This is a genomic window from Treponema sp. Marseille-Q4132 (genome assembly GCF_014334835.1).
In the GTDB taxonomy this organism is placed as follows: Bacteria; Spirochaetota; Spirochaetia; order Treponematales; family Treponemataceae; genus Treponema_D; species Treponema_D paredis.
Window position 1 is genome coordinate 1 of the sequence record NZ_CP060591.1, and the last position, 57,671, is coordinate 57,671.

A 57,671-nucleotide genomic window follows, 5' to 3' on the forward strand; every position below is an offset into this window, starting at 1 on the left:
TTGCGAGTTGCGAGTTGCGAGTTGCGAGTTGCGAGTTGCGAGTTGCGAGTTGCGAGTTGCGAGTTGCGAGTTGCGAGTTGCGAGTTGCGAGTTGCGAGTTGCGAGTTGCGAGTTGCGAGTTGCGAGTAATTATGGGAGTGTATTTGTGCGTGTCAAGTATTTGAGCGGCATTTTGTGCATATTTTTTTGAAGAAAACTGATTAACTGCAGTATGGACTCGCGATATCATACAATAATATTATACATTATTTTTGAGAAAAGACAAGGTTTAATTGTTGCAATCGTCGCTTTGTACTTCGCGGCATCAGTTCTGTGCTTAGGCCCGGACTTACCGAAATATGCGTTTTACTTCTTCCATGAATTTCGAGCCGCGTTCGAATTCGTTCGTAAACATACCGAACGATGTCGCGCCCGGAGAAAATAGGACGACTTCGTTTCCGTTCCGCTCATCGTCGGCGCATTCGTTCGTTTTGAGCGCACCGAGCAATTCGCCGAGGGAATCGTAAGGGCCGTAAAACGGAGTGTCTGAGGCACGAAGCAATTCCGTCAATTTGTCGGTCGCCGTTCCCGAAAGTAAGTACAGCGCTTTTACCCGTTTTTGCGCATCGTGCGAAAGCGCTTCGGAAAGCGCGTTTTGTCCCAATCCTTTATCGGTTCCGCCTGCGACCAAAATGACCGGTACTTTAAACGAGCGGACGGCGGCGGCTGCCGCTTCGGGAACGGTCGCGCACGAATCATTGTAAAAGTGAAAGCGCATATTATTTTGTTTCCATACGTGGAAGTACTGCAAGCGGTGCGGTATGCCTTTCCACCGGCTTAAAATATTCGATATATTTTCCGCCCGAATTCCGGAAAGCGCCATAACGAGCGCCGCATTTAAAATATTTGCCCTCATGTGGAGTCCCGGAACGGATACCGATCGGAGCAGCGTTATGGGCGTATCGTTTCCCGGAAGGCGCGCCTTTCCCAAAAATTTTCCGTCCGCATCCGCCTCCTGCCAAGCGCCGTATACGCCAGAAGGAAGGGCTTTCGTACTGTAGCGGAAGACCGTCGCTTTCGATTCGCGCGCAAAAAAATCGCCCCATGAAAGACCCGCTTCGGGTTCGGGCGTTTCTTTATCGTCGGCGTCCGCATCGAAAATCGAACAGCTGTCTTTTCCCTGATCGACATAGATGAGGCGTTTATCGGCGACGTAGGATGCCATGTCACCGTACCAATTTTGATGGTCGGGCACGATTTTCGTAATGATCGAAATGCGCGGTTTTAATAATTTTCTTCCTCGCAGATCCGCAAGCTGCCAGCTCGAAAGCTCAAGCACGACAGGCGTCGTTTCATTCGTCTTTTCCAAAAACGATAGCGGGCTCACGGTGATGTTTCCGCCGAGAAAGGCCATGAGACCCGCCTGTGAAAGACCGAAATAGATCGCGCTTGCAGTCGAAGATTTTCCTTTACTGCCCGTCACCGCGATGATCGGCGCTTTCGTAAACGCGAGAAAGACGCTCATATCGGTTTCTATCGCTTTTGCACAAGCGAGATAGGTATTGCCTTCGTATTTTACTCCGGGATTTTTAATAACGCAGTCCGCAAAGCGGAAATCGTCGATCCTGTGTTCACCGAGCCGATAGGTAAGCCGTGTCCGATTGAGCGAGGGATCGTTGTTGAGCGAGTCGACGGTCGGCTTTAATTCTCGGGTGGTTTTCATATCGGTTGCGACGACGTATGCTCCGTACTTCAAAAAAAATCTGACGGCCGCTTCTCCGCCGCCGTTTAAGCCGAGTCCCATGACGGTGATGTGTTTGTTTTTTATGTCGGCGAGCGATGAAAATACGCAGCCTTCGGGATATACGTGAGGAGTGCTTTCTGTATTTTTAAAATTCATAATCGATAAAGATTAACAGAAAAACGCATAAAGTGCAAACGCAGCAGGAGCTTGTCTTATGCTTTTTATCGATGTGCGGCGCGGGAATGGCTTGGCGCTTATCGAATTACGGTCGCCACGCCAAGCGGAAGCCGAGAGCATCGCCCTTGGCTTCAGGGTCGCCGCTGTTCCGTATGCCTACAGTGCAGTTATACGCGTAGAGCCTCCAACTACCGCCGCGTACAACACGGCGAGTGCCCTCCGCGGGACCTTGAGGATCGGTAACGATATCTTCACTCTTATAAGCGTCATCGTTTAATGCAGGCTCTGGATCATACCGATCAAAACACCATTCCAAGACATTTCCCGACATATCATATAAACCAAGTGCATTCGGCGCTTTGCTTTTTACTACAGTCGTCTTAGTGACTTCGGACTCCCATCCGGTTCCGTTCCACCATTTGCCATATACGGCTACCCTTGTAAGCTCATCCCGTAAAGTTATCCAAGTTTCTCCATCGGGTAAAGAGGGCAGTTCTTTAAAGCCTATCGGCTTTTTTGCTCCGCTTGCACTGTCAAGTTTGGTAAGCCATACATCGCCGTATCGTACCGCATTTGTGTTATCACTTCCCTGCCAGCGGGCGGCATATTCCCATTCAGCTTCAGTCGGCAGCCTAAAGCCTTTTTTACTCATATCGGCATAGGCGGCATCGCAATCAGATGTATTCGTTGCGTCTTTTAATACCGCAGTATCGGTTTTGCTTTTGCGGTATACACAGTGCTCTATTCCTTTTTCTTTTTCCGTATACGCATTGCACCATACTATGCAGTCTCGCCAGCTTACATAAGTTACAGGTTCTTTTTTTCTTGCTTCTGTAGGCTCAGTTCCTTCGCCTCCGGCACTGCCTTCTCTTCCCTTGTTTGCAAAGGTGTAGCCGTTACTTTTTGCCCATGTCAGTACCTTGTGCCATAATTCGTACGTTACCTCAGTTTTACCGAGTACATAGGGGCTTAATTTTACCTTTCGTCCTGCAATAAATACGCCTTTCCAGAACGCTTTTCCTGATCCGGGTAAGGTGTAGTCAGGGGTAACGCCTTCGGTGCCGGTTGTCGGAGGTATTATTTTTACAAAGGTGTCTGCATTTTCAAAAGAGCCTGCATCCGCAGACGTTGAAGGCGTTCCGCCGCTTGCGTCCGAGCTGTCCGTGCAGGCGGTAAACAGCAGTGTCGTTGCAATAAGTGCGGCTGTGATGAGTGCCGCCCCTCTCTTAAAGGTATGTGCCTTTATATTGTGTGTTATACGCTCTCTCATAACATTAGTATAAGGTATATAATAAAAATTAACAAGCGGGATATTGTTATGACGCCTTGAAGCGCTTACTTGCGGATTTTGCCGAGATACGCTACAATTTTTTCAAGTTAGCATAAGCTAATAAAACGGTATCTGCGAATGTGTGCCGTAAAAAAACCGATACGCGAAGGAAAGGTATAATCGATGAAAGAAAAAAAACGTTCGGCTGTTTCTTGGATCATAGAGTTTGCGGAAAAGCGTAAGGCGTACTATGTGTTGAGCGTGCTTACCGCAGCTTTCGGCGTTTTGTGCGGTATCGCTCCGTATTTTTTTATCGCCGATATCATCAAAAAACTTTTGACTGGCACGCGCGTTTTCGGCTCTTTTGCCGCGGATCTTATTTTTATAATTTTGTTTTGGGCGTTCCGCGTCGTACTGCACGCAGTTTCGACTTTTCTTTCGCACAAAGCGACATTCCGCGTACTCGCAGAAATCAGAAAACGGTGCTGCGATAAACTCGCTCGATTGCCGCTCGGCAATGTACTCGATATTCCGTCGGGTTCTCTCAAAAACACGCTCGTTGAAAGAGTCGACAGCATCGAAACGACGCTCGCTCATGTCGTGCCCGAGTTTATCGGAAATCTTTTTGCACCGTTATGTGTACTCGTCTATCTCTTTTTTATCGATTGGCGTATGGCGCTCGTGGCGCTCGCAACTCTTCCGCTCGGCCTTATCTTCGGCTCGTGTATGTGGATAGGCTATGAAGCGTCGTGGAAGCGCGTTATCGACAAAACGAAAGCGCTTAACGATACCGCTGTCGAATACATCAACGGCATTGAAGTTATCAAAGTGTTCGGCAAAGTTAAAAGTTCATACGAGCGCTTCGTCGTTGCGGCGAAAGAGGGTGCGTCCTGCTTTATCGACTGGATGCGGCGAACCAATATATTTTTTACGCTTACGATGGTGATCACGCCTGCGACGCTTTTATTTGTTCTTCCCGTCGGCGGATTTTTCGTTAAAAACGGATCACTTGCCGCAACAGATTTTATTCAAATAATCATTTTGAGCGTCGCCCTGATAGCACCGCTTATCACCGCGATGTCGTATATCGACGATATGGCAAAAGTGAGCGTCGTTATCGGAGAAGTTTCGGATATCCTCGAGCGGAAAGAACTTTCTCGTCCCGACAAAATGATCGAAGAGCCTAATGGAAATGCGATCCGTCTAGACGGCGTTCGATTCGCTTACCGCGAAAAAGAAGTGCTGCACGGCATTTCCCTCGAAATCCCCGACGGTTCGGTGTGCGCTTTGGTGGGGCCTTCGGGAAGCGGTAAATCGACGATCGCAAAGCTCATCGCGTCTCTGTGGGACGCGGGCGAGGGTGTCATCACTTTAGGCGGCGTCGATATCCGAAAGATTCCGCTCGAAGCGTACAACAGACGCATCGCTTTCGTATCGCAGGACAATTACCTTTTCAATGAAAGCGTTCGTGAAAATATCCGCATGGGAAAAGAAGGTGCAAGCGATAAAGAAGTCGAAGAAGCTGCAAAGAAAAGCGGCTGCCATGAATTTATCGAAAGTCTCGAACACGGTTACGATACGATCGTCGGAGATTCCGGCGGACACCTTTCAGGCGGCGAGCGGCAGCGCATCGCGATCGCGCGCGCCATGCTTAAAGACGCACCCGTCGTCATCCTCGACGAAGCGACGTCGTACACCGATCCCGAAAACGAAGCCGTTATTCAGTCGTCGGTTGCAAAGCTTGTAAAAGGAAAAACGCTGCTCGTCATCGCGCATCGTCTTTCGACGATCAAAGACTCGGACAGAATCTTCGTCATCAAAGACGGAAAGCTCGACGACGAAGGGGCGCACCGCGAACTTCTTTCGCGCGGCGGTCTGTATGCAAAGATGTGGGAAGCGCACATATCGGTCAAAGACGGTTTAAGCGCGGCAAAAGACTAGGAGATACGACAGATGTTTGAGATATTGTTTAAATTTTTTAATTTTGCGGGCGGCATCAATAAAAAGAAATTCTATATCGCCATCCTGCTCGGCGTCGTCATGGCTATGTGCGATGCGATGAAAATTCCCGCAATCGCCGTTATGATTTCCGCGATAATTTCGGGTGAGATTACCTTCCGGACGATCTTTACCTGTACCGCCATCATGTTCGGCAGTATGGTTGTCAATTTTTTCGTGCGCTATACGTCGACGATACTGCAAACGGAAGCGGGGTACACGGCATGTGCGGAAAAGCGGATCGAAATCGCCGAACATTTGCGCTATCTTCCGATGGGCTATTTTAACAATAACAGTCTCGGCTCCATTGCGTCCGTAACGACGAATACGATGGAGAGTCTCGGAGATATTGCCTCCCGTGTGGTGATGATGACGACTCAGGGTATTTTAAATACGGCGCTTGTCGCCGTGATGATTCTGTTTTACGATTGGAGAATCGGTATCGTCGTTGTTGCAGGTCTTGTTCTTTATTCATTTGTAAATCGGGGTATGCAGCGTGAGGCAGCCCGCCTTGCTCCGCAAAAGATGAAAGCCGATACGGCTCTCGTCGAAGGCATCCTCGAATATATTCAAGGTATCGCGGAAGTAAAAGCCTACAATTTGACCGGAGCGACAGCAAAAAAGCTCGTCAAAGCGATCGACGGCAACGCCGATATCAACATACGGATGGAAGTAAAATTTAACGGCTATACGACCGTGCAGAATTTTATCACAAAGGCGCTCGGAGTTGCGATGAGCGCGCTTTCGATCGCATTGTATATAGCAGGTTCCATGGATCTGCTTGTCGCCGTCATTATGATCATAAGCTCTTTTATGCTTTATGCGCACCTCGATTCGGCGGGAAATTATTCCGCGCTGCTCCGCGTCATAGACGCGAGTATCGATAAAGCGAATGCCATCCTCGATTTGCAGCCGATGGATACGAGCGGCGAAGACATCGCGCCTAAAAAATGCGATATCGATGTCGAAAATATCGGCTTTTCGTACGATACCCGAAAGATCATCGACGGCGTGTCGCTGCATATTCCCGAAAAAACGACGACGGCTTTTGTCGGACCTTCGGGCGGAGGGAAGACGACGCTGTGCAGTCTTATATCGCGATTTTGGGACGTGCAGGAAGGAAGAGTTCTTCTTGACGGTAAAGACGTAAAAACGTACAGCATGGACAGCCTTATGAAAAATTTCAGTTTCGTCTTTCAAAACGTCTATCTCTTTCACGATACGATCGCGAACAATATACGCTTCGGGCAGAGCGACGCGCCCATGTCGAAAGTTGTCGCCGCGGCAAAAAAAGCGTGCTGTCACGAATTTATCTCAGCCTTCCCGGACGGCTACGATACGGTCATCGGAGAGGGAGGGGCGAGTCTTTCGGGCGGAGAAAAACAGCGCATTTCCATCGCGCGCGCGATTATGAAAGACGCTCCGATAATCGTACTTGACGAAGCGACTGCGAACGTCGATCCCGAAAATGAAAAAGAGCTTATGGAAGCGATCGACGCGCTGACGAAAAAGAAAACGATTTTGATGATAGCGCATCGATTAAAAACGGTGCGGGAAGCCGATCAGATCGTCGTCGTCGATAAGGGTAAAATCGCCGAACAGGGAACTCACGCATCGCTTATGAGGAAAAACGGCATATACCGCCGCTTCGTCGATGCGCGAAAGCTCGCCGTCAGCTGGAAGATTTAATAAGAACGATTTTAATAATTAATAAGAGTGTTTCTTAAAATTAATAAACGTGGAGCGCCCTGCTTATGCGTAGCCCGATTCATAAAGCGCGGCGAGCGCTTCGCGTATTTCATCGTAGGGCAGGGTTTTGTCCTTGTAGATAATCGAATTTTCGTGCGACTTTCCGAGTAGCAGCACGATATCCCCGCTTGCCGCCATTTTAAAAGTTTCGCGGATCGCTTGCGGCCGGTCGTGAATGATAAAGAGATCGATCCCCTTTTTTTTGCCGCGCTTTTCGGCGCCTTCTGCAATCATTTCGAGCAGCGCAACGGGATCTTCGCCTCGCGGATCTTCATCGGCGAGCACGATGACGTCGCAGAATTTTGCGGCAATTTCACCCTGCAGCGGCCGCTTCGTCAAATCGCGTTCTCCTCCCGAACCGAAAAGAGCGAAAAGCCTTCCCGTACATCTTTTTCTGATAGACGGAAATATCGTTTCGAAAGAGGACGGTGTATGCGCGTAATCGACGATGACTTCAAAAGGCTGTCCTCTGTCGATAACCGTCATGCGTCCTTTGACGGGAGTGAGTGACGGAAAGTGGCGCGCGACTTCTTCAAAGGATTTTTGCGTAACGCTGCTCACCGCGATGAGGGACGCCATGAGATTGTATGCGTTGAACGCGCCGGGAAGCGGAGCGGTGACGTGGATGACAGGATGTTTTCTCGGAAAGGCCGGATCGTCGTTCGAGCGGAAGACGGCGTCTTCTCCGTCCGCGTCGATCGTAAATGAAATGCCGAATCGCGCCGCTGCGATATTCCGAGCCGTCATGCAGCGGACTCCTTCGGGTACGGGCGGAAGGGCGACCGCGTCGGCTCCCGTTTCCGCTGCGGCTTTTCCCGCCTGTCCTTCGGTCGTAAACGCATAGACGGGATGCTTTGTCGAATTGATACAATAGACTGCTGACGGATCTTCGGCGTTGACGACTCCGATGGAAGGAATTTTCATCGGAGTGCCGGCGATCGTTTTAACGTGGTCGCACTTGTCGAGCGCGCGGAAAAGATTCGCTTTATCGCTTCGGTACTGCTCGAAGGTTTTGTGAAATTCGAGGTGTTCGAGCGTGACGTTCATAAAAACCGCGCAGTCGAATTGAACATTGCCGAGTCTGTTCGTCAGGACGGAAAGCCCGTGCGAAGAAGATTCGATGACCGCATAAGTGCAGCCGTTTTCGAGCATTGCGTTGAGACGGTTTTGGATAATCGGCGCTTCCGGCGTCGTCTGATGTTCGGGGTTGGGCAGTGCATCGCCTCCGAGTGAATATTCGACTGTCGAAATAAAGCCCACTTTTTCTCCGCACAGACGTAAGAGCTGCCAGATAAACGAAACCGTGCTGCTTTTCCCTTCCGTACCCGTCACTCCTATGACGATGAGACGCTTTGACGGGGAGTCGTAAAAAGCGTCGGAGACGGGCGCCATGGCAAAGCGCGCATCGTTTACGCGCAAAAAAGCCGGAAGATATCGTTTCGTTTTGCCGACGGCGCTTTCGATCGCACGCCGTGCGATGATGTTTGCACACTCCCGCCGAACTTCGTGAGGAATATCTCCCTGATAGACGACTGCGTTTGCACCCGCTTCAAGCGCTTGGGATATAAAATCGTTTCCGTTTTGATGCGTTCCGGGCAGCGCAAAAAAAAGCGAGCCCTCTTTTACGTCGCGCGAATCGAATGCGAGACTCGTGATCGGAATATTCATGATATCGACGGTTTCGACGGGGCTGATGCCGTCGGCTGCAAGCGCTTTGTGCGCAAAAGAAGGCAGCAACTGTGACAAGAGTTTTTCCATAATACAGCGATTGTAGCGATAAATATGCGCTTTTTCAACATAGCGCATTGCCGCATTGCAGTTGGTACTGCCCTTTGTCCGATTATGTGCTATACTCTTTTTATGTTTGAAGTACGCGTCGAAACGAATTTTTCCGCAGCGCATTTTCTCCGCGATTACAACGGAAAATGTGAAAACCTTCACGGGCACAATTATACCGTACTCGCTCATGTAAAAGGCGCGACGCTCGGAAGCGGCGGTATGCTCATCGATTTTGCAAAGCTCAAAAAGGCGCTCAGAGCCGTGTGCGATGAGCTCGATCATACGAATTTAAACGAATATGCCGTCTTTTTGCAAAATCCGAGCGCCGAACGCATTGCAAAATATATTTACGATGCGCTCATCGCCGAAGTGCGGCACGCGGGTGTCGATCTGTCGTATGCGCGCGGAAAAGAGGGCGCATTTTTATCCGCCGTGGACGTATTTGAAACCGATACGAGCCGCGCCCGCTACAGTCCCGAGTAAAGCGGTTGTGCGGCATTGCGGACGGTTTTTTTTGTTCGCTCTATTGTCGATCGGCAGGCTTTCCGCGGCGGACGGTATGTTTATGCTGTCCGCCGAATTTTTAATTCGTACGGAGGCTTTAATACCCGGACTGCAACCGCCTTACGAGAACACCCCCCGATGCTCTGCGTCGAAAGTCTTGACTAATAATACGGATTGATTTGAAAGCTCATAGTATTTTCATGCATTCGACGTTTACCGATTTTGATAGCATTCCCTGTATGCACGATATTTTTTTTGATATATATCGCTTAATGCGGGATCGACTTCTACGGTACGCCGTACTTGCGGCTGAAAGGACAAGGGTGAATCGATTTTTCCGAGAAGATACAAACCGATTACAGCACAGCCCATAACGGAGCTTTGTTCCGATTCGTCGATCGTCATCGGCATATCGAAAAGCGACGCGCATATTTGCATCCAAAATTCGGAATGCAGAATTCCTCCGGATAATTTTATTAATTTCGGATAACCTGCCGTATGGACGAGTATTTCATAGCAGTGATAGACACTGAACAGTACGCCTTCCAATACCGATTGATAAAGGCTGTAAATATTGTGTTCCGGTTTGACGGATAAAAATCCGCCTCGTCGCTTTTCATCCCAGCCCGGACAGCGTTCGCCGAATAAAAACGGCAAAAATACGGGCGTATCGTTTTTATGTGATAACTTTTTTTCGATATCGGCATAGTGCGCATCGTTCGGAAAAAATGTTTTTTTACACCAGTCTTGGCAATTGCATGCGCCGCTTACCGCAGCTCCGAGTAAATGGGATGAAAGCGTAAAATAGCTCCACAAACTAGGCGTTTTGGGAAGGAGAGGTCGTTCTGTCGTCATGCGGATGGCCGCACTGGTACCGACGGAAAAAGTCATAATGCCTTCTTTTAGCGCTCCCGCTCCGATTTGATTGAGTGCTCCGTCGGGATATGCGGGAACTACGGGCGTTCCTTCTTTTTGCCCGAAAAACAGCGCGCCTTCTTTTGAAAGCGGAAGCGTTTTTTCCGTCCCGACGATTTCCGGTAAAATGGATTCATCGATATCGAGCGAAGAAAGCAGTTCGGCGTCATATGTGCGCGAATCGATATTGACCAGTCCCGTTCCTGACGCCATGGCAAGCGTCGTAACCCATGCGCCTGTTAGACGGTATGTATTGTATTCGCCTTGTCCTCCGATCTTCGTATTCGATAAAAGCGTTCCGTTTTCCTTTTTGTGCATGAGCTTAAAATACGGATAGGTGGAATTGACGAGGCAGCCTGTTTTCCGGTAATAGTTTTTTTCAAATCCGTTTTCGCGAAGTCTTCTGCACAGTTCGCTCGCACCTGTATACGACCATAATTCGATGGGGGATAAAAGTGCACCGTCCTTGTCGATGAGTGCGAGGCTGTGCCATGTCGTACTTTGCAGAATGATATCGACCTGTATGCCGCCTGCGATTTCTTTTGCTGCTTGCGCGGTCTTCAAAAATACTGCTTCTCCGTCGTGCGTCCCGTTTGAGTCCTGGACAAAGCCGTAGGGCTTCGTCGCGATGCGCCACTTATCGCTTTCGGCATCGTAGAGCATCGCTTTTGCGGATGTCGTACTCGATTCAAGGATAAGCAGTTTCATACGGAATATGTCGTCGATGCCGTACTTCCGCCGTGTCCCGTCCAATCGGTGTGAAAGAAAATTCCTCGCTCTTTATCCGTGCGCTCATAGGTGTGAGCACCGAAATAATCGCGTTGCGCCTGCAGCAAATTTGCCGGTAAATTATTGCAGCGGATACCGTCGAACCACGAAAGAGCGGCTGAAAGGGAAGGGACGGGAATACCATTCATTGTCGCAAGCGCAACCGTCTTTCGCAATGCGTCGTGCGAATTGTTTAAGATTGCACTGAAATACGGATCCATGATGAGGTTTTGCAGGGTAGCGTTTCGGGCGTAGGCATTTTTAATTTTATCCAAAAATACCGAACGGATAATGCAGCCGCCCCGCCACAGCATTGCGATATTTCCGAGGTTTAAATTCCATGTGCGATGTAATCCCGTTTTTCGGATGAGCTCGAAACCTTGTGCATACGAAATAATCTTTGCCGCATACAATGCGTCGTGCAGCGATTTAATCATATCGCTTTTCTCTTCTGCAGTCGGACTGTGAAGTTTTTGTGACGGGAACAGTTTTTCACACTGTATGCGCTCGTCTTTTTCCGCACTCAGGCAACGGGCGAATACTGATTCGGTTATAAGCGTGAGCGGTACGCTTTCGTTGAGAGCGGTGATGCCCGTCCATTTACCGGTACCTTTTTGTCCGGCCGCATCGAGAATATTGTCGACGAGGAAGCTTGAATCATTATCTTTGTATGCCAAAAGTTTTCCCGTAATCTCTATCAAATACGAACCGAGGTCTCCCTTGTTCCAACCGGTAAAAACTCCGCTTATTTCGGAAGCATCCATACTGCCGTATTTCCTCATGATGTCGTACACTTCAGAAATGAGCTGCATGTCGCCGTATTCGATGCCGTTGTGAACCATCTTAACGAAATGTCCCGCTCCTCCTTTGCCGATCCAATCGCAGCAAGGCTCGCCGTCTTCGGCTTTTGCCGCAATGCTTTGAAAAAGCGCTTTTACTTCGGGCCATGCCGCTTCGTTTCCGCCCGGCATAATGGACGGACCGTTGAGAGCTCCTTCTTCACCGCCCGAAACGCCCGTACCGATATAGAAAATGCCCTTCGCCTCCGCTTCTTTTTCGCGGCGTTCGGTATCTTCGAAGTATGAGTTTCCCGCATCGATGATGATATCTCCTTTTTCCATAAGAGGAATGAGTGATCGGATCATTGCATCGACCGGCTCTCCCGCTTTTATCATCATGAGAACTTTTCTCGGCCTTTCAAGGGATGCGATAAAATCTTCCAATCTGTGCGCGGGGATGATGTGTTTTCCTTTTGCCCTGCCGCTTGCGAATGCGTCAACCCGTTCGGGAGTTCTGTTAAAAACGGCGACGGTAAAACCGTTGCGTTCCATATTCAATACGAGATTCTCACCCATTACGGCAAGACCGATAACGCCGATAGATGCTTTCATACTTTCCTCCGTGCTATTGTACTGCGCATTTTATTAAGACTCTTTAATCCCGAGTCTTTTAAATTGTTCATTACTTCCACATATAAAACGTTTATTAAAACCGCGGCGGCGATTCCTGCCGAAAAGGATTCGGATACAAGAGAACTGTGGACGGGACTTACCTGCAATACGATATCCGAAAGCTTTGCAAGCGGAGAATTGTCATAACTTGTAAGCGCGATAATCTTGCACTTTGTGTGGCGCAATTCTTTTACGATTGAAATGGTATCGTAATTGTTGCCCAAATGACTGAATACGAGAGCGGCATCGCTGCCGTTAGATTGGGAAGCGAGCATGAGCTGCATGTGAAAATCTGCAGCCGTTCGGCAAGTAAGACCCGTACGCAGCAATTTATGAAGAGCATCCTGAGCGTTGATATTCGATCCGCCCAATCCGAACAGCAGTACTTGCCGCGCACTTGCCAAAGCGGACGCGGCTTGCGCGACAGCTTTTTTATTAAGAAGTTTACGCCCTGTTTCAAGTGTGCGGATCGTGTGTAAAAATACACTGTCGGCGATATCGTCGTTTTCCGTGACGGGGATTTCAAATATCTGCATATTTGCGCTAACGCTTTCTTTTGCAAGGGCAAGCCGAAACTGTTGATACCCCGAATAGCCGATTTTTCTTACGAAGCGCACAAGCGTTGCTTCGCTCGTACCGATTTTTTTTGCAAGCTCCGTAATGCTTAATTCAGCCGATTTGCCGCCGTATTTTAAAACAAAATCCGCGATAATCTTTTCTTTGTCGCTGAACGATGCGTAAACGCTTTTAATGTCGTACATAACGCTGACTGGAGCGTTGTTGCTTTTCTTCATATTTTAACGATATCAGTGTATCATGAAAAAAAGTTTTATGCAAGGAATATTTTTTTCTTGACAAAGATATTCTTGCGGGTATATACTGTGCATTATTGAATTGAACCTTATGCGCGGGAGGTGGCTTGTATGCCGAAGTTGTCCGGAACGAAAAAACCGATGGACGGCATTCTTTTTATAACCATTATATTTACGATGTGCTCTCTTGTCGTTTTTGTCGTCGTTCCGCTCGTCAATGTATTGATTCAAAGTTTTCGTTCGTTTGACGGTACGATATCGGGGAAAGCCTATGTACAGGCATTTACATCCGAGGAAAATCTTAAAGCGTTGACACACAGTCTTGTGCTTGGCGTTACAAGCGGTGTACTTTCTACAGTGATCGGTTTTTTATTTGCTTATTGCGCTTCATACGTTAAAATGAAATGGAAAAGCATATTCAACCTGATTGCGATGCTCCCTATCGTATCGCCTCCGTTTGCTGTAGCGCTTTCTATTATCCTTCTGTTCGGAAGCAGAGGACTTATCACGTATACGCTGCTCGGTATGCGCGATGTCAACGTATATGGTTTTCGCGGATTATTGTTTGCACAAACGCTTTCGTATTTTCCGATTGCATATCTTTTGTTGAACGGAGTACTCTCTTCAATCGATCCGTCTATTGAAGAAGCTTCCCGCAATATGGGCGGTTCGCGCGGGAAAACGTTTATCCACGTAACGCTGCCGCTTACGCTTCCGGGAATTGCAAATTCCTTTTTGCTTGTCTTTATCAAATCAGTCGCAGACTTCGGTAATCCGATTACGATTGGAGGAAATTATCAAACACTTGCGACTCAAATTTATTATCAGGCTATCGGTAACTACGATATGCAGGGCGGAGCGGCGGTCGCTATTCTTCTGCTGCTTATTTCCATGTCACTCTTTGCGATGAGTAAACTTTGGATCGAAAAGAAATCTTTCGTGACGATTACGGGAAAAGCCTCTCGGAAGCGCGCATTGATAGATGAAAAGCATATCGCATTTCCGTTGACGACAATCTGTTATATTATTTCTTTTGTCGTTATCGGTTTGTATATTTTAATTCCGCTGGTATCGTTTGTTAAATTATGGGGAGTCGATTATACGTTTACGTTTGAAAACTATCGATATGCGTTCGGTGTCGGTAGAAAGAGTCTTCGCGACTCGACGATCATGGCCGCCCTTGCGACTCCCGTAACCGGTATTCTTGCGATGATAACGGCATTCCTCATTGTGCGCAAACGTTTTACGGGACGCAAAGCGATGGAGTTTGTTTCCATGCTCGGTATGACGGTTCCCGGTACCGTTATGGGTATCGGCTATGTGCTTTCATTCAATACGCCGCCGCTCGCCATTACCGGTACGATGCTGATCATCGTTCTGTCTTATGTATTCCGTTATTTGCCGATCGGCGTTCAGTCGGGCGTAACGGCTCTCAAGCAAATAGACCCGTCTATCGAAGAAGCTGCCGCCGATTTGGGGGCAAATTCGTTTAAGACATTCGTTACGGTAACACTCCCGCTTATTAAGACTGCCTTTTTCGGGGGACTCGTATATACGTTTGTTAAGAGTATGACGTCTGTTAGTGCGGTTATATTTCTTGTGTCGGCACGCTACAAATTGCTTACCGTATCCGTTTTGGATCAAGTCGATTCCGGAAAATTCGGTGTTGCATCGGCCATGTCGACGATGTTGATAGCCGTCGTTTATATCGCGATTGCAATACTGTACCGGGTAATCGGTTTGCTCGGTGTCAATAAAAAAGATATTAAACTTGCTTGACTGGAGTGTAATTTATGGAAATGAATGCGAAATCAAAATCGGTACGGCTTGAACACATTGTAAAAGAATATATTGCACCCGATAAATCCGTGTTTCGCGCGGTCGATGATGTGAGCTTGCATATAGAACCGGGTGAATTTATAACGCTGCTCGGACCGTCGGGCTGCGGTAAAACGACGACGCTGCGTATGGTGGCGGGATTTGAAGTCCCTACATCCGGTTCGATATTTCTCGGAGATGAGAAAATTAATAATCTTACTCCGGATAAGCGCGATACCGCTATGGTGTTTCAATCGTATGCGCTCTTTCCGCATTACGATGTGTTTAACAATATATCATACGGTTTACGGATGAATAAACTGCCGGAAAAGCTTATTTCGGAAAAGGTTGCCGCGATTATCGAATTGGTCGGATTGACGGGTATGGAAAAACGCTATCCGAACGAGATTTCAGGCGGACAGCAACAGCGCGTAGCGCTTGCGCGTGCGCTCGTAATGGAGCCCGGCGTCATGTTGTTTGACGAACCGCTTTCGAATCTCGATGCAAAGCTCCGCATCAGTATGCGAACGGAGATTAGAAAAATTCAACGGCGGCTCGGCGTAACGAGTATCTATGTAACGCACGATCAATCGGAAGCGATGGCCTTATCGGATAAAATTATTATTATGAATAAGGGGCATATAGAGCAGATCGGTACCCCGGAAGAAATCTACCAAAGACCCGCGTCGGAATTCGTAGCGGATTTTATAGGACGCGCGAATTTTATGAAAGCCGTCATCAGAGGGCAGAATGAAAAAGGCGTTCTTGTCGAAATCTACGGTAAAGAACTTTGCGTGCAGGGAAATCGCGCTGCGACGTATACGAGCGGCGAATCGGTAACCGTTGTCGTGCGCCCCGAATCGATCTCCGTCGGAAGGGAAGGTCAGTTTGACGGCGTCATTACGATGTCGACTTTTATGGGGGCGCATGCGGAATATTTCGTGCAACTCGGAGATATCGTGCTTGATGTCGAACAGCTCAATCCCATGGGAACGCAGATGTTTAAAGAAAATGAAAAAGTCCGTATACATATGAATGAAAACAGCGTCTATATTGTCGGATAAATAGTAAAATTGTAATTTTCTGCAAATATTTTGGAGGTATACATGAAAAAGATTGGAATGGCGTTTGTCGCACTTTTGTTTGCGGGGACTATTTTTGCATCGGGAGGCGATGACAAACCGGGAAAACCGAAACATTTGACGATGTATGTCGGTTACGTTGAAGAGTACGGCATGAAAGTTTCCGAAGAATTTGAAAAGGCGACGGGTATCCACATCGATTTTGTGCGCATGAGTGCAGGTGAAGCACTCGGAAGAATTCGTGCTGAAAAATCAAATCCGAAAGCAAGTGTGTGGTACGGAGGATCCGCCGATTCGTTTATCACTGCAAAGAGCGAAGGTCTGCTTCAATCCTACGTATCGCCTAATTCAAAAAAAATACCTGCACAGTTTAAAGATCCCGATGGTTATTGGACAGGGTTGACGATCGGCTATCTCGGCTTTATTTGTGATAAGAGATGGTTTGCAGATCATAAAGGTGTTGCATATCCGCGTTCATGGAACGATTTGCTTAAACCGGAATTCAAAGGCCATATCATCGTATCGAACCCCGGTTCTGCTTCTACCGGTTATTTGTTGTTGTCCACAATGGTACAGATGAGAGGCGAAGCCGAAGGTATCAAGTATATGAAAGCGCTGAACGGACAGGTAAAACAATATACGAAAAGCGGAGAAGCTCCTTCCCGCTCGGCAGCACTCGGCGAATGTGCGATAGGTATTACGTTTATTCATAACGGTATCCGTATGTTGAAACAGGGTTACGATAATATTTATCTTGCCGTTCCTGAAGACGGTACGAGCTATGAACTCGGTTCCGTTGCGATGATTGCAGGCGCACCGGAAGCTGAAGCTGCAAAAATCTTTATTGACTGGTGTATGACGCCTGCTTGTTTGGAAATCGGGCAAAAATACACGAACTCATATCATTTTTTGACAAATCCCGATGCGCATACGCCCGATGAAGCTTTGGCACTGCGCAATACGAAATTGATTATGTACGATTTTGCGTGGTCGGGCAAGAATAAAAATAGATTGCTTGAAGCATGGAATACTGCTATAAAATCGAACTGATCGAATAAACTGATTTTTATACGCTTGAATACGCTTTCCGCGGCGGACGGTATGTTTACGCTGTCCGCCGATTTTTTTGTTAATTAATAATACAGTTCGCTTTCAAAGCACGTCGATTTTTCATGTTTTCCGACGACGGTTATCTTTTTTGCATCATCGTCGAAAGCCGCGAACATCGTTATCGTGTCGCCTTTTTTCGCTTCGTGTGAATAATTCATGCGAAAATCGGTAAAGTTTTTTCGTTGGTATGCTTCGGGCAGGCAGTCGATCGCAAAAGCGCCGTAGCGGGAATTGTTCATGTGTCCGTTCGCGTCTATATCCGACCAGCAGATGGGCCGGCTCCCGCATTCGGCGATATTTTCGGGGATTGCGATTTTTCCCGGAGCCATACAGTCGTGCACTTCTTTGCGAATCGGTTCCGGCCGCAGTGTAAAATCTTTTGTGCGGATAATGCGGTGCGATGTATAATCGACGACGAGCCACGAACTCGAACCGCTTACGAGAGGCGTGCCGTCTTCGGCTTTTATTTCATATGCCCTTGTGAGCTGTAATGCTTCCGGTTTTTCTTCCCATGTCGCGATCGTGATGTGATCGTTCGCTTTCGGCATTTTATGAAAGCGGAAAGAGAGGCGCGAAAGTAAAATTGCATAATTGTGTTCGGCGAGAAATGTAAATGAAATGCCGCGCTCATAATAATCTTCAATCGCCGTATCGGATGTCAAGCGCAGCAGTTCGGAAAGATTCAGGTTTGAAAGCATATTGCATTGGCAAAACTGCAATTTCATTTCGCTGTAAAACGTTCCCCTATCGTCATGCCGCTGTGTGAATGTCGTCATGTTTTGCTTCCTTGAAAATTTTACTGTTCGGCTCTCCACTTTGCCAAAAGTATATCGGGGTGATACGAAAGTTTCGCTTTGCGCAATCCTTCAATTCCCAAATCTTCTTCCCGATTTAAATAATCGAATCGTATCATCGCTTTTGCCAATTCCCTGTTAATCACCGCATAGGCGCCGTCCCGATCGTATTCGGGAACGGCTTTTTCAAAGTGGACGTCTGCGGCATATCCCGTAATGGCCGAAGCGATTGTCATGGCGACCGGCTTTCCGTCGGCATATAAAATTCCGCCAGAAAGATTCAATTCATCGAAGAGATCGAGCGCTTCTTTAATAATTTCGAATTCGATTTCTTTGTCGTAGTCGCCGTCTCCGCCGTTTGCTTTAAACCACTCGTTTTCGACCGAAAGCGCATCGGGCGCAAGTTCTTTTGAAAGGGGGCGGTACTCCGTATCGGGGTGCTTTCTCATAAACTGCGAAATGTGATTTTTCTTTTTATGATATTTGCCGCCCGGAAGTTCGGCAAGAGATTTCGTTAAATACAGATAATCGCTGTCGGCTCTCCGCTCGGTAAAAGTAAAGCGGTTCGGCATCTTCGTTTCGAGATATAATTTTTGTCTGTCGGTAAGAAGCGGGAAGGCGAGCGGCATGCCGTTTTGTTCCGCGTCTTTTGTTAAAAAATCGATCGTTTTGCGCATGTCGCCCTTTCCGAGCGGAAAACCGTAGAGCGTCCGAGTCGATTCGATATCGCGTTCGCTCGCTTCGAGCGCACCGTATTTTCGCAAAACGTTTCCTCCGCAATAGCACACTTGCGTTTTATATTTTTTGCGGTATAAGATGATGTTTGCGTACGAATCGGTGCTGCTCATGAGGTCTTCTCCGCACGCCGCCAAAAATAATTGTTCGGCGTCCTCAGGAGTCGGTTCATGCCATCGAGGTGTGCTCATTATAACCTCACCGGAATATGCTGCGCGTCGAGTTCCTGTTTGATGCGGGCGATCGTATAGTTTCCCGAATGCACCATCGTTGCGATGAGCGCCGCGTCTGCTTTTCCTTCCGTAAACGCATCGGCGATGTGCTGCACGCATCCCGCGCCTCCCGATGCGATGACCGGAACGGAAACGCTTTCGGAAATCATGCGTGTGAGCGAAAGTTCGTAACCGTTTTGCACACCGTCGGTATCGATCGCGTTTAAAACGATTTCGCCCGCACCGAGCGAAACCGCTTTTTGCGCCCATTCTTTTGCATCCAAATCCGTTTTCGTCCTTCCGCCGTTGATGAATACGCGGTAACCGCTCGGCATCGCTTCATCGCGCGAAGCGTCCATGCCGAGTACGATACACTGGTTTCCGAAAACGCGTGCGCCTTCCCGGATAAGGTCGGGATTTTTTACCGCTTGGGAATTGAGACTCACTTTTTCGGCGCCTGCAAGGATCGTCGAGCGGATGTCGTCGATCGTCGCAAGACCTCCTCCGACACAAAAGGGAATAAACACTTCGTGTGCGACGCGTGCGACGAGGTCGAGTATGGGGCCTCTTTCGTTTGCGGACGCCATGATATCGTAAAAGACGAGTTCGTCCGCGCCTTGCCTCCAGTATTCTGCGGCCATCGTAACGGGGTCTCCGATATCGCGGTTGTTTTGAAATTTGATGCCCTTGGTCGTACGCCCGTCTTTGACGTCGAGGCAGACGATGATCCGTTTTTTCAGCATAGCGCATCTCCCTTTGCGCTTTTCGTGCGTAAATCCTTTGTATCGGGATGTGAAGCGCAGTACGCGTCTTTTCCGCGGCAGTAGTTTGCAAGGAGTCTAAGACCGTTCGCGCCCGATTTTTCAGGATGGAATTGAAAAGCCGCGACGCTGCCGCTTTCGACGACTGCGGGAACGATGCCGCCGTAGTTCGTATAAGCTTTGACGACGGACGGGTCTTCGCTCTGCATTACATAGGAGTGTACGAAATAAAAATCGGAGTGCTCTGCGACACCGTCAAAGAGGGGAGAAGAGCCGTTCGCGTACGTCAAATCGTTCCATCCCATGTGCGGCACTTTGAGGCAAAGCGTTTCGTCGTGCGATGCTCTCCACAGCGATGAAAATTTAATAATTTTCCCTTTGATGAGACCGAGACAGGCGGTATCCCCTTCTTCGGAGTAATCGAAGATGATCTGTGAGCCGAGACAGATACCGAGAAGCGGTTTGTGCGCAGCGCTCCAATCTTTTAAAAAAGAATCGAAGCCCGTGCGTGAAAGCTGTTCCATCGCATAAGCGGCTTCTCCGACTCCCGGAACGATGAGACGGCTGCAGCCGGCCAGTTCGTTCGGACTTTTGGAAACCGTAAACGGAAAGCCCAGCGATTCGAGCGCGTGTTCGACGCTTTTGATATTGCCTGCGTTGTAATCGACGATTCCGATCATAGGAGCATAGTAGTATGAACGGCGGATTTTGTAAATTACCTCGCATCGGCCGGTAAAATAATTATCGATATAATTATCGATAATAGACAGTTTACCCGTATTTCGGTATACTGAATAAAATGAGTACGATTAGGCTTTCTCCGTCGCTGCTTTCGGCAAATTTTGCGCATTTGGAAGCGGCGTTCAAATTGATCGAACAAAAACGCGCTTCTGCCGTGCATATCGACGTGATGGACGGAAGCTTTGTGCCCGAGATTTCGTACGGGCAGCCGGTTATCGCTTCTCTCAGACCGTGCACGAAGCTGCCTTTCGATGTGCATCTTATGGTTGAATATCCGGAAAGGCAAGTCGATTCTTTTGCCGATTGCGGCGCCGATTGGATCACCTTTCACTTCGAAGGGACGACTCACGTTCATCGCCTTGTCGAGCATATAAAATCGCTCGGTAAAAAGGCGGGTATCGCTTTCGTACCGTCGACGCCCGTTTCCGCACTTTCCGAAATTTTGCCTTTTATCGACCTCGTGCTCGTCATGACGGTAAATCCCGGCTTCGGCGGTCAAACTTTTATTCCGTCGTGCGTTCGCAAAATCGAAGAGCTCGCTGCAATCAAAAAAGAAAAAAATCTTTCATTCGATATTTCCGTCGACGGCGGCATCAATAAAACGACGGCGCCCCTGGTCATCGGTGCGGATGCCGATATCGTCGTGTCGGGATCCGCGTTTTTTAGAGGCGAGTTCGATTTGGAGTGTGTATGATTGCGAGCATAAAACGTTTTGCATCCGCATTTGCCGCTCTCGTTTTTTGCGCGGCGGCGCTTTTTCCCGCATCCCGTGAAGGGCATACCGCTTTCACTCAGGGCTGTACCGCATTTAAATCGGGCGATTGGTATTCGGCGATGATTTCGCTCCGTAAAGCGGCTGCCTATCCCGAAAACGATACGGGCGAAACGCGCTATATGCTCATCGCGGCGGAAATGTATACCGGCGCGTATGACGAAGCGCTTGCCGACTGCGATTATTATCTTAGGAATTTTCAGGGCGGTCCGTATGAATCCTATGTGCAGTATCAAAAAGGGCGCGCGTTTTGTTATCTCGGAGAATATGAAAAAGCGGTGTTGCTTTTAAGCGATTTTTGTCACCAATATGCCGATCACGAAATGTATGCATCGTCTCTCTTTTGGATCGCCGAATCGTTTTACGCCGGCTACAATTACGATGAAGCGCTTCCTTTGTATGAGCGCATCGTGCGTGAATTTTCATCCGATGCAAAAGCGAAAGCGGCCGAACAGCGCATCGAAGCGATCGCTCAGCGCGCGCGCGAAGAAAAATTATTGTACCTCCTGAAAAAAACGGGGGAAGCGTATTTGGCGGCGAAAGAAGATTACGAAAAGCAGCTGCACATGTACGATACGGTAAGCATCACTTCTTCCGGAAGCGAAAAAAAAGCGGCCGATCTGCAGAAAAAAAACGAAGCGCTTGCTGCGGAAAACGAACGCTTGTATGCCGAAGTTTCCGATTTGCAAAATAAACTTGCCGCCCAAAAAGCCGAAGTGAACGAACGCGTGCTCCGTCTCAAAGCGAAAGCGAGGGAAGCCGAAGCGCTGATGAGGGAGGGCGCACAGTGAAAAGACGATTTTTTTTACGCGGCGCCGTATTTGCCGTCTGCTTCATTGTATCGATGTCGGGAAATCTTTTTGCAAAAGAGGGGCCTGAAGCGAAGACCGTCACCGTATCTTCAGGGTGCGTCAAGCTCGTGCTTCGAGGCGAAAAGGGAACTTTTCAGATCTACGCCCGAAGCGCGGACGGAAAGGAAACGGCGGTTTTTTCGGGAGCGGATGCGTTTACATCTACCTATTTTTCGCTTTTTGCAGGAAAAAAAGAATATCGCTTAAGCGCAACCGGAGGAGGGGCAACCGGTGCGGCTCTGAGCTCCGACGGAGCGTCGCTCGTATACAAAATTAATAAAATTGCGGAAGTCGCGATCGATTTTTCGTTTGCGAAATCACCCGGAAGCGATATCGACGATATCGTAAAAGTGCGCGTCTCCGTCGTCAATAAGGGAAAAAAGCGCAACACATTCGCTCTCAAAGGCGTGTTCGACACGGTGCTCGGAGAAAAGACGCAAAAGCATTTTTCGACGGCAAATATACAATCGATCAATTCCGAAACGCAGTTTTACGATATGAGCGCATCTCGCTGGATTTTATCGCAAGGTTCGGAAGCTTCCGTGCAGTTTTTATTATACGGAGCGGATACGACAAAGATCGAATCGGCGACGCTCGGCAATAAGGATCTGCTTTCTCTTCCGATGCGGCGTCCTCTTTTCGTCCCCTCTCGCTCTTTCGACAGTGTGACTTCCTACAACAATTCCGCGCTCGCCGTACATTGGCCGGAAACGGCGCTCGAAAGCGGTGAGGAAGCGGCCGTCGTTTTTTATATCGCGCTTTCCGCCGACGGGAACCTGCCTAAAGGAAACGCTTATATCGCTTCTTTCGATAAATCGCTTCCGTCCGATAATGCGGAACCGAAGATTGCGGACGAGAAGACCGTTCCGGAATGGAAACTTAACCAAGCATACGTTACCTCTCTTTTGCAAAGAATACAAGCTTTGAGCGATTACGATGCGGACGCGGATGAACTTGCCGAGCTTAACGCCGAGCTCGATGTGATTCTCGCGCAGCTGAGGCGGCAGTAAGGCTATGCCGCGCGATGTTCTCGATGTCGCTTCCAAAATGCTCTCGCGCAGGGATTTTCCGTCTGCGATAAAACTCCTCGAAGGGCGGAGCGAAATCTACGAAGGCAATTTCGCTTATTATATTTTGCTCGCAAACGCCTGTCTCTATGCGGGGGACGCGGGTACGGCTTCGATGTATTATCAAAAAGCGCGGGAGATAAAACTCACCGATACTGCTTTGCTTTTGGGACAGGCCGCGCTTTTTTTACGCCGCGGCAATACCGACCGCGCGCTGCAGTATTATCTGGAAGTGCTCGACGGCGATCCTGAAAATAAGATCGCAAAAAAGGCGCTCGAATTTATCCGTACGCAGGGCGACTACGATACGATTTGCCGATGGATCGACAACGGAAAGATCGAACGGTTTTATCCGCCGATTTCCGCTCATTCGTGGAAGATTTTGGGGATCGCCGTTCCCGCGGCTGCCTGTGTTTTCGGCATTCTTTTTGCGTTGCTCATTATCCGATCTCCGCGAAGTCCTTCCGAAGGAGAGCGGGCGGATTTGTCGGCACTCGCACTTTCTTCCGACGAAGCGAAATACGCGCAGGAAAAGGATATGGCGTCTTCGGCCTATGCGTTTATCCTGTCGAATAAAGAGATAACCGAAAGCTATGCGCGCGCTCAGCGGTATTTTCAAGCCTACCGCGACAACGCGGCTCAGATCGAAATCAACAGAATTTTGCATTCGAACGCATCGCTTTCGATCAAACAAAAAGCGCGCATTTTGATGAGCTATCTTTCGCCGCCGACTTTCGACACGATCGCCGACAATCCCGCGTATGAAGATGCGGTGAAAAATCCCGTGCTCTACGAAGACTGTTATGCCGTCTGGTCGGGGCGCGTTTCAAATGCCGCCGTGCAGGGGACTTCATACCGTTTCGATTTGCTTGTCGGCTATGAAACGATGGAAAAAGTCGTCGGCATCGTGCCGGTGCAATTCCAATCCGATCCGGGGATTACGAGTTCGCTTCCGGTGAAAGTGCTCGGAAAGATCGTATTCGAAAACGGAAAGATGAATCTGGAAGGGCGGTCGGTGTATCAGAGCGTAAAAGATTTTCTTCAAACGCCGTAGGCTGCAGTTTTTTATGCGATTTCCGCGTAAAACGGCAAAGTTTCGGCGATATAATAGAGGGCAGCTCTAAAAAAATCGAGTCGATTTCGGGAGCGTGTCCGAGTTTTGCGGCACCCTGTTTTGTACGAAAACGGTGCGGAAAAAAATTGATAAAGGAAGGTGTACAATGGCAACGGCAGCTGTAAACCAGATGACGGATAAGTCGGAAAAATTAAAGGCTTTGGAAGCCGCACGGCTCCAGATCGAAAAGCAATACGGTGCGGGTTCTCTGATGAAGCTCGGCACGAAAGCGGACACTGCGGGTTTCGACGTAGTCCCCTCCGGTTCTATTTTGCTCGACGAAGCGCTCGGCATCGGCGGGTATCCTCGCGGGCGCATCATCGAAATGTACGGGCCTGAGTCTTCGGGAAAGACTACGCTCGCTCTCCACGCGATCGCCGAAGCGCAAAAGCTCGGCGGCATTGCCGCTTTTATCGACGCGGAGCACGCCCTCGATCCGCAGTATGCGAAAAGCCTCGGCGTCAATATCGACGATCTTTGGGTATCGCAGCCGGATACGGGAGAGCAGGCGCTTGAAATCGCCGAAGATTTGATCCGCTCAGGCGCGGTCGATATCATCGTCATAGACTCGGTTGCGGCTTTAACACCGCAGGCCGAAATCGAAGGCGATATGGGCGACAGCCACATGGGTTTGCAGGCGCGCCTCATGAGCCAAGCGCTCAGAAAGCTCACGGCTATCATCGGCAAGTCGAATGCGATCCTCGTTTTTATAAATCAAATCCGCATGAAGATCGGCGTCATGTTCGGAAATCCCGAAACGACGACGGGCGGCAATGCACTGAAATTTTATTCGTCGGTGCGTCTCGAAATCCGCCGTATCGAATCGATCGAAGGGAAGGGCGACGAAGAGGCGATGGGAAACCGCGTGCGCGTAAAAGTCGTCAAAAACAAAGTTGCTCCTCCGTTCCGCAAAGTCGAACTCGACATCTATTTCGGAAAAGGCGTGTCGGCGGCGGCGAGCCTGCTCGATTCCGCGGTAAAGCACGGCCTCATCGAAAAGAGAGGCGCGTGGTATTCGGCGGGAGAAGATAAAATCGGACAGGGAAAAGAAAACGCGGTGCAGTTCCTCGAAACGAATAAAGACTATGCCGCAAATATCGAAAAAAAATTGCGCGCCGAACTCTTTCCCGGACAAGCGCTCAAGATGAAAGACGGCGCGGCGAAGGGCGATGCGGGTAAAGTCGACGTAAAATCCGATGCGGTAAAACCCGCCGCACAAAAAACGGATGCTCGCCCTGCCGTCGATGCGAAAAAAAGCGACGGCGGAAAGACGGGTGCAAAACCCGCGGCGAACGAAGAGGAGCTTTTTTGATTGCGTGAAGCGACGCTCGGCATCGGCTCGAATATGCCGTACCGCTCCATGCCGCCGATCGATATCGTAAAGGCGGCTTGTGCGGAACTGCGTCCGCTTTTCGTTTCGTTTACCGCTTCTTCGATATATCGGACTCAGGCGCTTTACGTCGCCGATCAAAACGATTTTTACAATATGGTCGTGCAGGGCGCCGTCCGCGAAGGACTTACGCCGTACGCTCTCCTCGCAGAAATTCATAAAATAGAAGCGAAGTACGGACGCAACCGGAAAAAAGAAATACGCTTCGGACCTCGTTCCCTCGACATCGATATCGAACTTTTCGGCGATATGGAAATCGACGACGAAGCGCTTACGATCCCGCATCCGAGAATGCGCGAAAGAGCCTTTGTGCTTGTTCCGCTTTTCGAAATATTCAAGCGCCGAGAAAGCGAAAACGATGAAGCATCTCTTTTGATAAAAAAATACGGTGAAGATTTAAAGCGGCTTTCCGCACAACGCATAGAACGCTGTGCGGAAACAGTCTGAATTGTACGAAACGGTTTTGATCCGTGTTCATAAAAGCGCCGTGTCGAACAGCCGCTCCCCGCGTAAAGCGGGGTATGCGGTTTTAGATAATAGAAAAAAGTTTAATCAAATCCGATTTCGATCGCATTTTGCCGCACCGCTTGCAGCAAATGCGGAAAAAAATACGGTTTCCGATGTGCTTAGCAGGATAGTTTTGACAATCTATCTTGACACAATCTTGTGTTTTTGTCAAAATAAAAAAATCACACGAACGCGCTTTGCGGACGGCATATCCGTTCGGGCGCACGATTGGAAACTTTTTCGGAACTTGCACTTTGCTTGAAACTTTGTTGCAACTTTCTGCAAAATTTTTTATGGGAGTAACCGATGAACACGAGTAAAACGATTAAAAAAATAAAATCGCTTTTTGAAAAAGATGCGGCGGAAAAGCTGCCGCATAATATACCGCTTTTGCTTCGTTCCCGTGCGGAATCTTATCCCGACTATACGCTGCAGATCGTCAAAAACGAAGTCGGCGAATACGAGCACTACAGTTACAAGCGCGTTTATAACCGCGTCGTCGAAACGGCGTGTGCGCTGCAAAAGATCGGCGTAACGCGCGGTGCTTTTATCGGTCTTATGTGCGACAACCGTCGCGAATGGTTTATCCTCGATCACGCGATTTTGTCGCTCGGCGCAACCGATATTCCCCGCGGACTTGATTCGACGGGTACCGAAATGGCCTTCATTTTGAATTTCGTCAAATGCGAAATCTGTATTTTTGAAAATCAAAAGCAGCTGCAAAAACTTTTCGATTGCGGAGTTGAAGTACCGACGCTGAAGACGGTTATCCTCATCGATTCGCCTACGGACGATGAGATAAAAAAACAGGCGAAAGCGCGCGAAATCAAAATTTGGAAATACATCGATCTTGAAGACAAGGGGCGCCACGCTTCCGAAAAAGAGCGGAAAGCGGTCGAAGCGGAAATGGATAAAACGGGCGCCGATGAAACGGCGACGATCATCTTTACGTCGGGGACGACAGGGACTCCCAAAGGCGTTATGCTTACGCACGACAATTACATCGCGCAGTGCGAAGTGGTAAAGCTTGCCCTTCCGACGACCAGGGACGAAGACATTTGGCTGTCGGTGCTTCCGGTGTGGCACAGTTTTGAACGCGCATTTCAGTATTTTGTCGTCGCGCTCAAAAGCAGTATCGCGTATTCGAAACCGTCGGCGGCTATCATGCTTTCCGATATGGCGAAAGTTCATCCGACGTGGATGTGCGGCGTACCGCGCTTGTGGGAATCGCTTGCAAACGGCATTTTCCGTCAGATGAAAAAAGAAAACAGCGTAACGCAGTTTTCTTTCAACTTTGCGATCAAAATCGGCAAAGCGTTTTCATGGGCGAGCGACCGCGTGAGGGGCCGCGTGTGCCGCTACAGAAACAGTACGCGCATCTTCGACGTTTTATACGGCATCGTTCCGTTCATTCTGCTCGCTCCGTGGTACGGGATTTGCAAAATCGTCGTATTTAAAAAAATCCGCGCGGTACTCGGCGGCCGCATGGTCGCGGCGATTTCCGGAGGAGGAGCGCTCCAAAGCGATATCGATTCGTTCTATCACGCGATCGGTTTCAATCTGCTCGAAGGCTACGGCATTACCGAAGCGGCTCCCGTTCTTTCGGTGCGCAATCCTTTAAAGCCGCGCTCGGGCTGCGTCGGCGTAGTATTCCCTGCGGCCGAAGTGCGCGTCGTTTCGATCAACGAAGACGGCTCGCTCGGTACCGAAGCGCTTCCGCCCGGTAAAAAAGGCATCGTCGAAGCGAGAGGTCGCCAAATCATGAAAGGCTACTACGAGCGTCCCGATTTGACGGCTCAGGTTATCGATAAAGACGGATGGCTCAACACGGGCGACATCGGCATGATGACGCAGGACAACGAAATCAAAATCACCGGCCGTGCGAAGGATACGATCGTATTGCTCGGCGGAGAAAATATCGAACCTGCGGTCATCGAAGCCTCTCTTTTGAACAGCCCCTACATCGAACGCGTTATGATCGTCGGGCAGGATAAAAAATATATCGCAGCTCTCATCGTTCCGGCAAAAGAGGTGCTCACCGAATGGGCGAACACCTCTCTTGTCATGTACAGTTCGTGGGAAAGCCTTCTCGAATCGAACGAAGTACAGATGTTTTTCCGCGAAGAGATCGAACGCCGCGTGAACGAAAAGACGGGCTTCCGTACCTGTGAGCGTATCAACCGTTTTGTGCTGCTTCCGAACAGCTTTGAAGCCGGAAAAGAAGTCAACGCAAAAGGTGAAATGATGCGCTATAAGATCACGAAGATCTACGCAAAGGAAATCAAGTCGCTTTTTTCATAATAGATTCGATTCTGTAATTTTTATGAGCGGCTCTGCCGCCCGAGGCGGATAGTGCCGTGACAAAACGTATAACGAATAAATTTTCTCCCGCAGTTCTCGCGGCCGAATACAAAGATGCTCTCGTAAACGATGTGCTTACATTTTGGATTTCGCACGGTATCGATAAAACATACGGCGGCATCTATACGGGACTCGACCGCAAAGGAAACATCATCGAAACGGATAAATCGATATGGTTTCAGGGGCGCGCGCTGTGGACATTTGCACGCGCGTATGAAATGCTTGCTTTGCGCGGAGAAATACATGAAGAATATATCGATGCGTGCCGTTCGCTTTCTGATTTTATCGAACGTTTCGGCACGGATAAAAGCGACGGGCGTATGTATTTCCGCGTTGCAAAAGACGGAAAGCCCGTCATAAAACGGATCCGCTATTATTTCAGCGAAACCTTTGCCGCGATCGGTTTTGCGGCTTTTGCGCGTGCGGTAAAAAACGCGGATTATGAAAAAAAAGCGTTTTCCTATTTCAATAAAATCGAAGCGATAAAAAAAAGCGGTGCTCTCGTCCCGAAGTTCGATGCGAAAACGCGGTCCTCACGTTCTTTCGGCGAGCCGATGATTTTGCTCAATACGCTTTCCGAACTCCGTCTCGCATCGAATGCAAAAAAATCGTTTTGTGAAAAAAAAATCGATGCGCTTTTAAAAGAGATTCAAACGTATTTTATCCGTCCCGATTTGCAGGCGGTGCTCGAACAGTGCGCACCTGACGGAAGCGTGCAGAGCGAACACTTCGAAGGCAGATTGCTCAATCCCGGACACGCGATCGAAGGCGCGTGGTTTATCATGAAAGAGGGGATTTTGCGCGGCGACGAAAATCTTAAAGCGCTCGGCGTCCGAATGTTCGACTGGATGTGGACTCGCGGTTGGGATAAAAAATACGGAGGCATCATCTACTTCCGCGACATCGAGGGAAAGAGCGGCAACGAATATTGGCACGATATGAAATTCTGGTGGCCGCAGTGCGAAGCTTTGATCGCATCGCTGTACGCGTATAAGATCACCGGAGACGCCGAATATCGAAAGCGCTTTGTCCTCGTTCATAATTATTTTCACGAGCGTTTTCCGGACGAAAAATACGGCGAATGTTTCGGCTATTTTCACCGCGACGGCACGCTTTCCACCGACGTCAAAGGCAATATGTATAAGGGACCCTTCCACATTCCTCGTATGTATATGGAGTGCATGGAGCTTCTCGAAACGATATAAATTCTTTGCATATGTTTTTATGCATTTTTTGCGATTTCTGAGGATTCATAAAGAGTATCGAAAGCATACGATCGGCAGATTTGTGTAAAAACGGAGCTGCGACGCTGCGTTCAGTCGGATTCCTTTTCGGTTTTCGCTTTAATCGATGTCGCATATTCTGTCGGCGACATTCCCGTTTCGTTTTTAAACTGGCGCGAAAAATAATGGATTGACGAATAGCCGAAATAAGATGCGAGTTCCGAAACGTTCATAACCGAATTGCGTATGAGCGTCTTTATCTCATCGATGCGCATGCGCGCAAAATATTTCATCGGACCGCAGCCGAATCTTTTAAAAAAAATGCTTTTGAGCAAATCATAGCTGACGTGTACGATGCTGCAGACTTCGTCGGAACGGAGCATCCGAAACATATTTTTATTGAAATACTCGAGAGACGCATTGACGATTTCATCTTCATAGGATGAGCGCGCGTAGGAACTCACATGCGTCTGCTTGGCGGGTTTTTGTTCGGTATACCTTCGATAGAGCGAAAGCAAAAGCAGTTCGAGGTTACAGACGACAAGCTGCGCTTCCCACGGAGGAGCCGTCCGCCTCGCTTCCATCTTCGGTACATAGGGATCGTCAAGCGGAGTGGCGAATAGGCTCCGCGCGTGTGCGATGATTTCGGCGAGCAGCGACTGTTCTTTTTGCGTATATGAAAGCGTTTTATCTCTAAAAAAATCGATCGCCGGAGATGCGCAGATAAATGAAACGACGATGACGTTCGGGGAGTCGATGCCGTTCGCTTTCAACGCATGAAATTCGTTCGGCTTATGGAATCTGATTTGTCCGCGGCGAAGAAGCGACCATGTCTTTCCGTCGTATATTTCGATTTCGCCTTTATCGACGCAGACGAATTCCCAAAAATCGTGGCGCTCTCCTGCAAACGAAAACGTATTCCGGTATTCAAAATAGTGAACCGTTACGATCGTATCGACGGAAATCAATTTTTGTACATAAAACGGCGTATAGTATGCGGTATTGTCGCTGTCCATAAGTCGATTATACATCGCTTTTCCGAAAATAACAAATTTTACACCGTATTGTGCAAATACAACCGAAAATTCACATGATACACTTTTATCGATACGGCACCTTTGAAAATCGATGTTTTCTGCTGTGCGGAAGCCGTCGATTCCGATACGGATTTTTAAGGTTTGCAATAGGGGGATGTATGAAAAAGTCGATTGCAGCGGTATGCACGATTTTTATGTGCGCGGCGCTTTTTATAAGCTGCGGCGGCAAAAAAAACGAAAAACTCGTGTATTGGAGCATGTGGAACGAAGCCGAGCCTCAGGGGCAGGTTATCGCCGAAGCGGTTCGGGAATTCGAAAAAGAAACGGGCATCAAAATTGAAGTCAATTTCAACGGCAGGGATATCCGGAAAACGCTCCAGCCGGCGCTCGATGCAGGGGAAATGATCGATATCTTTGACGAGGATATCGAACGAGTGGCCAGAACATGGGGAAAATATCTTTTGCCTCTCGATTCGTTTATCGACAAAAGCTATCCGACGACGGGCGGTAAAGCGTACAAAGACGTCGTAAACAGTTTGCTGCTTTCGGTCGCTCGCGATTTGGGCGACGGAACGGTAAAAAATATTCCGTACCAGCCGTCCGCATTCGTCACCTTGTACAATAAAGATTTGTTTGCAAAAGCAGGTATTGCAGCTCCTCCCGCGACATGGGATGAAATGCTCGATGTGTGCGCAAAGCTTAAAGCGATCGGAGTATACGGTATCACCGTCGACGACGCATATATGGCAGCTTTGTTCGGTTATTGCATAGACCGCCTCGTCGGCAGAGACGCGACGCTTGAAATGGTAAAAAACAATGATTTTACCGGACCGCAAGTGCTTGAGTTCGGAAAGATTTGGGAAAATATGGCGAAAAAGGGCTATATCATCCCAAAAGCCGCATCGAATATTTTTCCTGCAGGACAGGTTGAAGATATCGCGACGGGAAAGGCTGCGATGTATCTCAACGGAACGTGGCTTCCGAATGAAATCAAAGGAAATGCGCCCGATATGAACTGGGGAGAATTTGCATGGCCTGCTATTTCGCCTGCGGGAGACGGTATCGAAGCCAACCACTTCGGTTCGCAGAGTTTCGGTATCAATAAAAATTCAAAACACGCCGAAGAAGCGTTCCGCTTTATCGTCTATATGACGACGGGAAAATGGGACGAAAGACTTGCATCCGAAAGCATCGGTATTCCCGTTGCAAACGATTCGGATTGGCCCGTACAGCTTGCCGATGCGAAACTCATCGTCGATTCGACGACGAAGCGGTTTCCGTATGCGTGCGGCATGGAAGACAGTTCCGACATCAATGCAAAGATAAAAGAAAATTTTGCAAAACTCATCGTCGGCACGCATACGGCACAGTCGTTTGCCGACGCTATGACAAAATAACAAAACGGATATTGATTTTAAAAAAATCATTATAAAAAGTATGCTTTGAAAACTGCGGTTTTTAGAGACAGCCGAGAGACGTGCGGGGTCCACTTACCGTGTGCCCCGCAATATCCGGACGCGATCGTCTCCGGCGGGAAGCGGCCGGCGTTAGGCTGTTTTTTTTAGTCAGGACGGTTTTGCGATGCTCAAAAAAAATAAAACGATAATTGCCGTGTTTTTAACTCCGGCGCTTATATGCTACGTGCTTTTCTTTTTGTATCCGACAATCAGAACGTTCATTATGAGTTTTTTCCGTATCGAAAGTATTTCGGATTCCGTTTCAACATGGAAATTTTTCGGTTTCGGTAATTATAAAAAGCTGTTTTCGACTCCTATTTTTTTGCAGTCGATGTTCAATATTGCACGTATTTGGTGTATCGGCGGACTCGGTACGATGTTCATGAGTTTGATCTTCGCTTTTATCCTGTCGAGCGGTATACGCGCCAAAACGTTTTTCAGAAGCGCCATATATCTTCCGAACGTTGTGAGCGCAGTCGCGATGGGAACGATGTGGATCAATTATATCTACAATCCGGACTACGGTTTGCTGTACACGGTGCTGCATAAAATCGGGGTTTTGAGCGGAGCGGAAAAGATATTGTGGACGGGACCGGGAAACCTGTTTTGGAGTATGCTCGTCGCATACTGTTTCGGTATGGTCGGCTATCATATGCTCATCTTTATGAGCGGCATTGAACAGATCCCGCGCGATTATTATGAAGCGGCGCTGCTCGACGGATGCAACGGCTGGCAGCGTTTTATCCACATAACCGTTCCGTTTTTGCGCGGCGTGACGCGCACGAATATGGTCATGTGGACGGTGTATACCGTCGGCTTTTTCGTGTGGGGACAAATGTTCAGTCCGGTAAATCTTTCGAACGATACCGTTGCTCCGATGAATTATATGTACGAACTCGTATTCGGCTCTTCGTCTTCGGCGAATACGGCGCGCGATACGGGAGCGGGAGCCGCGATCGGTATTATCATGATGCTCATCGTTATCGTCGTGTTTTTGTTGACAAGCAGCATCGTTAAAAACGACGATACGGAAGTATAAGGGGAGGCGATACGATGCCGGAATTTAATAAAAAGCATACGGGTAAATCGAATGTCGGAAAAGGGTATTCCGTTGCTGCCGGGTATACGCTGGTAGGGCTTTGGGTTTTATTTACGTTTATCCTTATCAGTTGGGTAGTCCTTGCATCCTTTTCGACGTCGCAGGAGATTTTCTCCAATCACATGTTCAAATTCGTAAGCGGTTTCCATTTTGACAATTACGTAAAAGCGTGGAGCACGCAAAGGGTTTCGGTATTTTTTATGAACTCGCTTTTGTATACGCTCGCATCCTGTACGGCGATAGTCGCGATTTCCGCACCCGCAGCCTATGTGCTTTCCCGTTTTAAATTCAAAGGAAACGCGCTGCTGCAGAATATGTTCGCTGCGGGACTCGGCATACCGCTCATAATGGTTATCATGCCGCTGTTCGGTCTCGTGTCGCAGCTGCATTTGACAAATAACCGAATCCTTATCATTTTTTTGTATACGGCGATGAACATTCCGTTCGGCGTGTTTTATCTTTCCGCCTTTTTCAGGAATTTGAGCCCCTCGTACGAAGAGGCTGCGGCTATAGACGGCTGCAATCCGATAGCGGCGTTTTGGATCATCATCTTTCCGCTTGCCCAGCCGGGCATCGTTACGGTGAGCATCTTTAATTTCATCACAGTATGGAACGAATATTTTATGTCGCTCATATTCGCAAACAGAACCGCAGTGCGTCCCGTTGCCGTCGGTTTGTACAGTATGATTCAGTCGATGCGTTATACGGGCGACTGGGGCGGTATGTTTGCGAGCGTCGTCATCGTATTTTTGCCGACATTTATTTTATATCTGTTCCTCTCCGAACGGGTGATCGCCGGAGTTACGAGCGGTGCGATCAAAGGCTGACCGGTAAGGGGTTTATCGTTATGATATACATTTCGACCGAAAAAATATCCGCCGCGCTTTTACAGGGGGAAAACCCGCTGCCGCATTTCCGTTCGCGCGAACACGATATGCGCGTCGAATTTTGTAAAGGAACGCCGCCCTTTTGTTTGAGCGGAGCGGGTTTTTCATGCGGTTATCGGATTTTGCCGTATACGGTGCAGGACAGATACGACCGTAACAGAAAGGAATGCGATATCCGCACAATCGTCATGGAAAACGATTTTATAAAAGCGGAATTTCTACCCGATTGGGGAGGGCGGCTTTGGTCGCTCGTCGATAAAACGGAGGGGCGCGAGCTTTTATACAAAAACGGAGTGCTCCAGCCGGCAAATCTCGCCATACGCAACGCGTGGTTTTCAGGCGGTATTGAATGGAATGTGGGGCAGTACGGGCACGCGTTTACAACCTGTTCGACCGTCGGCTTTGCGTCGGTGCGCGCATCGGACGGCGAAGAATTTCTGCGCATGTATTCGTATGAGCGGTGCAAAGATTTTTTTTGGCAGATCGATTTTCATCTTCCCGAATCCTCGCGCTTTCTGTACGCGCATCCGGTCATCTTCAATATAAACGACGAGCCGCTTTCCGTTTATTATTGGACGAATATCGCTGTGCCGCAGACGGACTCGTCCCGCGTATTCGCTTCTTCCCGTCATGCTCTGTATAAAACGCCGGATAATCAAAACGGCAGACCGACTTTCGGTTACGGCCGCATGCCGTTTTTTCCCATAGCTCCCGACATCGACCTGTCCTATCCTGCGCGCATACCTTTTTCGAGCGAATACTTTTTTAACTGTACCGACGAATCCCATCCGTGGGAAGCAGCCCTCGAAAAAGACGGTGCGGGTTTGTTCGACGTTTCGACCGGAGAGCTTTCATACCGGAAAATGTTTTGCTGGGGAAACTGCCGCGGCGGGAGGCATTGGGGGAGCTTTCTCGCGGGGGAAGCCGAAACGTCGCTTGGCGCACGCGAAGGAGAAGAGGAAAATGCCGACTGCCGTTACTTTGAAATACAGGCGGGGCTTTCGCAAACACAGCTCCACGGCATCAGTATGCCCCCGCGCGACAGGTGGGAGTGGACGCAGGTTTTCGGACTTCTTTGCGTATCGGCAAGCGATGCCGCATCGAACGATTGGAACCTTGCCGCGCGCGCCGTCGAGCTCAGCGTACGCGATTCGATCGACACGTCAAAGCTCGATTTGCTCGACGCATCCTATGCGGCGAAAGCCGATCTTCCGATTTCAAAACCGCTTTCCGATGCGGGAGAATGGGGCGCTCTCGAAAAAGAGCGGCGGATGATGCGGGGTGAAAGCGATATACCGCCGTCTGCGGCCTTTTGTTTTTCTGACGAGCAAAACCCGTGGCGGCTTTTGCTTACGAAAGGAATCTTTCCGTATCGCTCCCCCGAAGACGGTCCGGGTCAATTTATGACCGGGAAAAAATGGCAGCGCCTGCTCGAAGCATACATAGCCGCTTCGAAAGAGATGCCCCCGTGGAATGCATTCTATCACTTGGGCGTTATGAAAATGGAAAAAGGCGATGAAGAAGGTGCCGCATCGTGTTGGCTCGATGCCGAAAAAACGTGCAGCACCGCGTGGACGCAGAGAAATCTCGCGCAGCTTGCGCTTTTCAAAAACGATATTGCCGGAGCGCTTTCGCATTATGAGTGCGCGGTGCAGGCTGCGGGATTTTACGCGGACGTCTCCGTCGCCGAAGAATATGCAGCCCTCCTCGTACAAACGGAACGCTATGAAAAAGCGATCGAACTCTATAGCTCGCTTCCCGGTGCGTGGAAAAACAGCGACTCTCTTGTCATCGCGTACGGCAGGGCATGCGCATCGCTCGGAAAAAAAGATGAAGCGTATAAAACGCTTTCCCGCAACTTTGCGAATATCCGCGAAAGCGAATCCCCTCTCGCCGATATTTGGAGCAGAATGCACGCTTCCCCGCCTCCCTTTTGTCTCGATTTCAGCATGAAGTCTTCCGGCGGATCGAGCGGTCGAAAGGAGTCCTTATGACCGGCGAAGAGCGGAATTCGGAAATACGCGATATCCTCTCATCCTATGCATTTCCCGGAGGCTGCCGATCGTGCGTCCGCTTCGGAAGCGGCCACATAAACGATACTTTTTTCGCAACCTATGACGACAACGGAAAAGAAAATCGTTATATCGTGCAGCGTATCAATACCGACGTATTCAAAGACGTCGACGCGCTCATGGACAATATCTGGCGCGTTACTTCGTTCCTTGCAGAGAAAATTATTAAAAACGGAGGGGACGCATCGCGTGAAGCGATGACCTTTATTAAAAATAAAGAGGGCGCTCTCTATACCCGAAGCAAAAAAGGCGCGTGCTGGAGGGCGTATCGTTTTATTGAAGACGCGCTGAGTATAGATGCCGCGCAAAGCGAAACCGATTTTTACAACGCCTCTTATGCGTTCGGCACTTTTCAATATCTTCTCTCCGATTTTCCGGCATCTTCTCTGCATGAAACGATTCCCGCCTTTCACGACACGCCGAAGCGCTATCGTGACTTTATCGATACGGTAAAGAACGATGCGTGCGGCAGGGCTGCATCCGTTCGGGATGAAATCGATTTTTATATTTCGCACGAAGACGATATGCGTGTATACGCCGACGCATACGGCGAGGGCGTCCTTCCCCTCCGCGTGACGCACAACGATGCGAAGCTCAATAACGTGCTCCTCGACAAGGAGACGCGCAAAGGTTTATGTGTTATCGATTTGGATACGGTGATGCCGGGTTTTGCCGGTTTCGATTTCGGAGATGCGATACGTTTCGGCGCGAGCACGGGCGCAGAAGACGAAAGGGATTTGTCGAAGGTGTGCCTTGACGAAGGCCTCTTTCGCGCCGGTGCGGAGGGATATATCGCAGGCTCGCGCGGTACGCTCACCGAAGACGAGCTTCGCCTGCTTCCTGTAGGAGCAAAGATTATGACGCTCGAATGCGGCATGCGCTTTCTCGCCGACTATATCGCAGGCGACCGCTATTTTAAGACAGACCGCGAATCTCACAATCTCGATCGCACCCGCACACAGATAAAACTCGTCCGCGAATTAGAAATGCGAAAAGATTTTCTCGAAGCGATCATACGCTCCGTATCCGGTATCCGCTAATTCTCTCTTTGCATATCATGCGAACTTGACATCGCTTTTCGTGCGGTGTTATGATATCACATCGATTTTCGTTGGAGGCATTATGAAAAAAATCGTAAAAGCGTTCGGTGCGCTCTGCATCGCCTTCGCTGCCGCTCAAGCTTTTGCAGCGGGTCCTACGGGTGCCAAGGGCGCTCCGGTGACGATGAAGATTGCGACGTGGACGAGCAACAAAGATCAAATCGCACTGCTCAATTCGTTCGTCGAAGAGTTTGCGCAAAAAAAAGGTATCGCCGTTAAAGCCGATTTCGAAACGATTCCGTTCGGTGAATATACGGCGAAGCTTTCACTCGAATTGCAGGGAAACGCGGCGCCTGACGTGTTTTGGATTCTCGAAACGTCGGCTCCCGCCTTTATCCGCGCGAAGACGCTTGCAAATCTTTCGAACGCGCTCGCTTCGTATAATCGCGACGACCTTTCCGAATCGGCGCTCGAACTGTGGAAAAGCGGTAAAGCCGTTTACGCCGTTCCCTTTTCCACTTCTCCGTTTTTTATTCTTTATAATGCCGACTTGTTAAAAAAAGCGGGCGTAAAAACTCCCGAGCAAATGATTAAAGACGGTACATGGACGTGGGAAAACTTCCGCACGATGTGCAAACAAATCAAAGACAAAACGGGCGTGTGGGCATATCAAACGGTGGACGGCGGCGGTTACGGAGACCGCATACTGCACAATCTCTGTCCTATAATCCGCTCCTACGGCGGAGACGTGTGGCAGGGAAACAAAGTGCTTATCAATACTCCCGAAAGTGTCAAAGCGATTTCGCTCTTTCACAATATGGTATTTAAAGACCGCTCGGTGGTTCCGCCCGGAGATCAAAGCGATTTTTATGCCGGAAACGCAGCTATGACCGTGGGACAGGTTTCCCGCGTATCGAAGCTCGTATCCGCGCCTTTTGCGTGGGGTATGGCACCCATGCCTGCAGGTCCCAAGGGCAATATCCCTGTCATAGGACAGGCTGCGATTGCCGCAAACGCGCGCGGCAAAAAGGCCGCCCTCGCGTCGGAACTTGTCGCCTATATGACAAGCGAAAGCTGTGTGGCGCGCATGGCCGGCATCTGGCCGCCGGCACGTAAATCGGTACTCGCCTCCGCTGCATTTTTAAGCAGCAATCCGAACGTCAAACCCGAACAGATGAAAGCTTCCGTTGCCGATTCCATTGCGACGGGCCGCGTTCTTCCGTCTCACGCGCTGTACACGCAGATCCAAGTCGAATCCCGCATGGTATGGGATAAACTGTGGAAAGCCGACGCCGACGTCAAAGCCGTCGTCGACGAAGTTGCAAAAGTCTATTCAAAATATATCAAATAAGGCGCTTGCCGGGGTTTCTCATAATCGAACGCGGTGAAAACTTCTCCGCGTTCGATCTTAGGGGCAAAGACAGCCCGGCGGCCGGCAAGAGATCTCATACACAATATGAAACATATAAAATCATATAAAGCGGGAGCTTTGACGAGAGCCGAAAGTATTTCGGGGTTTGCTTTTATCGCTCCGCAGATGATCGGTTACGCTCTTTTCGTTTTATTTCCGCTCATCATGATATTCGTCTATTCGTTCGAAGAGAAAAATCTCCTCTTCGGTTCGGCGGGATTTGTGGGAGGGGCGAATTATGCGGCGCTTGCCGAAGATCCGCTGTTTATGAAAACGCTCGGCAATACTTTCGTGTTTTCTCTCGGCGTCGTACCGCTGAACCTCATCCTCGCGCTCGCTCTTGCGCTCTATCTCGGACGGGAGAAAAATGCCCACTGGTATGTGAACACGATCGTCTTTTTGCCCGTTGTAACGAGCGGCGTCGCATGGTCGATCGTGTGTAAATATCTTTTGCAGGGAGGCGACAGCGGTCCGGTAAACCGCTTCCTTGCGCTTTTCGGCATTGCAGGTCCGAATTGGCTCTACGAAAAGGGCTGGGCTATGGCGGGCGTTATCGTAAGCCGCGTACTCAAAAACCTCGGCATGAACGTGCTTATTTTAACGGGCTCGGTGCTCAATATGCCCGAAGACGTTATCGAAGCCGCGCGTATCGACGGGGCGGAGCGCTTTACGCTTTTTCGGAAAATCAAGCTGCCGCTTCTCATGCCGTCCGTATTGATGATTGCGATCGTCACGGTCATCGGTTCCATGCGCGTATTCGATACGATAAAATTGATGACCGACGGAGGTCCCGAAGGTTCGACGATGGTGCTCGTCTATTATATCTATCATCAGGCGTTTAAAATGTTCGATATCGGATATGCGAGTACGCTTTCGGTGCTGCTCTTCGTAATCGTGCTCGCGCTCACCGTAGTACAGTGGAACGTCCGAAAAAAGGTATCGTATTATGAAAGCTAATAATGTGATCCGCGCGTACGTTCCGTACATTATCATTGCGCTCGCGCTCAGCGTGCTGTTCGTCTATCCCTTTTGGTGGATGCTTGTCAATTCTTTAAACGAACCCGCTCTTATTTTCGGTAAGCCCTCTCTCCTTCCGAAATCGTGGAGCTGGCATAATTACCGCGCCGTATTCGAAGTGCAGCCTTTTGCGCGCCATTACGCAAATACGCTTTTGGTCGCCGCCGTCGCCACTTCGGGCAACGTTGTCATCGCTTCGCTCAGCGGCTATGCGTTTGCGCGCATACGCTTTCCGTATAAAAACGCACTCTTTGTAGTTCTGCTTACCGCAATGATGATGCCGATAGAAGTGACGATAATACCGATGTACTTTCAGATGATACGTCTGCACGCACTTGACTCCCTCGTTCCGCTCATGCTCATTCCGATTTTTTGCGCGCAGGGAGCCTTTTCGGCCTTTATGTTTCGGCAATATTATATCACGGTGCCCAAAGAGCTCGAAGAAGCCGCCCGCATGGACGGGCTTTCCCTTTTCGGCACTTTTATTAAAATCATGTTCCCGATTTCGCTTCCCGTCGCATCGTCCGCGGCTATTCTCGCGTTTTTATCGGTATGGAATATGTACCTCGAGCCGCTCGTATTCATAAACAGTTTGGAAAAGTTTACGCTGCCTCTGTCGCTTGCGAACTTCAACGATTCTTACGGTTTGCCGCAGTGGCACTTGCAGCTTGCAGCGACGACTCTTTCAGTGCTTCCGATCATCGCAGTCTATCTTTTATTTCAGAGGAAGATTACGAACGCTATGGTCAATTCGGGCATAAAATAAATTTACGGAGCGGATATATGAACGATATATATGATTTCGATTGCATCGTAGCGGGAGGAGGCATTGCGGGTTCTCTCGCCGCCGCAAGCGCGGGCCGTATGGGGCTTTCCGTGCTGCTCGCCGAAGAGCAGGGGGCGCTCGGCGGTTCCATGACGAGTTCCGGAACCGGCCCCATGATGACTTTTCACGCGGGAAGCACGCAAGTGATCCGCGGAATAACCGACGAACTCGTGCGGCGTCTCGTAAAAAAAGGCTTGTCGCCCGGACATACGGTCGATTCTACCGGTTATACTTATACGGTTACTCCTTTCGACGCCGAAGGCTTTAAGCGGGAGCTCGAGCTTATGTGCCTTGAAGCGGGAGTTACGATTTTATATCATGCATCGATTGAAAGCGTATCCCTTTGCGCGGGAAGGGCGGAATCCGTTTCATTATTAAGCTGCGGAAAAAAGCTTTCCGCGCGCGCTCCGTATTTTATCGATGCGACGGGGGACGGAGACCTCATTTTTCAGGCGGGCGTACCTTATGCAGAGGGAAGGGATTCCGACGGCAAAGATCAGCCCATGACGATGAACTTCCGCCTTTCGAATGTCGATATCGACTCGATCCGCGCTCTGATGGACAAGGACGCATCGCTTTTTCCTTTTTTGAGATCGAAAATCGGCATACAAAAAGAAGCGAGCCGTCTTTCGTGTTCGGGCTTTGAAGATATTATGAAAGACGGTATCAAAAGAGGGGAAATCACCTTTGACCGCGATATAGCGCTTTTTTTTGAAACGAATACGAGGGGCGAAGTGATCGTCAATATGACGCGCATAAACGGCGAAAGCCCCGTCGATCCCTTCGGCATCAGCCGCGCGGAAACCGAGGGAAGACGGCAAGTGTGGGAGCTGTACGCCTTTATGAAAAAGCACATACCGGGTTTCGCTTGCGCTCACCTTATCGCATCGGGTCCTTCAATCGGCATACGAAGTTCCCGCCGCATGAAAGGCATTTATACGATTACGGCGGACGATATTCTTTCCGCCCGCCGCTTCGACGATGCCGTCGTCGCATTCGGCTATCCGATCGATATCCATTCAAGCGACGGAGCGGCGACCGATTCGCGCTTTTTGAAAGACGGAGAATACTACACGATTCCTTACCGTACGCTCATAAACGCTTCCGTGCCGAATATTATGGCTGCGGGAAGAGACATAAGCGCATCCTTTGAAGCGCAGGCGTCGACGCGCCTTTCTCCGTGCTGCGGTGCGCTCGGAGAAGCCGCAGGTGTTGCCGCTGCAATTGCAAAACGGCACGGCTGCCTTCCGATCGACGTTCCGACAGGAGAACTCCGATCGGTACTCAAAGAACAAGGCGCGTTTTTAGGATAGGGCCGGTATTAATAAATATCCGTACTGGCAAAGATTCATACAATCTGTTATCATAGCGCCTATGAATGATGCAAAAAGCGCTTGCCGCGTCGTGGTCGCTGCGGCTTTGAATCGATTTATCGCCGAAAAAAATCCGGATGCTTCCGCTGTCGCCTCGGAAACTTTGACGCTGCAAACTCCTCCCGATCCCGCTATGGGCGATATCGGCGTTCCGATGTTCGCCTATGCAAAACTTCTCCGTCTCGCTCCTCCTGCGATCGCTCAAAGCGTCGTGCATATTATCAATTCCGAGCCGTCGTTCGAAGGAGTTTCCGTATCTTCCGTCGGCGAATTCCTTGCAGCAGGTCCCTACGTAAACGTCAAGCTCGATAAATCGTCCGCTTCTTTTGCGATCCTTTCACTCATAGACCGTGAGGGAAGCGAGTACGGTTCGAAAAACGGCGACGGTGCGAAGCCCTTCGACGGAAAGAGAGTTATGGTCGAATATTCCGGTCCGAACACGAATAAACCTCTTCATCTCGGACACATGAGAAACGATGCGCTCGGTGAAAGCGTGAGCCGCATTTTGAAAAAAGCGGGCGCGGAAGTGTACAAAGTGAACATCATCAATAACCGCGGCATACACATCTGTAAATCGATGCTCGCGTATAAACTCTTTCACGAAGCCAATGGTGACACGCCCGAGTCGCTCGGTATAAAAGGCGATCACTTTGTCGGCCGGTGCTATGTCGAATTCGACGCGTACGCAAAAGAACATCCCGAAGCCGTTTCCGATGCGGAAGAGATGCTGAGAGCGTGGGAAGCGGGAGACGAAAAAGTCCTCGCACTTTGGAAAAAGATGAACGACTGGACGATTTCGGGCATCGAAAAAACCTATGAGCGCACCGGAGTATCCTTTGACAAACTCTATTTCGAAAGCGAAACCTATCTCAAAGGCAGAGATGAAATCAAAGCGGGCCTTGAAAAAGGCATATTTTTCAAAGCGGACGACGGATCCGTGCGCATCGACGTAAGCGAAGTCGTCGGCGGTAAAGACGACCGCGAACACGAAAAAGTGCTGCTTCGAAAAGACGGCACATCAGTCTACATGACGCAGGATATCGGTATGGCGATCAGCCGTCACGACGACTGGCCGTTCAACCGCCTCGTATACGTGGTCGCAAGCGAACAGATATATCACTTTAAAGTGCTCTTTTACATATTGAAAAAACTCGGTTTCGATTGGGCGAACGACCTCTATCATTTAAGTTACGGTCTTGTCAATTTGCCGAGCGGCAGGATGAAAAGCAGGGAAGGCACGATCGTCGACGCCGACGATTTGATCGACGAGCTCCATGCGGCATCTCTCAAAGAGATCGGAGAAAAGGGCAGGGAAGAAGACGTCGGAGATGCGGACGATGTTGCGGAAAAAATCGCGCTCGCAGCCCTCCATTATTATTTATTGAACGTCGCACCGGTAAAAGATATGCTCTTTAATCCCGAAGAGTCGTTGTCCTTTACCGGAAACACCGGCCCCTATCTGCAGTACATGGGCGCGCGCATCGCGTCGATTTTGCGGAAAGCGGAAGAAAGCGGCATCGCTCCGGATAAAAGCGGAGAAGCCGTTTCGCTCCTTTCATCTGAAAGCGAATGGGATTTAATAAAAAAACTCGGCGACTTTCCGTCCGTCGTCGCAAAAGCTTCGGAAGCGCTCGATCCGAGCGTCGTCGCGCAGTACTTGTACGACGTAAGTAAAGCGTTCAGTAAATTCTATCAGCAATGCCCGATCCTCTCCGCGGAAAAAGCGGAACTCGTAAAAGCACGTCTTTTCCTTGCCGAGTGTACGCTCACCGTTTTAAAGAACGCGATGTATCTTGTACTCGTGCCGTATTTGGAAAAGATGTAGAGGAGCCGGGCACACCGATTCGTTCAACCCGTACGGTACGCGCCGGCGCTTCAGTTTAATAGCGCTTTATGAGCGACTGCGTACCGTCTTCACCCAAGCCTTCTTTTTCGAGCGCTCTGTAATTTTCGAGCACGTGCTCGAGCACTCCGAGATGCAGCCCTTCTTTTTTCGCTTCGTCGTCGGCGAGCGTCATGTCTTTAATAAAATGCTTGAGCTTAAAGCCCGGAGCGTAGTCGCCCGCGATGAGCTTCGGTCCGAAAGCGTCGAGCTGTTTGCTTCCTGCCGCTCCCGTCGCAACCGATTTTAACAATACGTTCAAATCGAGTCCTTTCGTTTTCGCGTATGCAAACGCTTCGCACACGCCCGAAAGCGCACCCGCGATCAGTATTTGATTCGCCATCTTCGCGTGCTGACCGTTTCCCGCTTTGCCCTGATAATTGATATTCGTTCCCATCGCTTTGAAAAGCGGCAAGCACGCTTCAAAGTCTTCTTTGTCTCCGCCTGCGAGAATGGAAAGCGTTCCCGCTTTTGCGCCCGTGTCGCCTCCGGTAACCGGTGCGTCGATCACGTGAAAGCCCTTCGCTTTTCCTTCACGGTACAAACGCTCGGCAAGAGAGGGGCTCGTCGTCGTCATATCGATGAGATAGGTTCCCTTTGCCGCGCTCGCCATAATTTTTCCGGGAGAAAAATAAACGTCTTCGACATCGGGCGGAAAGCCTACGATCGTGATAACCGCGTCAGAGCCTTTGACGCAGTCCGAAATGCTGTCGCAAAAGACGGCACCCTCGGAAATGACGTCTTCGACGTTTTGCTTATGCCGGGCGAATATACGGAGCTCGAATCCCGCTTTCATAAGATTGCGTACCATCGACTTTCCCATGATCCCGACACCGATAAAACCGATTTTTTTCATATTATCGCTCCTTTTGTTTTTTATTGCGTGTTATGCTTTTTATTCTTTCAGATACTCTCCGAAATGTACATGACAAAACATATCCCAGCTTTTATGCCATTCAGGAGGAGTTTCCGTCCAGCCGGGAACATACATATCCCTGATTTTATCGGGAGAATACCAAAATAATACGTTGTCCAGTTTTTCAAGGTTTTCCGGAAGTTCAAGCACTTCGATCGGAGAGTCGGAAGAGAAATTGACGTGTAATTCCTTTAAAGTTGACGGAAAATTCATATATTGTACATCCTTCGGAATATCCGCGCGAAAAGTTTCAAGCCCCTCCGGGAGCAGAATTGCGACGGTTTCATCCGGTATATCAATGTCATCCCATTCTACTTTTTCAGTTCCCTCCGGAAGAATAAAAACAGTACGGTCATTTTTTCCGACCTTTGCGATATAATCAAGCACTTTTTGTCTTCGCTTGTTTGCAGAAGCATTTATTTCTTCTTTCGTCCGCTCAATTTTACGATTTTTGGAATAATAATCTTCAATCCGTTCCGCGATCAGCTCGGTATAGTCCTTTTCATCCCAATCCGATTTATAGTTTTCTCCGGTTTGTTCAAAGGATGTTCCATTATCTTCTCCCAATGCCGTCCAATAATAGTTACTTTCAAACCAATTTACAGTCTTGTTACTGTCTATATCTTTATGTTCGGGATATTCTGAATATGAAGTATAGGGTGTTATCGTGCCGCCTCCGGGCATGGCCGATGCCCACGGGTCAGGCTTCCTGTATGATTCTTTGTAAAAATGCATCATTATGTGATAGTTCTTTACTCTATAAGTTCCCTTAAACTTATGGTCTTGCCAGTTGGATGATGCGTGATACCGTATTACCGTATCTCCGTCGAACCCGTATCGAAAGCAGTCATTGACAATCCATTGCTCAAACAGCTTTCCTTGAACAAGAGATTTTGAGTTACCTTGTCTGTATATTTTTTCAACCTCGGATTTTAAAGAAGGATCGGATGAAAAAAACGGCTTCATATCGGAATCATTGAAAATATAGTTCGGATTGGGGTAGCCGGCATAAATCGCATAAAAAAGATATTCCTTTGCCTTTGAAAAATTTCCCGTAAGCGAATAGCAGCACGCTATGTTGTAGAGCGAATAATAAAAAAGTTTCAGTTCTCCGATTTCATCGAATTGCAATCCGTGATCCGAAGATATTTGTTTTTTCTCTTCGTCTTTTAGATTATAAAAATAAGCAGAGTGTTTGAAAACTTCCGTGTACTTTTTTATCGCCTCTTCATAATTTTTTTCATCAAAATAATGTTCAGCTTCGTTATAATTTTTCTTTATTTTTCCATAGTCGTAAGCGAAAATTGTCCCAAGTGCTGAAACGGATAAAATCAAACCTAAAAGAATTTTTTTCATATATTAATTTCTCCGACTTTTCATTTTTTTGCATCCTGTACCCTAAAATCGTTCCATCATCAAATTCAAAAGTTTAATCGATGTTTTTATTTTTTACTGCGGTTACTCTATCCGTAATTTCTTTAAGTAATATATAAAAGACTATCCAATAAAACACTTGAATTAAAAGTCCGGGAATTATGTGATACTGTTTATAATAAATAATGTATTGTACATAGAAAAACCAACTGCTTGAATAAAATGGAATACGTATATACTTTGGAAAACGAGGATTATATAATAAGATTCCTGATGCTATATCGATAATCAAATAAACAATAAGAATACATTTTGTAGCAAGAAGTTTTTTTGTATCAGTCATTTTTGTAATTTTTGGACTGATTAAAACAAGCAGAACTATAGGTAATAATCTGAGAATTGAATACAGCAAAAAATTAAATAATTGTGCTGAATTTATTTCTTTACTTATAAAAGTTAAAATACAATTAAAAGCGGACAGTAAAAAATCGATGAAAAAAATTATTATAAACAAGAACCTGCTATGCATTTTCTTACTCCGGAATTCATTTTACGGATAATAGCTGTCTCCGAGAGATAAAAGAATTTCCGTATAGTTATTAACGTGCTTTTGTATAATCTTTGTTACGGGCTCTGTAAAAAAAGCATCTTTATCCGATTCAAATATTTTTTCTGCACGAGGGGAAATCGGAATAAACCAAACTTCTCCAAGTGCAGTGTCATCCCACTTATTGCCCTTATATATGCTGTCTATCGTTAGTCTATACGTACCTTTCGGGAGTAAAACGGGATTTTTCACAGCATTTATTGCGATCCAGTCATTTGAAACCCAATTGAATATTTCAGGAAATAAGTCGGTAAACTTTAATGTAACAGGATTTTTAAGAGCGGACGATGTCAGTCTCATTTCTTTTACTCTGTTATTGGAATCCCATGTATAACCGATATATTTTGATTTATTAAGAATGCTTTTAGTGTCGTCATTTTTGTCTGTAGGATATTTTTTGAATCCGAAAAAACGTCGAAGCCCGTTTGAAGCGAACGGACCGACAGAGGCTTTTTCAAGCGTAAACTCTATCCATTCTCCGATACCGTCGCCTTTTACTCCTTCAACCCAACCGTTATATAAAATTCCGTCGAAAGATGTTGCAGCTTCATATCCTGAGGTACGCAGATCGGCATCTTTATTATTATCAAACATATATTGAGAATTTCCTGCAATTTGATAAGTACCTTTATAAAAAGAAGATGAATTAATATTTTTTACAAAGTCCTGTGAACCCGTTTTTCTTTCCCATAATTTCTCCATTCCATCCCTGTAAGGAGTACTTGCAGTAAATTCAAAATATTCATTTTTCCGAGGTTTGTAGTTTTGGCATACATAAAGATGATAATCCGTTCCGCTGATTGAAAGTTCATCGAGATCGGTTTCTTCAAACGCCGCAGCGGAATTGTGAACGGTCATAACGCTGTCGGTCAATAAAACAAAACCGTTTATTGCACCTTTCCACGTGCCGCCGGTCGAAATATCATAAACTACCTGATATTTATCACCTTTGTAAGTCGCTCTTAAAGAATCGATAGTATACTTTACAGAAAGCTTTGAACGTGCTGCGGGTAAAAAATGAAGTTTATGATAAAAATGAATTACAACTTTAATAGTATAAATTTCTTTTTGTTCTGAAATGGAATATTGTTTTAAGTGATCGGTTGCTTCCTCATTCTTTTCAACATTCGTTTCGATCCCGACAGTCAGAATCTGAACTTCTTTTCCATCTTGAATAATCGTGCACGGTTTACATTCCGAATTTAATTTTCCGTATAAAGAAAGTTCCGCAAGATATTCTTTTGCAGAAATTGTTCGCAGTTTTTTATCGATTGAAAGTAATTCATCTTTTTTTACTTTTGAAATATCTTTTTTCCCAAGCGCAATTTGAATCAAATCTTCTTTTGAATAATAACCGTTATTAAACCTTATAAAGTTTGACAAAGAATCATCGGATGTTATTGCAACCTGAGTAGTAACGACAATAGGAAATGCACATGGAACAGTTACATCTTGATTTGTTGTGTTTTTAAAATCAAAAACTGCATTTATTTCCCGTTCCGAGAGTTTTTTTACACCACCTGAGTTATTGTCGTAATATTCATCTGCAAGTTGTTCTACAATTAAAAGCTCACGTTCGAGTGCGATTTTTTCATTCGCTTCGGTAACATAAATATTTCCATAAGACCATTCTTCAGGATTTTTTGAACCGCCGTCATCTGCAAACGCGGATATACAAATAAACAGTATTATCCAAATCGCAATTAATTGTTTTTTTAAAATGTTTTTCAATTTTCTATCCTCCCAAAAAATTATTTATGGGCATCTCGAAAAACTCACCTTCGGCGATTTTTTGCATTTTAACGGTTTTCATTTTTTACTTCCAGCGTCTCCAAAATTGAAGGAATAATTTTTTCCAATTCAGAATCTTTAATTTTCCTGTCAATTGCGATATACAGAATTTTTCCGTTACAAGGAAACAGATATACTTCTCTGAATGAATTTGATCCGGTTTTTACAGTCTCCTTTACACCTTCAAGACCGTTTTCAGTTTTCACTTTTACAACATCCGATCTTTTAACCGAATGTGTTTCCTTTAGAAAATCTCCGAATGCAATCAAAAAATCCGTCCATGTATCGTAATATGTCGAAAACTCAATAAGCTGAAATGAGCCTATTGAAAAAAATTCTTTAAATGGTTTTTTTAATGAAAAGCCCGCCCAATAAGAATAATCGACCGTTGAATATGTTTTTGCAAAGTTTTCCTGCGTAGGAAAAAGTTTGTGTTGAAGTGCGGTAAATTCCTTATACCCGGTCGGCAGAATAAACGAAAAATCATCTTCTTCTATTTTTATTTTACCGCGAATTTCAAAATTGTAATTGCCGGTATAACCGGTATTTTTGTCTTCAAACATAGCACCGATATGCAAGTAATTATCCTCGTAGATATATTCGAAACCGTCTTCGAAAATTATTTTTAGATGAATTAACCATTCATATTCAGAACCGTAATATTCCTCATATAATTCTCTTGTAATTCCCCCGATTCTACCCGACGGAATTTTCTTAAGAACATATTTACATTTATTGTTTTTTATTTGAACCGGTATTTCGTAACATACGGTTTCATTATTGTTCTTATCGAGAAATAAAAGTTTTGCCGTTCCTTCAACAGCTTTTTCTTTCGGTATTGTAAACGTTATTTCTTCGATATCGTCTTTGTAATACATTGCATCCTCTTTGTAGGAAGAACTGAAATTTTGTCGGGCATTACAATTTAATAAACAGATATAAAATAAAACTAAAAATACATAGGTTTTTTTCATTTTTTTCTCCGGTCATCCGTGCTGTGCGTATAACATTGTTTTAAACCGTATTTTTGTATATGTAAAAATGTCGGCTTTGAAAACGTTGTTATGAAAAACCTTTTACCGTATCCATTATTATACCCCACATCGTCCGAAAATACAGCATTTTTTTACGAAACGGATTTCCGCCGCTGCTGTCCACGCTGTCGCCGCATCCTTGACAGGCACTCTTTTTTATGCGATACTTATCGTATGATATATACGGCGCTACTATATGCAAATGTTTTCTCGATTTGCCGACGGTAAAGGTGCTGTATATCGTTATCCTATAAATTACAGACCTGTCGCTCCGGCGGCGGGTCTTTTTGTTTTTAAAATCAAGATGCAAGGAGCAATACAATGGCAGGAATGGATGCGAAAGGAAAGTACCGGCAGTTTCCGAAGATCGATATCGGAAAGCGCGAATGGCCGGATAAGCTTATCACAAAAGCGCCGGTGTGGTGTTCGGTCGATCTCCGCGACGGCAATCAGGCGCTCGTCAATCCCATGGGCGTAGAGCAAAAGCTCGATTTTTTCGATCTGCTCGTAAAGATCGGATTCAAAGAAATCGAAGTGGGATTTCCGTCCGCATCCGAAACGGAGTATATATTTTTACGCAGGCTTATCGAAGAAAACCGAGTGCCCGAAGACGTAACGCTGCAAGTGCTTTGTCAGGCGCGCGAACACCTTGTCAAAAAAACCTTCGCATCGCTGAAAGGTGCGCCGAAAGCGATTTTCCACATCTACAATTCGACGTCCCCCGCGCAGCGAAAGTATACCTTCGGCATGACAAAGGCGCAGGTTACGCAGCTTGCCCTCGACGGCGTCAAGTGCGTGCAGGACTGTCTTTCGGATGCGGGCGGCACTCACATCCGACTCGAATATTCGCCTGAAAGTTTTTCGACGACCGAAATCGAATACGCGGTCGAAATCTGCGAAGCGGTAAAAGAAGAATGGGCGAAAACGACGAGCGATAAAATTATTTTGAATTTGCCGACGACGGTCGAATGCGCGACGCCGAACATCTTTGCCGATCAAATCGAATATTTTTGTAAACACATATCGAACCGCGAAAACGTCATCGTCAGTCTGCACAATCACAACGACCGCGGTGAAGCCGTCGCTTCGTGCGAACTCGGTTTGCTTGCGGGAGCAGACAGAGTTGAAGGTACGCTTTTCGGAAACGGCGAACGCACGGGAAACCTCGACATCGTAAACGTCGCCCTCAATATGTATACGCAGGGCGTCGATCCCGCTCTCGATTTCACTCATATCGACAGCGTGCGCGAACGCTACGAAGAGTTTACCGGCATGACCGTCGGTCCCCGCGTACCCTATGCGGGAGAACTCGTGTTTACCGCCTTTTCCGGTTCCCATCAGGATGCGATCCGAAAAGGCATGGCATCCCGCGCGGAAGCCGGAGAAAATGGGCTGTGGGATGTGCCCTATCTTCCGATCGATCCTCACGATATCGGAAGGCAATACGAAGGCATCATCAGGATAAACAGTCAAAGCGGAAAAGGAGGGGCGGCCTTTATCCTCGAACAGGATTACGGCATCATGCTGCCCAAAGCGATGCATGCGGCTTTCGGCGATATCGTTAAAGCTTCTGCGGACGAAGCGCAGCGGGAACTCAAAAGCGAAGAGATATACGATATCTTTGCAAAGACATGGCTCAATAAAACCTCTCCGCTTAAAATACTCGATTTGAACGAAACGCACCTCGACCGCGGTATCGAAAACGACGGCGACGAACAGGTTATGTGCCGCGCCGCAGTCGAATGGAAGGGCGAAAAGTACACGATCGGCGCAAAGGGAAACGGTCCTCTCGACGCTTTCGTGAACGCTCTGAAATCGACACCCGTTCCGAAATTCAATATAACGTCGTTTCACGAGCACAGCATCGGACGCGGCAGCGATACGAGCGCTGTGGCGTACGTACAGATCACGACTGAAGACGGAAAGCAAGTGTGGGGCGCCGGCAGGAGCAGCAACGTCGGGCGTGCGGGCGTGGCCGCAGTCGTAAGCGCGGTAAACTTTTAATAATTTTTTGCGAAAGAGGGGGCTGTCTCAAAAGTCGATTACTTTCTCGACAGCCTGTCGAATTTAAAATTAAGTCTTTATATTGTAATGACTTAATTTTAAACGTCGCATAGTACATCAAGGAAGCTGTCCGAAAACTGAAGTTTTTGGACAGCCCCTCTTTCGCCCTTTTTCTCTTCCAAACTTTTAGGAGAATGTATGCTTATTTCCGCTCAATCAGACGTTCCGCCGGGTAATGTACAAAATCCTCGGTTCGGGCTATAATAAAAAATTATGAACAGAAAACTCATTACATCGGCGCTTCCGTACGTCAATAACGTTCCTCATCTCGGAAATCTCATTCAAATGCTTTCAGCCGACGTTTTTGCGCGCTTTTGCAGAAGCAGGGGCTACGATACGTTGTACATCTGCGGCACCGACGAATACGGCACGGCGACCGAGACGAAGGCGCTGGAAGAGGGCAAAACGCCGCGCGAACTCTGCGATCACTATTATAAACTGCACACGGAAATATACGATTGGTTTCACATCGCTTTCGACAAATTCGGGCGCACGTCGAACGAAGAGATCAAAGACGTTACGCAGGAAATTTTTAACAATCTCGATGCGAACGGCTTTATCAAAGAGCACGTGACAAAGCAGCTCTTTTGTCCGCATTGCAATATGTTTTTGGCCGACCGTTATGTGCGCGGCACCTGTCCCAAATGCGGGAGCGAAGACGCGAGAGGCGATCAGTGCGAAACCTGCGGCAGCCTCCTCGATCCGACCGATTTGATAAAAGCGAAATGTGCTACCTGCGGATCTTCCCCCGAAGTGCGCGAGACGAAGCACTTGTACATCGATTTGCCTGCGATTGAAGGGCGTCTTGAAGCGTGGATGGAAAAGGCGAGCGCCCGAGGCAAGTGGAGCGCAAACGCGATTCAAATGACAAAGGCGTGGATAAGAGACGGCTTAAACGAGCGTGCGATCACTCGCGATTTGAAATGGGGCATACCCGTACCGAAAGAAGGCTACGAAGACAAAGTCTTTTATGTGTGGTTCGACGCGCCTATCGGCTATATTTCGATAACGCTCCAGCTCGCAAACGAACTCGCGGCGGCGGGAAAAAAATCGTTCGACTATAAAAGCTGGTGGCTTCCGTCCGAATCCGATGAAAGTGCGGGTAAAGCTCCCGTCGAGCTTTTTCAATTTATCGGCAAAGACAATATCCCTTTTCACACGGTCGTCTTTCCGTCGAGCCTGCTCGGAAGCGGCCGCGATTGGACAAAGCTCTTTCACATGAGTTCAACCGAATTTTTGAATTACGAAGACGGGAAATTTTCAAAATCGAAGGGCGTCGGCGTATTCGGAACGGACGCGAAAGAAAGCGGTATTCCCGCGGATGCGTGGCGGTTTTACATCTTTTACAATCGTCCGGAAAAATCCGATTATCAATTTACATGGAAGGATTTTCAGGAAAAATACAATGCGGAACTTATCGGCAACCTCGGCAATCTCGTAAACCGCACGCTGCTGTTCGTCAACAAATATTACGGCGGCAAAATCCCCGACGCTCCTGAAGACGAAGCGCTGTGGGCGGAAGTAAAAGCGCGGGAGGAAAGAATTACCGAACTGCTCGAATGGGCGAATCTCAAAGACGCGTTCCGCGAAATCTTTGCGATAAGCGATATCGGAAACAAAGCCTTCCAAGCGGCCGAGCCGTGGAAAACGCGCAACACCGATCCCGAAAAAGCGGCAAAGCTCATACACAATCTGTGCTATGTCATAAAAGATTTGATGATATTGGCGGCGCCCTATCTCCCGCAGTATGCGCAAAAAGTCGCTTCGTTTTTCGGTAAAACGATCACCGAAAAGCGTATCGGAGCGAACGATCCGGAAGGTGCGCTTAGGTGGAGCGATCTCGGAAAAACCGAGGGACTTTCGGAGATAGGAGCGACGAGCGTATACTTTACGCCGATGGACGATAAGACGATGAAAGCTTTTAAAGAGCGTTTTTCGGGAAATCAAAAATCGCGCGAAGAAGGGGCGCTCGGAAAGCCGAATGCACAAAAGGCAAAGGCCGAAAAAAAAGAGCCGGCCCTCGCAGCCGATATGTGCGCGCATTTTAATAAATTCGTTTCGCTCAAAGTCGCAAAGATCGTTTCCGTCGAACGCAATCCCGAATCCGATAAGCTCTATATAGAACACCTCGACGACGGAAGCGGTACGGAGCGCGTCATTCAAAGCGGACTCGTGCCGTATTTAAAAGAAGACGAACTGATTGGAAAGCACATCATCCTCGTCGATAACCTTGCTCCGCGGAAAATGCGCGGGATCGAAAGCCGTGGTATGCTCCTTGCGGCGGATTACACCGATGAAGCGGGCAAAGAATGCGTCGAACTCGTAACGGCTCCGTGGGCGGCTCCCGGCACTCCCGTTGTGCTTGAAGGAGAAGATCCTTCGGCGCAAAAAGAAAAAGAGATAAGCGCGGACGTGTTTTTTCAAATCGAAATAAAAGTCCATGACCGAGAAGTCGTCATTCAGGATAAAAAACTCACGGCGGACGGAAAAGCGCTTACGACGGAAAAGACCGTAAACGGCGGAGTAGCATAACAAGTGTTTTCTTTTACGATTGCGCCTCTTTCTCCGCGCTCGCTTGCCGACGGAGGAGAGCGTTTTTTGCAGTCGCCGTTTTGGGCGGCGTTTAAATCCCTGCACGGCTGGAAATCGCTCTTTTTCGATGTCCGATCGGAAAGGGGCGGTGCTTTTAGCGTTTCGGTTCTCGTGCGGCGCTTTGCAAAATATTTTTCCATCGCCTATATTCCGATGATGCCGTCTTTTTTGCACGATGGAACCGGCGCTGCCGGCGGTACATTGCAAAACCTTGCGGCAAAAGCCGATGAAAAAGAAAACGGAGGGGACGGCGTGCGGCAGGAGTATGTTGCTTCCTATGCGCAGTTTTTAGCGGAGTTTTCAGAGTCTCTCAAAGGCTTTCTCCCCAAGCACACGCTTTGCATACGCTTCGATCCCGCCCTCGATTTTTATTCGATATCTTCGCGTGATTCTTTTGTCGCCTCGCTGAAGCAAGCGGCCGCTTCGGAAAAAATATCGATCGTCAAAACGAAAACCGATATTCAGCCGCCCGATACGACGCTTATCGATTTGACAAAATCGGAAGATGAAATTCTTTCTGCAATGCGGAGCAAGTGGCGTTACAATATCCGTCTTGCAGAAAAAAAAGGCGTCGTCGTCCGCGCATACCGCGCGAAAAGCGATAAGGCGGACAATTCTTCGCTCGATTCCGACGCCTTGCGCGCTCTCGATATTTTCTACGAACTTTATAAAACGACGGCGAGCCGCGACGGCATTGCGATCCACGCAAAAAAATACTATGAAGACCTTTTCGCTTTGAGTGCGGCACATAAAGACGCCCCGCTCATCACGGTCTATATCGCATCGCACGAAGGAGAAAACCTCGCGTCGATCATTACGCTCTTTTCCAGAAGCGAAGCGGTCTATCTTTACGGCGCTTCTTCAAACGCCAAGCGGAATCTCATGCCCGCTTATCTTTTGCAGTGGACTGCGATATGCGACGCGAAATCTTACGGATCGGCCGTCTATGATTTTTACGGTATGCCGCCGTCGGACGATAAAAATCATCCGATGTACGGCCTCTATCTATTTAAAACCGGATTCGGAGGTCGCATCGTGCATAGGCCGGGATCCCTCGATTTTCCGCTTTCGCCGCTCTATGCGCCCTATGCGCTTGCCGAAAGCGCGAGAGCGTTTTATCATAAACGAATCAAAAAAATTCTTGCAGGTCGTGCCTTATGAATATGGAAGCCTTTGTTTTGGGCTGCGGCGGAATGATGCCGCTCCCGTACCGCCATCTCACGTCGGTGCTTTTGCGCCGCGAAGGTGAGCTCTTTTTATTCGACGGAGGAGAGGGAACGCAAGTGTCGCTCAGGCGTCTCAATCTCAAGTGGAAAAAGATAAATGCGATTTTCGTGTCGCACACCCACGCCGATCACGTAACGGGTTTGCCCGGTATCATGATGCTCTCTTCGCAAGTGGATCGCACCGAACCGCTGTATATCTACGGCCCGCCGAAGATTGCAGAATATATCGAAACGAGCCGCAAAGTGCTCGACATGTTTATAAATTATCCCGTCGTCGTAAAAGAGATTACGGCTCCCTGCGTCGTGCACGGGGGGGAGGGGTTTTATATCCGGGCATTTCCGCTTGCGCACACGAAAACCTGCGTCGGCTATACGCTTGAAGAGCTCGACCGGCCGGGTGAGTTCAGTCCCGAAAAAGCGAAAGCGCTCAACGTTCCGATGGGGCCGCTGTGGGGTAAACTGCAAAAAGGCGAGAGCGTTACGGCTTCCGACGGAAAAATCGTTACGCCCGATCAAGTGCTCGGTCCCTCGCGGAGCGGAAGAAAGTTCAGTTATGTGACCGACACACTCTATAAACCGTCGATTGCAGAGGAAGTGCGCGGAAGCGATCTTTTGATCTGCGAAGGTATGTTCGAAGAAGCGCTCATCGATCAGGCGAGAGAAAAAAAACACATGACGGCAAAACAGTCCGCGACGATCGCTCGCGACGCCGGTGTCAAACGCATGGCGATGATCCACTACAGTCCGCGTTATACCGACAGGGAACTTTCCGTTTTGCTCGAAGAAGCGCGCACGATTTTTCCCGCCGCGGAACTCACAAAAGACCGGATGCACTTCGATATCCCCTACGTCGAATGACGGGGCGGACGGCTGTGCATTTTTGCCGCTCGCTCGAACGTTCCCTCCGTAGTCCGCTCTTTTTTTTGTGTGCGGTTTTATTCGAGGCGATATGCTCGCTTTATTATTTTTTTGTCTCAGGATTTTTTTCCGGAAACGCCGTTCCCGATATCCGCTTTTTTTTCGCCGCCTTTCCCTATGCCGCCATCGTCGTCATCCCTCTTTTGTGTTTTCCGTCCGGCGATAAAAGCTTTGCCGATGCTCTCCCGCTTTCGCCTTTCGAGCGCACGTTTTTCGATTTTGTTTTTCCCTTTGCACGCTTTGCGCTTATCCTGCTGCCGCTCGTGCTCGTGCCGCTGTGTACCGGCTTTTTCGGCGATATCGACGCGGGAGGGATCATAGCGGGCTTTGCTCTTTCTCTTTTTTACGGAGCGGCGGCCGTATCGCTTTCGGTGTTTTTTTATACGATATTTTCTCCGCCAAAAGCTTTCATCGTCTCTGCCGCGCTTTTTTTCTTTGCCGGTTTTGCTTCCCTTTCGGAAACGCTTCGTCCTTTGACTTTTGCATACCGTGCGGATACGGCGGCAAAGGGCATCGTCGATACGCGCGATATCGTTTTTTTTTGCGCGGTTTCGGCATTTTTTTTATTCGCAGCCTTTATCGCGTCGGAAAAAAAACGCGGGAATTTTTTCCCCCGAAATGAGCGATATATGTATGCCGTTATATTATTAATTATTATCTTTGTGTCTTTGAACGGAAAAAGATATTATGCGCGGATCGATTTAACGAAAAATAAAACTTTCAGCCTTTCCGATTACGGGAAAAAAACGCTTTCCCGCCTTACCTCTCCGCTTACGATAACCTATTACCGCTCTCCGCGCATTGCAAGCGTCTATCCTTCTTCCCGCGACGTATACGAATACGTCAAAATGTACGCGCGTGAAAACCCCGCGGTAAACGTCGCCGTAAAAGATCCCGATGCGGCAGGTATCTCCGACGTTTTAAAGCGCTTCGGAATTTTGCCGCAAGCTTTCCGTTTTGGAAAAGGGGAGGAAGTTTCGCTTTTTTCCGCCCTCGCTCTCGAATACGAAGGGAAAATTCAAACGATACCCTTTATCGTTTCTGCGGATAGAATCGAATACGATTTGACTCGCTGCGTCAAAAATTTTGTCGACGGATCCCGTCCCCGCGTACTCATCCTTACGGGAAACGGAATGACGCTTTCGGAAGATTATTCGTACGTTGTGACGTGGCTTTCGCTGCAGGGATTTGACTGCATTGAAGCCGAAGCTCGAACGCTTTCCGATCATGCAGGCGGCGGTACCCTCATCGTATTCGGTGCGTCGAAACTTTCGGATAAAGACGCTGCGGCGATCGAAGCCTTTGTGCTTTCGGGCGGGAGCGCGCTTTTTGCCGTTTCACCTTACGATGCCGATATAAAATCG

At 48.3% G+C, this 57,671-nt stretch carries 45 protein-coding genes (1 of these 45 running past the window's edge); 29 read left to right on the plus strand and 16 right to left on the minus strand.

Annotation, left to right across the window (positions count from 1 at the left end; all coding sequences use genetic code 11):
• The 3 genes from H9I35_RS12390 to H9I35_RS00010 form a co-directional block, all read right to left on the minus strand.
• Positions 1 to 229: hypothetical protein (locus H9I35_RS12390; protein ID WP_215905294.1), on the minus strand; the 229-nt coding region annotated here is incomplete at its 3' end.
• A gap of 99 nt (positions 230 to 328) precedes the next feature.
• Entirely contained in the window at positions 329 to 1,879 is a 1,551-nt protein-coding gene (murD, locus tag H9I35_RS00005; RefSeq protein ID WP_187419641.1) for a UDP-N-acetylmuramoyl-L-alanine--D-glutamate ligase, read from the minus strand.
• Between the two features lie 106 nt (positions 1,880 to 1,985).
• Positions 1,986 to 3,170, minus strand: a complete 1,185-nt coding sequence (locus H9I35_RS00010; protein WP_187419642.1) for a formylglycine-generating enzyme family protein — start codon at positions 3,168 to 3,170, stop codon at positions 1,986 to 1,988.
• Positions 3,171 to 3,353: 183 nt separating this feature from the next.
• On the opposite strand from H9I35_RS00010, the gene H9I35_RS00015 reads away from it, so the two are divergent.
• Together H9I35_RS00015 and H9I35_RS00020 are read left to right on the plus strand one after the other, a co-directional pair.
• On the plus strand, positions 3,354 to 5,111 hold the full coding sequence (locus H9I35_RS00015) for an ABC transporter ATP-binding protein (RefSeq protein ID WP_187419643.1): 1,758 nt from the start codon (positions 3,354 to 3,356) through the stop codon (positions 5,109 to 5,111).
• 12 nt (positions 5,112 to 5,123) lie between these two features.
• Positions 5,124 to 6,857 (plus strand): ABC transporter ATP-binding protein, encoded by a 1,734-nt coding sequence (locus H9I35_RS00020; protein ID WP_187419644.1) that lies wholly within the window; start codon positions 5,124 to 5,126, stop codon positions 6,855 to 6,857.
• A 63-nt stretch (positions 6,858 to 6,920) separates the two neighbouring features.
• On the opposite strand, the gene murE is transcribed toward H9I35_RS00020, so the two are convergent.
• On the minus strand, positions 6,921 to 8,675 hold the full coding sequence (gene murE / locus H9I35_RS00025; protein ID WP_187419645.1) for a UDP-N-acetylmuramyl-tripeptide synthetase: 1,755 nt from the start codon (positions 8,673 to 8,675) through the stop codon (positions 6,921 to 6,923).
• Between the two features lie 102 nt (positions 8,676 to 8,777).
• Between murE and queD the strand changes: the two genes are divergently transcribed.
• A complete protein-coding gene (queD, locus tag H9I35_RS00030; protein WP_187419646.1) occupies positions 8,778 to 9,179 on the plus strand; it encodes a 6-carboxytetrahydropterin synthase QueD in 402 nt (133 codons plus the stop codon).
• A gap of 234 nt (positions 9,180 to 9,413) precedes the next feature.
• Here the strand turns inward: queD and H9I35_RS00035 are convergent, their stop codons facing one another.
• From H9I35_RS00035 to H9I35_RS00045, 3 genes are read right to left on the minus strand one after another with little or no spacing between them, the layout of a single operon-like run.
• On the minus strand, positions 9,414 to 10,823 hold the full coding sequence (locus H9I35_RS00035) for a gluconokinase (protein WP_187419647.1): 1,410 nt from the start codon (positions 10,821 to 10,823) through the stop codon (positions 9,414 to 9,416).
• On the minus strand, positions 10,820 to 12,274 hold the full coding sequence (gene gnd / locus H9I35_RS00040; protein WP_187419648.1) for a decarboxylating NADP(+)-dependent phosphogluconate dehydrogenase: 1,455 nt from the start codon (positions 12,272 to 12,274) through the stop codon (positions 10,820 to 10,822). The genes H9I35_RS00035 and gnd overlap by 4 nt, the downstream gene beginning before the upstream one ends.
• Entirely contained in the window at positions 12,271 to 13,128 is an 858-nt protein-coding gene (locus H9I35_RS00045; protein ID WP_016519767.1) for a MurR/RpiR family transcriptional regulator, read from the minus strand. Before H9I35_RS00045 ends, gnd begins: the two co-directional genes overlap by 4 nt.
• Positions 13,129 to 13,257: 129 nt before the next feature.
• Between H9I35_RS00045 and H9I35_RS00050 the strand changes: the two genes are divergently transcribed.
• The 3 genes from H9I35_RS00050 to H9I35_RS00060 are packed head-to-tail and all read left to right on the plus strand — an operon-like array spanning position 13,258 to position 17,096.
• Positions 13,258 to 14,925, plus strand: coding sequence for an ABC transporter permease (locus H9I35_RS00050; RefSeq protein ID WP_187419649.1), 1,668 nt, complete (start codon positions 13,258 to 13,260; stop codon positions 14,923 to 14,925).
• A gap of 14 nt (positions 14,926 to 14,939) precedes the next feature.
• Positions 14,940 to 16,028: an ABC transporter ATP-binding protein gene (locus H9I35_RS00055; RefSeq protein ID WP_215905295.1), complete on the plus strand. Its 1,089-nt coding sequence runs from the start codon at positions 14,940 to 14,942 to the stop codon at positions 16,026 to 16,028.
• Between the two features lie 42 nt (positions 16,029 to 16,070).
• Positions 16,071 to 17,096 (plus strand): ABC transporter substrate-binding protein, encoded by a 1,026-nt coding sequence (locus H9I35_RS00060; RefSeq protein WP_187419650.1) that lies wholly within the window; start codon positions 16,071 to 16,073, stop codon positions 17,094 to 17,096.
• Positions 17,097 to 17,179: 83 nt separating this feature from the next.
• On the opposite strand, the gene H9I35_RS00065 is transcribed toward H9I35_RS00060, so the two are convergent.
• The 4 genes from H9I35_RS00065 to hisH are packed head-to-tail and all read right to left on the minus strand — an operon-like array spanning position 17,180 to position 20,338.
• The gene (locus H9I35_RS00065) at positions 17,180 to 17,932 is read right to left on the minus strand and encodes an acyl-[acyl-carrier-protein] thioesterase (protein ID WP_187419651.1); all 753 of its coding nucleotides are present in this window, start codon (positions 17,930 to 17,932) and stop codon (positions 17,180 to 17,182) included.
• Positions 17,933 to 17,952: 20 nt separating this feature from the next.
• The gene (locus tag H9I35_RS00070) at positions 17,953 to 18,876 is read right to left on the minus strand and encodes a DUF2156 domain-containing protein (protein WP_187419652.1); all 924 of its coding nucleotides are present in this window, start codon (positions 18,874 to 18,876) and stop codon (positions 17,953 to 17,955) included.
• Complete coding sequence (hisF, locus tag H9I35_RS00075) at positions 18,876 to 19,640, minus strand: imidazole glycerol phosphate synthase subunit HisF (RefSeq protein ID WP_187419653.1); 765 nt, start codon at positions 19,638 to 19,640, stop codon at positions 18,876 to 18,878. Before hisF ends, H9I35_RS00070 begins: the two co-directional genes overlap by 1 nt.
• Positions 19,634 to 20,338, minus strand: coding sequence for an imidazole glycerol phosphate synthase subunit HisH (gene hisH, locus H9I35_RS00080; protein WP_252722675.1), 705 nt, complete (start codon positions 20,336 to 20,338; stop codon positions 19,634 to 19,636). The genes hisF and hisH overlap by 7 nt, the downstream gene beginning before the upstream one ends.
• 119 nt (positions 20,339 to 20,457) lie before the next feature.
• Between hisH and rpe the strand changes: the two genes are divergently transcribed.
• The 8 genes from rpe to H9I35_RS00120 all read left to right on the plus strand — a co-directional run bounded on the left by rpe (position 20,458) and on the right by H9I35_RS00120 (position 29,666).
• On the plus strand, positions 20,458 to 21,093 hold the full coding sequence (rpe, locus tag H9I35_RS00085) for a ribulose-phosphate 3-epimerase (protein WP_187419654.1): 636 nt from the start codon (positions 20,458 to 20,460) through the stop codon (positions 21,091 to 21,093).
• Positions 21,090 to 21,962, plus strand: coding sequence for a tetratricopeptide repeat protein (locus H9I35_RS00090; protein ID WP_187419655.1), 873 nt, complete (start codon positions 21,090 to 21,092; stop codon positions 21,960 to 21,962). Before rpe ends, H9I35_RS00090 begins: the two co-directional genes overlap by 4 nt.
• Entirely contained in the window at positions 21,959 to 23,032 is a 1,074-nt protein-coding gene (locus H9I35_RS00095; protein WP_187419656.1) for a hypothetical protein, read from the plus strand. The genes H9I35_RS00090 and H9I35_RS00095 overlap by 4 nt, the downstream gene beginning before the upstream one ends.
• A gap of 4 nt (positions 23,033 to 23,036) precedes the next feature.
• The gene (locus H9I35_RS00100; protein ID WP_187419657.1) at positions 23,037 to 24,143 is read left to right on the plus strand and encodes a tetratricopeptide repeat protein; all 1,107 of its coding nucleotides are present in this window, start codon (positions 23,037 to 23,039) and stop codon (positions 24,141 to 24,143) included.
• A gap of 166 nt (positions 24,144 to 24,309) precedes the next feature.
• On the plus strand, positions 24,310 to 25,515 hold the full coding sequence (gene recA / locus H9I35_RS00105; protein ID WP_187419658.1) for a recombinase RecA: 1,206 nt from the start codon (positions 24,310 to 24,312) through the stop codon (positions 25,513 to 25,515).
• Positions 25,516 to 26,040, plus strand: a complete 525-nt coding sequence (gene folK / locus H9I35_RS00110; RefSeq protein ID WP_187419659.1) for a 2-amino-4-hydroxy-6-hydroxymethyldihydropteridine diphosphokinase — start codon at positions 25,516 to 25,518, stop codon at positions 26,038 to 26,040.
• A gap of 366 nt (positions 26,041 to 26,406) precedes the next feature.
• Positions 26,407 to 28,401 carry an AMP-dependent synthetase/ligase gene (locus H9I35_RS00115; protein ID WP_187419660.1) on the plus strand — a complete coding sequence of 665 codons (1,995 nt, stop codon included), beginning with the start codon at positions 26,407 to 26,409 and terminating at the stop codon, positions 28,399 to 28,401.
• A gap of 56 nt (positions 28,402 to 28,457) precedes the next feature.
• A complete protein-coding gene (locus H9I35_RS00120) occupies positions 28,458 to 29,666 on the plus strand; it encodes an AGE family epimerase/isomerase (RefSeq protein ID WP_215905296.1) in 1,209 nt (402 codons plus the stop codon).
• A gap of 110 nt (positions 29,667 to 29,776) precedes the next feature.
• On the opposite strand, the gene H9I35_RS00125 is transcribed toward H9I35_RS00120, so the two are convergent.
• Positions 29,777 to 30,700, minus strand: a complete 924-nt coding sequence (locus H9I35_RS00125) for a helix-turn-helix domain-containing protein (protein ID WP_187419661.1) — start codon at positions 30,698 to 30,700, stop codon at positions 29,777 to 29,779.
• A 179-nt stretch (positions 30,701 to 30,879) separates the two neighbouring features.
• Between H9I35_RS00125 and H9I35_RS00130 the strand changes: the two genes are divergently transcribed.
• The 10 genes from H9I35_RS00130 (at position 30,880) to argS (ending at position 43,728) form a co-directional block, all read left to right on the plus strand.
• Complete coding sequence (locus tag H9I35_RS00130) at positions 30,880 to 32,118, plus strand: ABC transporter substrate-binding protein (RefSeq protein ID WP_187419662.1); 1,239 nt, start codon at positions 30,880 to 30,882, stop codon at positions 32,116 to 32,118.
• Positions 32,119 to 32,302: 184 nt separating this feature from the next.
• Positions 32,303 to 33,217 (plus strand): carbohydrate ABC transporter permease, encoded by a 915-nt coding sequence (locus H9I35_RS00135; RefSeq protein WP_187419663.1) that lies wholly within the window; start codon positions 32,303 to 32,305, stop codon positions 33,215 to 33,217.
• Between the two features lie 14 nt (positions 33,218 to 33,231).
• Positions 33,232 to 34,104: a carbohydrate ABC transporter permease gene (locus tag H9I35_RS00140; protein WP_187419664.1), complete on the plus strand. Its 873-nt coding sequence runs from the start codon at positions 33,232 to 33,234 to the stop codon at positions 34,102 to 34,104.
• A gap of 20 nt (positions 34,105 to 34,124) precedes the next feature.
• Positions 34,125 to 36,158, plus strand: coding sequence for a DUF5107 domain-containing protein (locus H9I35_RS00145; RefSeq protein ID WP_187419665.1), 2,034 nt, complete (start codon positions 34,125 to 34,127; stop codon positions 36,156 to 36,158).
• Complete coding sequence (locus H9I35_RS00150; protein ID WP_187419666.1) at positions 36,155 to 37,276, plus strand: phosphotransferase enzyme family protein; 1,122 nt, start codon at positions 36,155 to 36,157, stop codon at positions 37,274 to 37,276. Before H9I35_RS00145 ends, H9I35_RS00150 begins: the two co-directional genes overlap by 4 nt.
• Before the next feature lie 82 nt (positions 37,277 to 37,358).
• The gene (locus tag H9I35_RS00155; protein WP_187419667.1) at positions 37,359 to 38,627 is read left to right on the plus strand and encodes an ABC transporter substrate-binding protein; all 1,269 of its coding nucleotides are present in this window, start codon (positions 37,359 to 37,361) and stop codon (positions 38,625 to 38,627) included.
• A gap of 105 nt (positions 38,628 to 38,732) precedes the next feature.
• Positions 38,733 to 39,644, plus strand: a complete 912-nt coding sequence (locus H9I35_RS00160) for a carbohydrate ABC transporter permease (RefSeq protein ID WP_187419668.1) — start codon at positions 38,733 to 38,735, stop codon at positions 39,642 to 39,644.
• Entirely contained in the window at positions 39,634 to 40,470 is an 837-nt protein-coding gene (locus H9I35_RS00165) for a carbohydrate ABC transporter permease (protein WP_187419669.1), read from the plus strand. The genes H9I35_RS00160 and H9I35_RS00165 overlap by 11 nt, the downstream gene beginning before the upstream one ends.
• A gap of 17 nt (positions 40,471 to 40,487) precedes the next feature.
• Positions 40,488 to 41,843 carry an FAD-dependent oxidoreductase gene (locus tag H9I35_RS00170; protein WP_187419670.1) on the plus strand — a complete coding sequence of 452 codons (1,356 nt, stop codon included), beginning with the start codon at positions 40,488 to 40,490 and terminating at the stop codon, positions 41,841 to 41,843.
• 61 nt (positions 41,844 to 41,904) lie between these two features.
• Positions 41,905 to 43,728 carry an arginine--tRNA ligase gene (argS, locus tag H9I35_RS00175; protein WP_187419671.1) on the plus strand — a complete coding sequence of 608 codons (1,824 nt, stop codon included), beginning with the start codon at positions 41,905 to 41,907 and terminating at the stop codon, positions 43,726 to 43,728.
• A gap of 55 nt (positions 43,729 to 43,783) precedes the next feature.
• Here argS and H9I35_RS00180 read toward each other — a convergent pair whose 3' ends face one another.
• The 4 genes from H9I35_RS00180 to H9I35_RS00195 form a co-directional block, all read right to left on the minus strand.
• Positions 43,784 to 44,641 (minus strand): NAD(P)-dependent oxidoreductase, encoded by an 858-nt coding sequence (locus H9I35_RS00180; protein WP_187419672.1) that lies wholly within the window; start codon positions 44,639 to 44,641, stop codon positions 43,784 to 43,786.
• Between the two features lie 39 nt (positions 44,642 to 44,680).
• Positions 44,681 to 46,057 carry a hypothetical protein gene (locus H9I35_RS00185; RefSeq protein WP_187419673.1) on the minus strand — a complete coding sequence of 459 codons (1,377 nt, stop codon included), beginning with the start codon at positions 46,055 to 46,057 and terminating at the stop codon, positions 44,681 to 44,683.
• 568 nt (positions 46,058 to 46,625) lie between these two features.
• On the minus strand, positions 46,626 to 48,413 hold the full coding sequence (locus H9I35_RS00190; RefSeq protein WP_252722676.1) for a DUF4424 domain-containing protein: 1,788 nt from the start codon (positions 48,411 to 48,413) through the stop codon (positions 46,626 to 46,628).
• Positions 48,414 to 48,481: 68 nt separating this feature from the next.
• A complete protein-coding gene (locus tag H9I35_RS00195) occupies positions 48,482 to 49,447 on the minus strand; it encodes a hypothetical protein (protein ID WP_187419674.1) in 966 nt (321 codons plus the stop codon).
• 381 nt (positions 49,448 to 49,828) lie between these two features.
• On the opposite strand from H9I35_RS00195, the gene leuA reads away from it, so the two are divergent.
• The 5 genes from leuA to H9I35_RS00220 form a co-directional block, all read left to right on the plus strand.
• On the plus strand, positions 49,829 to 51,511 hold the full coding sequence (gene leuA / locus H9I35_RS00200; RefSeq protein WP_187419675.1) for a 2-isopropylmalate synthase: 1,683 nt from the start codon (positions 49,829 to 49,831) through the stop codon (positions 51,509 to 51,511).
• 273 nt (positions 51,512 to 51,784) lie between these two features.
• The gene (gene metG / locus H9I35_RS00205) at positions 51,785 to 54,103 is read left to right on the plus strand and encodes a methionine--tRNA ligase (RefSeq protein WP_187419676.1); all 2,319 of its coding nucleotides are present in this window, start codon (positions 51,785 to 51,787) and stop codon (positions 54,101 to 54,103) included.
• 3 nt (positions 54,104 to 54,106) lie between these two features.
• Entirely contained in the window at positions 54,107 to 55,324 is a 1,218-nt protein-coding gene (locus H9I35_RS00210; protein ID WP_187419677.1) for a lipid II:glycine glycyltransferase FemX, read from the plus strand.
• The gene (locus tag H9I35_RS00215) at positions 55,321 to 56,247 is read left to right on the plus strand and encodes a ribonuclease Z (RefSeq protein WP_187419678.1); all 927 of its coding nucleotides are present in this window, start codon (positions 55,321 to 55,323) and stop codon (positions 56,245 to 56,247) included. The genes H9I35_RS00210 and H9I35_RS00215 overlap by 4 nt, the downstream gene beginning before the upstream one ends.
• 14 nt (positions 56,248 to 56,261) lie before the next feature.
• On the plus strand, positions 56,262 to 57,671 hold the 5' portion of the coding sequence (locus tag H9I35_RS00220; protein ID WP_187419679.1) for a GldG family protein. Its footprint extends 780 nt past the window's final position; 1,410 of the gene's 2,190 nt are visible here — the first part of the coding sequence; it begins with the start codon at positions 56,262 to 56,264; the stop codon falls past the right edge of the window.

Bases quoted from the DNA above. Each gene is read 5' to 3' on its own strand.
- murD (WP_187419641.1), bottom strand. From the start codon at position 1,879: ATGAATTTTAAAAATACAGAAAGCACTCCTCACGTATATCCCGAAGGC.
- H9I35_RS00010 (WP_187419642.1), bottom strand. From the start codon at position 3,170: ATGAGAGAGCGTATAACACACAATATAAAGGCACATACCTTTAAGAGA.
- H9I35_RS00015 (WP_187419643.1), top strand. From the start codon at position 3,354: ATGAAAGAAAAAAAACGTTCGGCTGTTTCTTGGATCATAGAGTTTGCG.
- H9I35_RS00020 (WP_187419644.1), top strand. From the start codon at position 5,124: ATGTTTGAGATATTGTTTAAATTTTTTAATTTTGCGGGCGGCATCAAT.
- murE (WP_187419645.1), bottom strand. From the start codon at position 8,675: ATGGAAAAACTCTTGTCACAGTTGCTGCCTTCTTTTGCGCACAAAGCG.
- queD (WP_187419646.1), top strand. From the start codon at position 8,778: ATGTTTGAAGTACGCGTCGAAACGAATTTTTCCGCAGCGCATTTTCTC.
- H9I35_RS00035 (WP_187419647.1), bottom strand. From the start codon at position 10,823: ATGAAACTGCTTATCCTTGAATCGAGTACGACATCCGCAAAAGCGATG.
- gnd (WP_187419648.1), bottom strand. From the start codon at position 12,274: ATGAAAGCATCTATCGGCGTTATCGGTCTTGCCGTAATGGGTGAGAAT.
- H9I35_RS00045 (WP_016519767.1), bottom strand. From the start codon at position 13,128: ATGAAGAAAAGCAACAACGCTCCAGTCAGCGTTATGTACGACATTAAA.
- H9I35_RS00050 (WP_187419649.1), top strand. From the start codon at position 13,258: ATGCCGAAGTTGTCCGGAACGAAAAAACCGATGGACGGCATTCTTTTT.
- H9I35_RS00055 (WP_215905295.1), top strand. From the start codon at position 14,940: ATGGAAATGAATGCGAAATCAAAATCGGTACGGCTTGAACACATTGTA.
- H9I35_RS00060 (WP_187419650.1), top strand. From the start codon at position 16,071: ATGAAAAAGATTGGAATGGCGTTTGTCGCACTTTTGTTTGCGGGGACT.
- H9I35_RS00065 (WP_187419651.1), bottom strand. From the start codon at position 17,932: ATGACGACATTCACACAGCGGCATGACGATAGGGGAACGTTTTACAGC.
- H9I35_RS00070 (WP_187419652.1), bottom strand. From the start codon at position 18,876: ATGAGCACACCTCGATGGCATGAACCGACTCCTGAGGACGCCGAACAA.
- hisF (WP_187419653.1), bottom strand. From the start codon at position 19,640: ATGCTGAAAAAACGGATCATCGTCTGCCTCGACGTCAAAGACGGGCGT.
- hisH (WP_252722675.1), bottom strand. From the start codon at position 20,338: ATGATCGGAATCGTCGATTACAACGCAGGCAATATCAAAAGCGTCGAA.
- rpe (WP_187419654.1), top strand. From the start codon at position 20,458: ATGAGTACGATTAGGCTTTCTCCGTCGCTGCTTTCGGCAAATTTTGCG.
- H9I35_RS00090 (WP_187419655.1), top strand. From the start codon at position 21,090: ATGATTGCGAGCATAAAACGTTTTGCATCCGCATTTGCCGCTCTCGTT.
- H9I35_RS00100 (WP_187419657.1), top strand. From the start codon at position 23,037: ATGCCGCGCGATGTTCTCGATGTCGCTTCCAAAATGCTCTCGCGCAGG.
- recA (WP_187419658.1), top strand. From the start codon at position 24,310: ATGGCAACGGCAGCTGTAAACCAGATGACGGATAAGTCGGAAAAATTA.
- H9I35_RS00115 (WP_187419660.1), top strand. From the start codon at position 26,407: ATGAACACGAGTAAAACGATTAAAAAAATAAAATCGCTTTTTGAAAAA.
- H9I35_RS00125 (WP_187419661.1), bottom strand. From the start codon at position 30,700: ATGGACAGCGACAATACCGCATACTATACGCCGTTTTATGTACAAAAA.
- H9I35_RS00130 (WP_187419662.1), top strand. From the start codon at position 30,880: ATGAAAAAGTCGATTGCAGCGGTATGCACGATTTTTATGTGCGCGGCG.
- H9I35_RS00135 (WP_187419663.1), top strand. From the start codon at position 32,303: ATGCTCAAAAAAAATAAAACGATAATTGCCGTGTTTTTAACTCCGGCG.
- H9I35_RS00140 (WP_187419664.1), top strand. From the start codon at position 33,232: ATGCCGGAATTTAATAAAAAGCATACGGGTAAATCGAATGTCGGAAAA.
- H9I35_RS00145 (WP_187419665.1), top strand. From the start codon at position 34,125: ATGATATACATTTCGACCGAAAAAATATCCGCCGCGCTTTTACAGGGG.
- H9I35_RS00150 (WP_187419666.1), top strand. From the start codon at position 36,155: ATGACCGGCGAAGAGCGGAATTCGGAAATACGCGATATCCTCTCATCC.
- H9I35_RS00155 (WP_187419667.1), top strand. From the start codon at position 37,359: ATGAAAAAAATCGTAAAAGCGTTCGGTGCGCTCTGCATCGCCTTCGCT.
- H9I35_RS00160 (WP_187419668.1), top strand. From the start codon at position 38,733: ATGAAACATATAAAATCATATAAAGCGGGAGCTTTGACGAGAGCCGAA.
- H9I35_RS00165 (WP_187419669.1), top strand. From the start codon at position 39,634: ATGAAAGCTAATAATGTGATCCGCGCGTACGTTCCGTACATTATCATT.
- H9I35_RS00170 (WP_187419670.1), top strand. From the start codon at position 40,488: ATGAACGATATATATGATTTCGATTGCATCGTAGCGGGAGGAGGCATT.
- argS (WP_187419671.1), top strand. From the start codon at position 41,905: ATGAATGATGCAAAAAGCGCTTGCCGCGTCGTGGTCGCTGCGGCTTTG.
- H9I35_RS00180 (WP_187419672.1), bottom strand. From the start codon at position 44,641: ATGAAAAAAATCGGTTTTATCGGTGTCGGGATCATGGGAAAGTCGATG.
- H9I35_RS00185 (WP_187419673.1), bottom strand. From the start codon at position 46,057: ATGAAAAAAATTCTTTTAGGTTTGATTTTATCCGTTTCAGCACTTGGG.
- H9I35_RS00195 (WP_187419674.1), bottom strand. From the start codon at position 49,447: ATGAAAAAAACCTATGTATTTTTAGTTTTATTTTATATCTGTTTATTA.
- leuA (WP_187419675.1), top strand. From the start codon at position 49,829: ATGGCAGGAATGGATGCGAAAGGAAAGTACCGGCAGTTTCCGAAGATC.
- metG (WP_187419676.1), top strand. From the start codon at position 51,785: ATGAACAGAAAACTCATTACATCGGCGCTTCCGTACGTCAATAACGTT.
- H9I35_RS00215 (WP_187419678.1), top strand. From the start codon at position 55,321: ATGAATATGGAAGCCTTTGTTTTGGGCTGCGGCGGAATGATGCCGCTC.